Below are 57,671 nucleotides of genomic sequence, written 5' to 3'. Positions count from 1 at the left end.
ACCATTCCTTTTACTGTAGCATTTCCTTCTTTTAAAGCCTGTACAGCATTTAAACTACTTTTACCAGTGCTAATTAAGTCTTCTATAACCACCACATTTTGACCACTTTCTAAGTGACCTTCAATTTGGTTTTTTCGCCCATGCTTTTTAGGTTCTGGTCTAACATACACAAAAGGTACGCCAAGTTCTTGTGCAACCAACACTCCTATAGCAATAGCTCCAGTGGCAACACCAGCAATTACATCTGGTTTTCCGTGTTTTTCTTCAACTAATTTAGCAATTTCTTCTTTTAAAAAGTTTCTAACTGGTGGATAAGATAAAGTGATTCTATTATCACAATATATTGGAGATTTCCATCCAGAAGCCCAAGTAAATGGCGATTGTGGGCTTAATTTTATTGCTTTTATTTGTAAAAGAAGTTCAGCAGTTTTTTTTGCCGTATCTTTGTTAAAATCCATACCGCAAATGTATAAAGTTTTTGTGAATGATAAGCCTATTATTTTAACCTCTTCGTTAAAAAAAGAAGAAGCTTTTCCTACTTACATCTATAAAACTACTTCATTAGATGAGATAATTTACAAATTGCGATTAGGAAAACACAAGGGCATACATTTATACAGTACAAGTTTAGAGAAAGATTGGACTGACTTTAAAAACGCCTTTAAAACAATTTCTGCAGCTGGTGGATTGGTGCTAAATAATCAAAATGAGATCTTATTCATTTATAGAGGAACTAAATGGGATTTACCTAAAGGTAGAATTGAAAAAGGAGAGTCTATTGAAGAAACTGCTATCCGAGAAGTAGAAGAAGAGTGCGGTATTACCAATGTTAGTATTGATCAATTTTTAATAACTACCTATCATTTATTTCTTCAACAAGGAGAACACCGTTTAAAAGAAACACATTGGTATTTAATGAATTCTACATACAAAGGAGAGCTAACTCCTCAGTTAGAAGAAGGAATTACCGATGTAGCTTTTAAAAATGAAAAAGATACTATTGAAGCTTTAGGTAACACCTACGCAAATATAAGATTGGTACATGATAGTTATAAAAATGTCTGATTTTGTGACACTCTGTCATTAAAATAATCTTCTTTTTTTCTTTTTCTGTCAAAATTCCTACGAAAATTTGTTGGCACACACTTTGACTAATTCAAACCGTAAATTTGAATTAAAAACTTAAAAGTATAAATAAAGATTATGAGTAAAATTATAGGAATAGATTTAGGAACTACGAATTCATGTGTTTCTGTAATGGAAGGAAATGAACCAGTGGTAATTCCTAATGCAGAAGGAAAAAGAACTACGCCATCTATCGTGGCATTTGTAGAAGGTGGAGAGCGTAAAGTAGGTGATCCTGCTAAAAGACAAGCAGTAACAAACCCAACTAAAACAGTTTATTCGATTAAGCGTTTTATGGGGAATAAATTTTCTGAGTCTGAAAAGGAAGCAGGAAGAGTACCATATAAAGTAGTAAAAGGAGACAATGATACTCCTCGTGTTGATATCGATGGTCGTTTATATACTCCACAAGAGATTTCAGCAATGGTATTACAAAAAATGAAAAAAACTGCTGAAGATTACTTAGGACAAGATGTTGCAGAAGCAGTAATTACTGTACCTGCATATTTTAACGATGCTCAACGTCAAGCTACTAAAGAAGCAGGTGAGATTGCAGGATTAAAAGTTCGTCGTATTATTAACGAACCAACTGCTGCAGCGTTAGCATACGGTTTAGATAAAGCAGATTCTGATAAGAAAATTGTAGTATTTGATTTTGGTGGAGGTACACACGATGTTTCTATCTTAGAATTAGGAGATGGAGTATTTGAAGTATTAGCTACTGATGGAGATACTCACTTAGGTGGAGATGATGTAGATGAGAAAATCATTAACTGGTTAGCAGACGAGTTTAATGCTGAAGAAAACATGGATTTACGTAAAGATCCTATGGCATTACAACGTTTAAAAGAAGCTGCTGAAAAAGCTAAGATTGAATTATCTAGTACTACTTCAACTGAGATTAATTTACCATATATTACAGCTACAGCTTCAGGGCCTAAGCACTTAGTTAGATCTTTAAGTAGAGCTAAGTTTGAGCAGTTAATCGATGATTTAGTAAAGCGCACTATCGAACCATGTATGACAGCTTTAAAGAATGCAGATTTATCTACATCTGATATTGACGAAGTAATCTTAGTGGGAGGTTCTACTCGTATTCCTGCAATCCAGGAAGCTGTTGAGAAGTTCTTTGGAAAAGCACCAAGTAAAGGTGTGAATCCAGATGAGGTAGTATCTTTAGGAGCTGCTATTCAAGGTGGAGTTTTAACTGGTGATGTAAAGGATGTATTATTATTAGATGTTACTCCTTTATCATTAGGTATTGAAACTATGGGGAATGTATTTACTAAGTTAATTGAGGCGAATACTACAATTCCAACAAAGAAATCTCAAGTGTTCTCTACAGCAGTAGATAACCAACCATCAGTAGATATTCATGTATTACAAGGTGAAAGAGCGATGGCTGCAGATAACAAAACTATTGGACGTTTCCAATTAACAGATATTCCACCAGCACAAAGAGGTGTTCCTCAAATCGAAGTAACTTTTGATATTGATGCAAACGGAATTATCAAAGTATCGGCAGTAGATAAAGCAACAGGTAAATCTCAAGATATTCGTATTGAAGCTTCATCGGGATTATCTGACGAAGAAATTCAAAAGATGAAAGCAGAAGCGGAAGCAAATGCAGATGCAGATGCAAAAGCTAAAGAAACTGCAGAGAAAATTAATGGAGCAGATTCTATGATTTTTCAAACTGAAAAGCAATTGAAAGAGTTTGGTGATAAGTTATCAGCAGATAAAAAAGAGCCAATTGAAGCTGCTTTAGAAGAATTAAAAAAAGCTCACGAGTCTAAAGATTTAGCTGCTATTGATGCTGCAATGGAGAAAATTAATGAAGCATGGAAAGTAGCTTCAGAAGAAATGTATGCTGCACAGCAACAAGCAGGAGCAAACGGAGCAGGAACTGAGCAACAAGCTCAAGGGAATGCTTCTTCTGAAAGCGATAACGTTGAAGATGTAGACTTCGAGGAAGTTAAATAATCTTTAAAGACATATAGATTAAAAGCCACCTATTCTTAGGTGGTTTTTTTATTTTTGAAACATGAAATTTTATCAGAAGGAAATTCAGTTACCAGCACATACAAGAGGTTATCATTTAATAACCGATGTTTTAATAGAAGCTATTCCAGAGCTATCAGAAATTAAAACAGGACAATTTCAAGCATTTATTAAGCACACTTCTGCAAGCTTAACTATAAATGAAAATGCAGATCCAACAGTACGTATGGATTTTGAAACACATATCAATAATATGATCCCTGAGAATATGCCGTATTATAAGCATGATTATGAGGGAGTAGATGATATGCCAGCACATATTAAAAGTTCTATGTTAGGATGCCAGGTACAAATTCCTATTACAGATGGAAGGTTGAGTTTAGGGACTTGGCAAGGAATTTATTTAGGAGAACATCGTAACTATGGAGGTAGAAGGAAGATCGTAATTACTGTTTTTGGAGAATAAAACATCAAAAAAGAAAACCTACTTCTTAAAAATAAAAGTAGGTTTATAAGTGTTATGAATAAGAGGTTTTATTTCTCTAATCCTTTCTGTAAAACAGATTTTATTCCTTCTAAATTCTCTGTAAAAGCCATCATCTGACTTAGAATTTGTGCCATTTCATTTTTGTTTCCTAAACCATTTAGTTTATTGTTTTTTACAAAAATCTTCTTAATGTCATCCCATCGGGTTTGCTCTTCTTCCGATAAAGAACTAATCAATTCTTTGTACTTCAAAAGATTTGCTTCAGCCGCTGAGGTTAAAGTTTGTGATTCACTTTCGTAATGAGATAATAACAAACGTTCTAATTCATCATGATTCATAATCGGAACAACTTTAGCCACCAATTTATTCATGTCACGATAAGAACCTTGTAGTTTAAAAGAAGGTTCCGTTCTGTAATTATCTTCCATTGCAGCAGATTGAATATAGGTTTGATTTACTTTTAAAATAGTATCTCGAACCGTAATTACTTTTTCAAGAACAGCAGTATAATCTTGCACTTCTTGTTTGGTGTGATTTCCTTTTAGGTTAACCTCTTGCGTATTGTTTTCAACTTTATCAATCAAGGCATATACATCTTCAAAATATTTACTACTTAATTGATGTAACACTGGATTTGAAGTTAATGAGTTCTCTATTAAGCTTAGCTTAAATAGATGTTCCGTATCTCCAATGATATCTCCTAAATTGTAAATGTCAGCCCTGTTGGCAAGCATGTCTGGTATTTGGAATCGATCTCCACTTTCGGTATACGGGTTTCCTGCCATAATTACACAGAATTTCTTACCACGTAAATCATAGGTTTTAGATTTTCCGTTGTAAATACCTTCAATCTTTCTTGTTCCATCAGAAAGAGAAATGAATTTTTGTAAAAACTCTGGATTACAATGTTGAATATCATCAAGATATAACATTACATTGTCTCCCATTTCAAAAGCTAAGTTTAGCTTTTTTAATTCTTCTCTAGATGCTGAGTTGTTTGCAGACATTGGGTCAACAGAAGTTACTTCATGACCAATAGCTGGACCATTGATTTTCATAAATACCAGCCCTAATCGATTTGAGATATATTCCATCAAGGTAGTTTTACCATACCCTGGAGGGGAAATTAATAACAACATTCCCATTCGATCGGTACGTTTATTATCGCCGACAGTTCCCAACTGTTTTGCTAGGTTATCTCCAATTAAAGGGAAATACACTTGGTCAATTAACTTATTTCTCACAAAAGAAGAAAGTACTCGAGGTTTGAATTCTTCGAGTTTTAAATCTTCTTTTAACTCTTCTGTAACTTGCTGTTTTGCTTCTCTATATTGAATAAAGTTCGGTACTTCGTTTTGATTAAAGTGTGTTAGCTCTTTAATGAATTGATGATAATCGAATTCTATTGAGTTTTCAGTAATGGTTGGGTGGTTTCCTTTTAAACCTTGTAAGGTTTGTTTAGGATGTACATTAACGGGATGTAAAGCAGATAAATCTTCAAATAACAATAGTACAACCACTTCATGAATGTATTCAACATCGCTAGGCGTCTTTTCTATGATATAAGAGCTTACCCATTGTTTTGCCAGTTGAATTTTGTCTGTATAGGCTTCTAATTTTTGAACTCCTAATTTGAACTTATGAAGCGCATCTTGTCTGTCTAAGGTTTTTATAAATGTTTCCTTTAAAGTCAATGCTTCACTACTGGTATGGAAGGTGTTGTCACTTCTTAACTCATTGAATAAATACTTAGCAATTGTTTGCGATTGCTCTGTAGAAAAAAGTTGTGTTTTTTCTGAAAATGCATTCAAAGCGGCTGTCAAATCATCAATAATAAAATCATAAGCAGTACTGTTAGGAAACACTGCTAAAACTTCACCAGAAGCTTTGATGGAATTATTATAGACACTCTTTTGCTCTTCTGTTAAAGAGTTCCAGAAATACTGAGCAAATGCTCTCGTATTGGGAGTAAAGGTTAGTAAACCTAATTCATGGTGTTTGTGTACTAACAGATGTAATATTTTAGCGGCATCTACATCGTGAACTCCTTTTACATATCCTTCTGCATATGAATTACTACTTTCTTTTTGTATTAAAGCTAATAAATCTTCTTCTGTTAGGTTGATGAGCTCTTCTTCTTTGAATTTTTTAAATAATTTAAAAGCTAAATAAGAAGATCTATACACTGTGTCGTTTTCAGAAACTAGCTCTTGGTTCCAGTATTTTTTTGAATTTAGTAAGACTTCGTTCGAAACTTCTTCATAGAAATCAGTTCCTGTAAGGTGATAGTATAATTGCTCATTTTTATAAACAATCGTTAAGTCTAATATTTGTCTGTTTACACCAAACTTATGTTGTCCTAATTTAATTACATTTTCACCATCTTCATATAATTCTTGTTTGTCTTTTAACTTTCTAAGAGCATCTTCTTTGGCAACCTTTAATTGCGTTTCAATGGCCTCAGCTTTACCAATATCATCTAGTTCTTTTAACTGACTAATGATGTCTCTTACTTTGTTAATCATTAGGTCAGCAGCAAAGTATCCATTGATGTCTTCATTAGAATTAAAGCTCAATGCTTTTTTACGAACACCTTTTAAAATTCTTTCTGAAGCAGTTTGTAAAGCAACAGTTTTCTTATTCCTTTTTTCAATTAAGCTATTCTTTCTATTGTCAAAAGCTGCATGAACCTCTTCTCTTTTTTCAATAATTTGAACAATAAACTCTTCAAAGTCGGCAAACTTACCTTCTAATTCTTCAAGTTGAATAGCTGTTTTGGTTAAGAACTCGTCACATTTTTCTGGAGTATTGGCAATATCAATATAGTTGATGATACTCTGGTCAATTAATTTTAATTGCGCATTAAAATCAGCTTTAGCTTCTTTACTACCTAAACTTTTAATACTGTTTTTAATTCCAGATTTTAATTGGTTTAGTGTAGCAAATATCAAAGAAATATTGTCAATAATCTTTGTAGATTGAGAAGTGTCTTCGATTTCTAAATTGGAAACAATATCAATTAACATCTCTAAATCAGATGTAATTTGATTCACTTCTTTTTCTAAAGATTTGGCATCAATTACCTTTTTAATGTTAGGTAATGCGGCTTGTTTTTCTGCAACTCTATTGTGATAAGGTTCTAAAGCCTTATCGTTTAAAAGAAATTGAACACAACGCTTAGAAATAAGGTTGTTTTGCTCAGCAACTTGCTCTTCTAATTCTTTTAAAAGGTCTGCATTTATATAACGAATATCATGTAAGCTAATTACTTCTCCACGTAAGGTGCGAAGTTGGTTTAAAAGCACTACAAAATCATCAATAGATTTAAAAGAGGTACTTTTAATTTTACCAAATAATTCTTCTGATTTCGTATTGATATTCTTGGTCTCCTTTTCAGCCTGTTTTTTTAACTGAACAACTTTCTCAAACTCTTCAATAGCGGCATTGGCAGCTTCGTTAATTTGAGCAATTGGAAGGTTTAATTGAGAAGTTTCTTTTTCTGGTAACCAATAATAAGTGTCGTTTATATCTTTAGATATTTTGGCAATATCATTGTATAAACCTGTATAATTATCTTCTTTGTTTAATAGGTTGATTAATTCGTGACACTCAGCCATGGCACGAACAATGTCTTTGTTTCCTATTTTATATAACAAACTATCTTCATGCTGAGAAGGCATAAAATCTCCTTTTAAATACGGAGTTTGCCAAATCTGAACAACATGGTGTTTGGTTTGTTCGTTTTCTGTTTTAAAATAACAAAGCTCTCCATTTTGTAATACGGTAAAACCATTACAAATAATAGGAGTTTTAACTTCTTGTTCTATGATATTGTAAGACATTAAAATATACAAACCACGAATGGTTGCATAGAAAACGTATAAAAAATCTTCTCCGTTTGGAGAGATTATTTTTTCTTGAAACTTTACTTCTTTAGCATCGTTTTCAAAAAGCTTGTATTCTCCAGTTTGAAGGTAGTATCCGTTTGGGAATATAATACCATGATCATCTGGTAACTGAACCGCAGTGTCTTTAATACTATCAATTTTTTGAACTTCTTGAAGTTTATGATTGTATACAAAGTATCGTGCAGGTTCTTGAAATGGTTTTACTTCTAGGGTAATTAGGTTTCCTAAATTACCATAACGAAATTGTCCATCATCTAAGGTTTGATCTATATGTTCAACAGGCTCCGCAAGAATTCCTCTTCCTTCATCTGTGTTATCTTCAATTTTAATGGTTAAGTCTCCACCAATAGTTTCTACAAAAACTTTGTCTAAAATAGAAACATGAGAATAGGTACCATATCGGTGCATGTCTCGAGTTACCTCTTGCCATTTAAACTCATGTTGGGTAGGAAACTTATATTCATGTTCACTACGATTGTCTATATACCGTAAACTTCCTTCATTAATCAACCATTTAAAAGCTTTGATATCGCTTTTGTTTTCGCTTAATTGAAAAACCATGTACAAGTAGTTTCCAATAATGGCAAACTTTGAGAAAATGGTATTTCGGTAATATTTATAGAGGTTAGTGAAATCGTCTATAAAAACAGGGTCGTTTAATAAATCTAAAGACTGAATTTGAAAGTGTTGCTCTTTAAATTCATAGATACTAAACACATCCGATAATTTAATGTCGGTTCTTAATCCAAAGTGAACGTTATATCCGAAAATAGAAATGTTTCCTAAAGACACAATATCTCTAGCAATACAGTTGTTTTCGGTGTTGATTCTATCGTTAGCAATTAATTTGGTTTCTATAGCCCCAAAAACATGTTTTCTGTCTTCATTTAGCTTATGCAATCGTTCTTGTAGGTCTTGCTTTTGTTTTTGCAATCTACCTTGAATGATTTCATAAGTACCGCCGTCTAATTGCTGCGCATTGTTTTGGTTTTCCATGTACTTTTAAAAGTGTAGTTGGTTTTTAAATAAATAGAAACAATAAATAAGAAGGTGAAATAGAATACACCTTGAATTATTTATTAAATAATATAGAAAACAAAGAGTTTATCAAACATGATAAACTCTTTGTGTGGTTGTTATGATAATTTTTTATCAGATAAACCTAGTCCTTTAGCAAGATTAAATAAATTGCTAAAAAGATTTTCATCACTTGAGTTTGTAGCTTTACCTCTTAAATCGATTAAAAGATTTGCGACTGTTAAGTTTTTAATATCCTCTGTAGAAATTCCATATTTGGTAGCAAAGTCTTTCACTTTGTCTAATAAGTTTCCTTTTACATCGTCGCTTCCTAAGATAGCATCTTTTACATCTTGAATATTATCACTATGTTGTACTAATCTATCAAATCCTTTTGCTTTGGTAATTTGCCCAATGATTTGATCGAAGAACATTGTTTCTCCACCAACAATATCAATATTAGCAGCTTTTAATGCATCACCGATAACTTGTGCTTGTGCATCTGCAATATCTTTTTGAATGTTGATTTGAGCTAAGTCTACTTGTAATTCTTTTTCTAAACGTAGCTTAAATTCTTCATGTTCTTTACCAACACCATCAAGTTTCTTCATAGCTTCAGCTTTCTCTTCGATTCCAGCTGCATCAGCTAATGCTTTTTCTTTGATTACATCTGCTTCTGCCATTCCTTCTTTCTTGATAGCATCTGCTTTTGCTTCGATTCCAGCTGCTTCAGCTTTTGCTTTCTTTTCAATGATTAATGCATCTACTAATCCTTGTCTTTCACTAGCATCAGCTTTCGCATGCATTACTTGAGCTTCAGATAAACCAATTGTAGCTTCTTCTTTCGCTTTAGCTTCCGCTAATGTTTTACGAGCTTCTGCTTCTTTTTCGCTAGCTTCTTTTTGCGCTTGAGCTTCAATATTGATTTCTTCTGCTTTTTGCTTTGCTGCTTCTTTTTGCGCTTCTGCATCTTTGATAGTCTTGATTAAAGACTCTTCGGCATCAGCTTCTGCAATAGTTATTTTTACTTGCTTTTCACGTTCTGCTGTTTTGAAAGCTTCAATATCTTTCATGTTTTCTTGCTCTTCAACCACACCTTTTTCTAACATTACTCTATCTCGAATAACATCTTGTATGTTTTTCTTTTCAACTTCAACAACTTTTTCTTTTTCAATTTGAGCCAATGTTACAATACGTTCACGTTCTGTAGCTTCTAATGCTCTGTCTTTTTCTACACGTTCTGTTTCAACTGCCTCTGTACGTATTTTATTTTTCTCAGCAACAATAATTTGACGTTGCATATTTTCTTCTGCTACTTGAATTTTCTCTTCGGTTGCAATGCGAGCGCTTTCGGATTTTAAACGTTCTTCTTCAGCGACTTTTAAAGTTTCTGCTTCTTCACGAGATTTTATGTTAGCGATTTCTCTTTTTTGTTGCTCTTCTTTTTCAGCTAATTGCTTGTCTAATTCTAAAATAGCTTCTCTTGCTTCAACATCTTGTTTGCGAATGGTTTTTTCTTCGTCACGCTTAATTAAATTAGATTTTACGTTTTGAGCAGCAGTTAATTCAGTAATTTTCTTAATACCTTCTGCATCTAAAATATTATCAGCTTTTAAGAATTGTACAGGAGTTTGCTCTAAGTAATCAATAGCACAATCTTCTAATGTATATCCGTTTAAATCTCTACCAATTTCGTTAATAATTTCATCTCTAAATTCACTTCTAGATTCATATAATTCGACAAATTCGAATTTTTTACCTACCGTTTTTAAGGCTTCTGAGAATTTTGCTTCAAATAGGTCATTTAAAGTGTCAATATGTGATGCTCTTTCACAACCAATTGTTTGAGCTACTTCAATAATGGCTTCTTTAGATTTATTAACTCTTACGAAGAAAGCTACTTTAATATCTGCACGCATGTTATCTTTACAGATAAGTCCGTCGCTTTCTAAACGCTGAATTTCAATTTTCTTTACAGAGATATCCATCACTTCAACTTTGTGAAGTACAGGAATTACATACATTCCTTTGTCGAAAGCAACTGCTGTACCGCCAAAACCTGTTTTGACTAAGGCTTCTCCTTGTGGAATTTTCTTATAGAAAAGTGCAATAAAAATTACAAAAAGGAACACAAGTGATACTAGACCACCTACGACTAACATAACTATTGATGATGTTAGATTTGATGCGGCTAAATTTAATAGCGAATAGTTCATAGTTTGTTTTTATTTATATAGTTGAATGTAATAGTATTTTTTATCGTCAGATTCTTTGATGATTAATATTTCTTTACCAGATTCTATAGAACTTCCGTCTAAAGATCGGGCGTAAATATTTATAGGGTCGTTGTTTACAAATAGTTTCACACTGCCTAATTTATTACCTGAAATATTAGATAATAATTCTCCTTTTCTTCCAATTAAATCTAACGCACTAACCCCTTTTCTTTCTAGCTTTTTAAAGACTGCTTTAAAAGGAGTGGTGAAGATTTTGTTTAGAATTAATGCAGGTATAATAGCTGCAAAAAAGAATATTAATCCGAAAGAATTATCGTAACTACCAGTTAAGTATGTACTGATTACTGTTATTGCCCACCAAAAGAATATCCATGAGGTAAACGTAAATAAGAATGGTAATTCAGCAAAGTTGAAATAAATAAGAAGTACTTGCCACCATTTTAGTTCTTTTCTTTTATTACGAACAATAGTTTCGTTCTTTAGTTCGATGTTAGAAACATCTTCTAAATCTAAACCAGAAGCGTCGAAAGAAGCATCTGTGTCAAAATCTGCATCAATATCAAAGTCCATGTCAAAATCAAGATCTAAACCGAAAAGCATGGTTACAAATCTATAGGCTGCTAAAAGTATTAGCAGTATTGTTAATGGTGCATTAATTGTAGAAAAAACTAAATCGTGTAAAGTCATATCGTATTATGCTTTCGAGTCGTTATTTAATCCTAATTGTTCTTTTAATTTAGCCAAATCATTTTCGGCATTACTTTCTTTTAAATCTAAAGCAGAGTTTAATTCATCATCAATTGTTTTTGTTGAATTAGCAATATCTCCATAAGCTTCTGCTAGGGCTTCTTCTTGAGCTACCTTATCTTTCATACGCTCTAATAAAGAAACAGTGCTGCTGCTGTCTAACTCAGCCATTTGTTTGTTTAAGTTTTTAGTAGCTTTAGATACTTTAACTCTTGCTTTTAATGTTTTTAGCTCATTTTCCCACTTATTGATATTGTTCTTAATTTCTTGAACATTTTTTTCTAATTGAGCTACAGAACTGTCTAATTTTTCTGCTTCAATTTTTGTTCTTGAAATTTCTTGAGATGCTTCTTCTTTTTTCATTAAAGCTTCTTTAGCTAAACGGTCTGCTTCATTCATTTCTAACTCTTTATTTTGAGCTTTTTTTAGAATAAGCATTGCTTTTTGCTGATAATCTTCTGCTTTAGAAGTATAAGATTCTATATCGTTTTTTGCACGAATAGCTAAGGCTTTTATTTGCGCAAGAGATTCAAGGCTTTTTTCTAAGTCTGAACGTAAGTCTCTAATACCTTGCTCTGTTAATTTAATAGGATCCTCCATTTTATCAATAGCAGAATTAGCTTCTGCTTGCCCTATTTTAAATAAGCGTTTAAAAATATTCATAATCTATTTTTTTTAATATTTTGAAAAAGTAATAATCTGGTCAGAGTATTCACTTAATAAAAGACTTAAAGAATTTAAACTAGCTTCTAACTCGTTTAAATCTAAGTTTTCTAACTGTAATGTGTCTCTAAAAATAACACGACTGCCTGTTTCATCTAAAACAAATGCTCCGTGGATAATGTCTCTGTTTTTTTGAAGTAAGCTTTTAAAAACTTCTTCGCTTGGTTTGTTTATTTTAAAAATGAATTGCTCCATAATTAAAATAGGATAAGCTACACCTATAATTAGGTTTTTAATACCAAAGTTTTCTTTTTCAATAACTAAAACTCCGTCTTTCTCATTCTCTTTAACAATGTTAAAGTTTAGTTTTTGTAAAAAATCTCTGGTTTTTGTGTAGTGTGAATTCATTAGCAATTAAATTAGTTATAGTTAATCATTTTCTTTAGCACTTCAATATTACAAAAAAGTTTGTAAAAAGCAGGCTGTAATGTATAGTGTAAAATGTATCATAATATAGTTTTTTATCTAAAAAAATTAGTTGTTTTAAAAAGTATTAGCTAATATTGTTAGCGTAAAGATACAAAATAAAATTTATTTTGCAAATAAAATTAGCAACACATGTCTTTTTTTGGTAAAAATATAAAGAAAATAAGAGGAGTTAAAGGCTTGAGTCAACAGGCTTTTGCAGAGTTGTTTGACTTGAAAAGGGCTACGTTAGGGGCTTATGAAGAGGGGAGGAGTGAACCGAAGATAGAAACGATTATTAAGATTGCTAATTATTTTAGCATATCGATTGATGAGTTGTTAACTTCAGAATTAACAGTAAACGATTTGTTGCGTTTTAAAGGAAACCTTGCATTAGAAGCTGATAAAATATTTAAAGAAGTTTTTGCAAAGATACCTTGTATTACGGATAATTTTATATCAGATTATATAGAATTGTTTGATAAGGATAATTTTATATCAGATTTACCGTACTTAAAATTACCTATAAATACAGAAAAGAAATTTAGAGGTTATACAGTAACGAATTTAGAGATGACAAATCACGATAAAGGTTTGTATCCAAAAGACATAGTAATTGGTGAGTTTGTTCCTAATGATGTAATTAAGAAATTAAATGCAGGTGTGGTTGTTTTGGCTTTGGTAAAAGATGAATTAGTATTGAGGAGACTTTATATGGAGAATGACGAATTGGTGCTTAGAGCTGATCATAAAAATATTGAAGATAAAAGATATGATATTAAAGAGGTAAAAGAACTATGGAGAATACGATATGTGTTTTTTAAAAGGTTGCCAGAATTTAATGACTTGTTAGAAGAAAAACTATTGTTTTTAGAACAAGAATTTGTAAAACTTAAAAAACGATTGTAGTTGAAAGAATATCACAAATTCAATTTTTACAAATACACTTACTGTGAGTTTGAAATGCAGAAGATAGATTTCTTTAAAGATATGAAAGCGCATTTTCAAAGTAAGTCAGGAAGCTACTATTATTATACAAATGAGGGTGTTTTTCGATATTCTAATCACTGGGGAAGAGTTGCTAACTGTCGTTGGAAGATTAAAGGAATAGAAGAATATAAAAATCAAAATTACTATGTTGGTTTTGCAAATTGGAATGATTTTTATCCACTAAATTCTTTTGATAAAGTATTTTATATAGCAGTTGATTATCAGAATGAACAAGCTAAGATTTGCAGAGTTCAAGATGAAAACACAGAGGATTTATTTTTAATGACTTCAGAAATAGCTCATCAAAAATTAAAAAATATACGAGAAGTTTTTAAAGATGCTAAATGGATGACTTATATGAATGAGGATGTTAGCATAATTCAAAAAAAGGTTATCGCAGAGTTGATTTCAACTCATAAAACTTTACAAAAGATTAAGTTAGAACTTCGTAGAAACAGTACACTTTCGTAAATTTGTCTTTCCTAAATTTTCGGTAAATGAATATACCTCAAACCAGTTTTCCTCGAATTGTAATCGTGGGTGGAGGCTTTGCAGGATTAGCAGCAGCAAGAGCGTTAGAAAATCAAGAATTGCAAGTTGTTTTAATCGATAAACATAATTATCACACATTTCAACCTTTATTATATCAAGTGGCAACAGGGGGGTTAGAACCCGATAGTATCGCGTTTCCGTTACGTAAACGATTTAACGATGTAGAAAATTTTTACTTCCGTTTAGCAGAAGTTACAAAAGTTAATTCAGAAGAAAACCTGTTAGAAACTACTATTGGAAGTTTAGAATATGATGAACTGATTATAGCAACAGGATCTACTACTAATTTCTTCGGAAACAAAAGTATAGAGAAGTATGCTATGGAGATGAAGTCGGTTCCACAAGCATTAAATATTCGAAGTTTAGTATTAGAAAATTTTGAAGAAGCACTCTTGGAAACCAATTTAGAAAAGCGATTAGCTTTAATGAATTTCGTGATTGTTGGAGGTGGTCCAACGGGAGTAGAATTAGCAGGTGCTTTGGCAGAAATGAAAAAAGGAATTTTACCAAAAGATTATCCAGATTTAGATATTCGTCAGATGAAAATTAATTTGATTCAAAGTTCTGGAGAATTACTAAAAGGAATGAGTAATGGCGCTTCTCAAAAAGCAGAGGATTTCTTAATAAAATTAGGAGTAGATGTATGGAAAAACCTTCGCGTATTAAACTATGACGGAGAAACAGTAACTACCAATGGAGAAGATCACTTTAAAACAGCTACTGTAATTTGGGCAGCAGGAGTAAAAGGAGATACAATTGATGGTTTAACCACTGAATGTACTGTAGAAAGAGCAAACCGATTTAAGGTAGATAGATTTAGTAAAGTTGAGGGATATGAAAATATCTATGCAGTTGGTGATGTAGCTTGTATGAAAACAGAAAAGTATGAGTACGGGCATCCAATGATGGCACAACCAGCAATTCAACAAGGAAGGTTGATGGGAAAAAATTTGGTAGCAAAATATACAGGGAAAAAGCAAAAATCGTTTGAATATAACGATAAAGGCTCTATGGCTACTATTGGAAGAAATAAAGCTGTGGTAGATTTACCAAAATGGAAATTTCAAGGAGTGTTTGCTTGGTTTGTATGGATGTTTGTGCATTTATTTTCACTAATTGGTTTTAGAAATAAAGTAATTGTTTTTATGAATTGGGTGTATAATTATATCCGTTTCGATAGAGAAACCCGCTTAATTATTCGTCCATATAAAAAGAAAAATAAGTTTTCCTTTGCTTCGGATGAATAATGGAGAAAGGAGTGGGAATATCAAGTCAAATAGTAAATAGAATCTCAAAAGCAATTTATTTTATTCAAGATAATTTGAATGAAAAATTGTCTTTAGATGAGGTTGCTAGCAAAGCACATTTTTCACCATATCATTTTCACAGACTTTTTAAAATTGTAACTAAAGAAACAGTAAACGATTTTATTGTTAGAAAAAGAGTTGAGAAAGCAGCTTCCTTTTTATTACACAAGAAAGATTTGAATATTACCGATATTTCTGAGAAAACAGGTTTTAGTAGTTTGTCTTCTTTTTCAAGAGCATTTAAAAAATTTTACGGATTGTCTCCTGCTGAATTTAGAAAAGAAAGTCCTGCAAAGTATAGCAAGATTTGTAAAACAGAAAGCAAGAATGGAGAAATAAAGACTCAGTTCGAGCAATACATTTGTAACGTAAATAACAATTTAAAATGGATGCAAATGAATGCGAAAACAGAGGTTAAAAATATACCAGAATTAAAATTAGCTTATATCGCCCACCAAGGAAAAATGGATGCAATCGGAGGAGTTTATAACAGATTAATGCAATGGGCTTATCCAAAAGGATTAATGCAGCAAGAAGATTTGAGAATGGTAACTATTTATCATGATAGCCCTAAAATTACCGATCCTGATAAAATAAGAATGAGTGCTTGTATGACTTTAAGTACTGATGTAAAAGCAGATGGTGAAGTTGGTGTAAAAACTCAATTAGAAACAAAATGTGTTGTAGCTCGTTTAGAAATTCATCCTAAAGATTTTCAGCAAGCATGGGAAAGTAATTTTGTGTGGATGAGTGAACATGGTTTCAAAAGAGCAGATAAAGATCCGTTTGGTATTTATTATAACAATCCAAATGAACATCCAGAAGGAAAATGTATTGTAGATTTATGTATTCCAGTAGAATAAAAAAGAGCTGTTTTTTAACAGCTCTTTTTTATTTAATTTTTTAAGAAATAAGTAACAGTGGTTACAACTCTTACTATTTTAATATCTGGTGTATTTACGTCTCTATCATTAATCGTAAATAAGCCTTGTTGAGCTGTTTTAATTTTTCCTACTGATGAGTTACTGTCTTTAGCAAACTTCTCAGCAACTTCTTTAGCTTTCTTGGTAGCTTCTTCAATCATTTGTGGTTTGATTGAATTCAAATCAGTAAAAATAAATTCAATAGGTCTCCATGTGTTTTTTGAATTGATTAAAACTCCTTGAGAAGCTAAATTGATAGATTCTTTTTGGGCTGCTTTAATTTTCTTTAAATCGGTAGTTCTTAGAGTAACTTCAGTTTTTGCTAAATAACGGAAGTTTTGTCTGTTGTTTCCATATAAGTTCGCTTGGGCATCTGTAATATTGGTGTTTCCAAGAGTTATTTCGTTTTCAGAAAAACCTTTAGATAAGAAAAAGTTTTTTACAGTCTTTTTTTGAGAATCGATATCGGTTTTTAAATCACTTAAACTATTGTTAGTAAACGTAATTTCCATTGGCCAAACAGCTAAATCTGCTTTTACTTCTTTTTCAGCTAAACCTTTTACAGTAACTTTTCTGTTGTTTTTTAAAGCTTTCCAATGTGAGTTTCCAATGAAGTATCCTGCAAACACTAAAGCCATTGCAAGTAGTGAGGTTTTTGCCCAGTCTAAATTTTTCATGATTAATGAGTTTTAATTGTTTAATAAAACTGATTTAAAGGTATCAATTTTTTCTTTGGCTTCAGGGGCAATATCTGTGCCATTTTTATCAAGCCAAGTATGAATATCTCCAAGATAATTCATGCCTAAATAATTGGCGCTTTCTATAAATGGCATATTAAAACCATTACGTAAATCATTTTCTCCAGAATTACTAATCATAGCCATATTTTTTCCTCTTAGTTTTCTTCCTAATTCTTTTTTGTAGTGTAATAAATCAGAAAGTCTATCGAAAAAAACTTTCATAATTCCGCTCATAGAATACCAATAAACAGGAGTGGCAAAAACAATAGTGTCGTAATTGTTTATAATATCTTCAGCAAGAGAAATAAAATCGTCTTCAGCATTAGAAAAATCATATTCAAAATGACCGATGTTTTTTGTTTTTAAATCAATAACATCAAAATCACTGTTTTTATTTAACTCAGAAATTATTTTTTGAGTATTTCCATAACTTTTAGAGCTTCCTTGTAATATAATTGTTTTGTTCATCGTATTGTTTTTAATGTTAAAATTCGAAATTATTTGTCAGGATATTTTGAAAAAGCGATTGTAAAAATTGATAGGCTAAAAGAAAAAAACTATGCTATTTTTTCTATCTTTAACTTTTTATAAAGAATATGGAATTAAGAAAATATAAAGTTTCGGAGGGTATTCGTTTAAAAGAAGTTGATACTCACGAGTTCATCGAAGATGCTGAAAAGAAGCTAAAGAAAATCCGTAAGAAAATTGCCGATTTGCAAGATACAATGTACGCTGAAGGAAAATATAGTGTACTTATTTGTTTGCAAGGAATGGATACTTCAGGAAAAGATAGTTTGGTGCGAGAAGTTTTTAAACAATGTAATGTTAGAGGAGTAGAAGTACATAGTTTTAAAGTGCCTACTGAGTTGGAATTAAAACATGATTTTTTATGGCGCCATTATATTGCTTTACCAGCTAAAGGTAAAGTAGGAGTTTTTAATAGAACGCACTACGAAAATGTATTGGTAACGAGAGTACATCCAGAATATGTTTTTGGAGAAAATATACCAACAGTAAAAAGTTTAGATGATTTAAATGATGAATTTTATCATGGAAGAATGGATAGGATTAATCAGTTTGAAAAGCATATTTCAGATAACGGAACAATTGTGTTGAAGTTTTTCTTAAACCTATCGAAAGAAGAGCAAAAAAATAGATTGTTAAGACGTTTGAATATTCCAGAGAAAAACTGGAAATTTTCTTCAGGAGATTTAAAAGAACGTAAGTTGTGGGATAAGTATCAAACATGTTATGAAGATTTACTAAATAGAACCTCTACTTACTATGCGCCTTGGTATGTTGTGCCTGCCGATGATAAACCTACAGCTAGGTATATTGTGGCAAAAACAATTTTTGAAGAATTGAAAAAATACGGTTTTAAAGAGCCTACATTAGCAGAAAAAGATTTAGAAAAATTAAACGAGTTTAAAAACGAATTAAATAACGAATAAAAGGTTGTAACCTTCATAAAAACATAATGGAATTAAATTTAACAAAGCCAATTGTATTTTTCGATTTAGAAACTACAGGAATTAGTATAGCAACAGACAGAATTGTTGAAATTTCAATTTTAAAAGTATTTCCAAACGGAAATAAAGAAAGTAAAACATGGTTGGTAAACCCAGAAATTGAAATTCCAGCAGAAGCTACAGCAGTTCACGGTATTACAAACGAAAAAGTAGTGACAGAACCTACTTTTAAAGAATTGGCACCACAGATAAATGAAATGATTGCAAATGCCGATTTAGCAGGGTTTAATTCTAACAGGTTTGATATTCCTTTATTAGCTGAAGAATTATTACGTGTAGGTATCGATTTTGATATGGATAACCGAAAAGCGATTGATGTTCAAGTAATTTTTCATAAAAAAGAACAAAGAACATTAAGTGCTGGGTATCAATTTTACTGCGGAAAAACTCTTGAAGATGCGCATTCTGCAGAAGCTGATACTTTAGCGACTTATGAGATATTAAAAGCTCAGTTAGATAAGTACGATGATATTGAAAATTCGGTGGATGCTTTAAGTGAATTTTCGTCTCATACGAAAAGAGCAGATTTTGCTGGTTTTATTTTGTTTAATGAAGATGGGCAAGAAATTTTCTCGTTCGGTAAGTACAAAGGAAGAACAGTAGAGGAGGTTTTAAAAGAAAATCCTGGGTATAACTCTTGGATGCAAAATGCCGATTTTCCGTTATATACAAAAAAAGTACTTCGTTTAATTAAAGAACGAATGTCAAAAGCTAAAACTTCTAATATGAGTGATGAAGAAAAGTTAAAAGCATTACAACAAAAATTCAATTTAAGATAGCTTAAAAATTAACAACAGCTTAAGAACTCTTATAATCAGTAATTTTTACATTCGTTAAAAATTAGGTTATGAGAGTTTTTTTATTTTTATTGATATCGTTTTCAATTCAATCGCAAACAATTTTATTAAAGGGGAAATTAATAGGTGAAGTTTCAAAAGAACCTGTAGTGTATGCTAATATTAGTTTTTTAGAAAAAAATAAAGGTATTTCATCTGATGAAGAAGGAAGCTTTTCGTTAGAGATTGATAAGGAATTACTTCAAGAAAGAGTTCATATTTCATGTTTAAATTATAATGATACTATAGTTTTAGCATCTGATTTACAAAACAAAATACTAAAACTTAAACCTAAGAATATTGAATTAGAAGAAGTAGTTTTAACTAAGAAAGTAGAAAGAGAGTTTGTAGTTGATAAATATCGTAGAAAGGATATAAAAAGTGGTTTTGGGGCTAGACAAAGAAATCCATGGATAGTTACTAAATATTTTAAGCCAAACAAAAAGCATGAAAATACTCCTTATGTAAAAAATGTAATAGTTTATTTTACTTCGATAACAGGTAGAAGAAAATCTAAATTTAGGATAAGATTATTTAAAATAGATTCGATTACAGGTAATCCTTCTGACGATATAATTAAAGAAAATATTATTGCTCATTCTAGAGTGAGAGATGGTAAAGTAGAAATAGATGTTTCTAAATACAATATTGAGTTTCCAGAAGAAGGTTTTTTTGTAGGGCTTGAAAGGTTGCATATACCATTTAATTTTTATGAGTATTCTTATACAATGGAAGGGAAAGGGAGAAAGAAATATGTAGCTAAAGCTGTATCACCAACCTTTGGGGCTGCATATACAAAAGATACTATAAGAATTTTTTCTAAAGGAAAATGGAGGAAGTATTTTTATCCGAAAGAATTTTATAAAGGAAATTCCATACAACCAGCAATTTCATTAACTTTGAGTAACTAAAGAATTACTGTAATGTTTACACAATATAAAGAATTACCAAACGAATCTAGAGTTTGGGTTTATCAGGCAGATAGAGAGTTTACCCAAGAAGAAATAGAGCATGTTTCAGCCAAAGCATTGTTGTTTATAGAGAATTGGACACGTCATGGGGATGATTTAAAAGGATCGTTTACAATTAAGTACAATCAGTTTTTAGTGCTGGCTGTAGATGAAGGGTTTAATAATGTTTCAGGATGTTCTATAGATGCTTCTGTGCGTTTTGTTCAAGAACTTGAAAAAGAACTTCAAGTAGATTTAATGGATAAAATGAATGTGTCTTTTAAAGACGGTGAAAATATAAACATCGTAAAGTTGACAGATTTTCAAAAGTTTGCTAAAGACAAAAAAATAACTTCAGAAACCATTGTGTTTAATAACATGGTAGCTACAAAAGCCGATTTTGAAACTATTTGGGAAGTTCCAGCAAGTAAAAGTTGGCATAAACGTTTTTTGGTATAAGAATTGTAATTTAAAGAGGAAAAGATTTTAGGAGATGCAGAAAAAGATTATCGTATTTATAGCACTTATTTATTCAGTAATAATTAACTCACAACAGCTAGATCCTTTGTTGGTAAAAAACGTTGAAGGACAAAAAGTATGGGTAGATAGTATTATGAATTCAATGACTGTCGATGAAAAAATAGGACAGTTATTTATGGTACAAGCATATTCTAATAAAGATGAAAAACATAAGAAGTTTATTACTGAAATGATTGAAAAATATCATGTAGGTAATTTAATTTTTATGCAAGGAACTCCTGAAAAACAAGCTACTTTAAATAATTATTATCAATCAATCTCCAAAATTCCATTACTCATTGGTTTTGATGGAGAATGGGGTTTAGATATGCGTTTGAAAAATACGTATAAATTCCCATGGAATATGGCATTGGGTGCTGTCCAAGATAATAATCAAATTAAAGAATTTGGAAAGCATTTAGGGAAACATTGTAAGCGTTTAGGAATCCATATAAACTTTGCTCCAGTAGTAGATATTAATACAAATCCCGATAATCCGATTATAGGAAATCGTTCTTTTGGTGAGAGTAAAGAAAATGTTACCCAAAAAGCTATTGCTTTAACCCAAGGAATGCAAAGTGAAAAGGTGTTAGCAAACGCAAAACACTTTCCTGGTCATGGAGATACAGCTACCGATTCTCATCACACATTACCTGTTCTTAATTTTGAAAAATCACGATTAGATTCTATTGAGTTATATCCATATAAAAGAATGTTTGAAGCGGGTGTAGCAAGTGTTATGACAGCGCATTTAAGTATTCCTTCATTAGAAAGTAACAATACATTACCAACATCTTTGTCAAAAAATGTTGTAACTGGTTTGTTACAAGAAGAATTAGGCTTTGAAGGCTTGGTTATTACTGATGGATTAAACATGAAAGGAGCAGCAAATTATGCTACTTCTGCTGAAATTAATTTAGCCGCAATTTTAGCGGGAAATGATATGCTGTTAATTCCACAAGATGTGCCTAGTACAATAAAAGCTTTTAAAGAAGCTTATGAAAATGGGATGTTAACAGAAGAAAGACTTAACCATTCTGTAAGAAAAATATTAAAAGCTAAATATTGGGCTGGATTGAATAACTATCAACCGATAATTGAGGGAAATTTACGAAATGATTTAAATACTATTCAAGATGAATTACTACATAGAAAATTAGTAAAAGAATCAATTACAATTATTAAAGATAGAGATAGTGTTTTACCAATCGAGAATTTGGTTAATAAGAAAATAGCATATGTAAAATTAGGAGATGCTTCTAGTAAGTCTTTTGTAAATATGTTAAATAATTACACTCAGGTAGATGTTGTGTCTTCTAAAAAGCTTGATGTTTTGCTTAGGAAACTAAAAAAATACGATTTAATAATTATTGGTTTTCATAAATCTAATAAACATCCTTGGAAAAGTTATAAGTTTAAGAATTCTGAGTTAGTATGGTTGCAAGAAATTGCTAGAAACCATAAAGTAATTTTAAATGTTTTAGCAAGCCCGTATAGTTTATTACAAGTAAAATCGTTTACAAATATTGATGGAATTGTCGTTTCGTATCAAAATAGTAAACTAGCGCAGGAATTGTCAGCTCAAGCTATTTTTGGAGCTTTTGATGTAAAAGGAAAATTACCAGTTTCTATCAAAGAAGATTTTAAAGTAGGCGAAGGAATTTCAACCAAAAACTTAAAGAGATTACAGTATTCAATTCCTGAAGAAGTAGGCATGTCTTCAGAAAAATTAAAGAATATTGATAAAAGAATTGATACGATTTTAAGAAAAAGAATGGCACCAGGAGGTCAGGTTTTAGTTGCCAGAAATGGGGTAGTAGTATATAAAAAGAATTTTGGATATCACACGCATTTAAAAAATAGAAAAGTAAAAAGTAACGATGTATATGATTTAGCTTCTTTAACAAAAATCTTATCTTCTTTACCCATGATAATGAAGGCAGATGAAGATAAAAAACTAAGTATTTATTCTAGTTTAGGAGATGTCTTAACTTCATATAAAGACACTAATAAAGATACATTATTGTTAAAAGAGTTATTGTCTCACACAGCAAGATTAAAGTCTTGGATTCCGTTTTACGTTGCAACTCAAGATAGTATTACAAAAAAGAATTTACCAGAGTTTTATAGAAAAAGATGGAGTAAAAAATATAGAATTAGGGTAGCTAAAAATTTATATTTAAATAAGAGTTATAAAGATTCAATTTCAAAATATATTAAAGAAGCAGATCAAAGAGAAAGAATTGGTTATAAGTATAGCGATTTAGGGTATTATATTTTTAAAGAAATTTTAGAAAGCAAATATAAAACTCCATTAAATAAACTTGCTGATGAGTTTTTATATAAACCTTTAGGAGCTAATAGAACATCGTATTTACCTCTTCAAAAATTTGCCAAAAATGCTATTGTACCAAGTGAGAGAGATGCATATTATCGTAATCAATTATTACATGGTTATGTGCACGATATGGGAGCTGCGATGCAAGGTGGAGTTGGAGGTCATGCAGGATTATTTGGTAATTCAAACGATGTTGCTAAGATTATGCAAATGTTTTTGCAACGAGGCTATTATGGTGGAACTCAATATTACGAACCAGAAACAATCGATAAGTTTAACAAACGTTATTATGCTGATAAAAGAATTAGAAGAGGTTTAGGGTTTGATAAACCTCAGATTAATCCGAAAGAAAAACCAACTTGCGGATGTGTGTCTGATAAAAGTTTTGGTCATAGCGGATTTACAGGAACCTATACTTGGGCAGATCCAGATAGTGGAATTGTATATGTGTTTTTATCGAACAGAGTATACCCAACAATGAGAAATAGAGGCTTGGTAAGAAGTAATATGCGAACTAAGATTCAAGAAGATATTCAAAATGCTATTCAGGGAGAGTAGTAATGGTTTTACTGTAAACTAAAGCTAATAAGAAAGATGTGGCTGTGTAAATAATTCCGGTTGAGGTATTTGTTATTATTGAAATTATATACCCTTGTAGAAAATAAAAAAGAGGGAATAAAACACTACAAACTCCAAATCTAAAAGTATCTATAAACTCAATTTCAGAGACTTTTTTAGAAAATAGTTTCCATAAGCTATATGGAATAATACTATTGATTAAAAGAGCTATTTTTAGTACTGAAGCAAAATTTTTAGGTTTAGATGTATTTGCTTTAAAATCGTTCTTAAGAATAGAATGATTAACTTTTGTTACTTCAGTATAATCTGTATTTAATTTGTTTAAAGTGTTTTCTATTTCGTCATAGTTTTCATCGTTTGGAATATGAACACTTAACTCTTGAAGTTGTTTAGAGACCGAATCTTTAATGTTTTTTACAGATTCATTTAAATTTTCTTTGTTGTAAAAATCATTAGCTAGAATCGGATTTCCATAATAAATAGCAACTTTTCCAGGGTATTTAGATGAATTCTGATATGTTATTCCCACAGGGACTAATTGAATTTTTAAATCAGGATGTTTTTCAAGAGCACCAAATACAATTCGCGTAAAACCTTTACTAAGGGGGCGGATAGTTCGTTTCTTTAAATGACTTCCTTCAGGAAAAATTAAGAGACTTTTTTGTTGATTTAATATTTTAAAACACTTATTAAAAATAGCTTCGTTTTTAGAAAGTTGTTTTACACCATCTCTAATTCGATAAATAGGCATCATACCTAATTGATTAAAAAAGGAAGCCACAATTTTATTGTTAAATACTGCTGCTCTAACTAAAAAGTGAGTTTTTCTTTTTGTATTTGTGGCAATAAGAAGTGGGTCTATTAATCCGTTTGGATGATTTGCTAAAAATAAAACAGCTCCTTTTTTTGGTACATTATTAGCACCAACTACTTTTATTCTTTTGTTGTAAAAGAAAAGACCTGTACTTACATAGACTTTGAAAAAATAGTATAATAGTGTTTGCATTATTTTTTGTTTCTACCCCAAATTGTTGCTAGTGCCATACCAGAAAATAAATCCCAAACGCCCCAAAAAGCTGTTAGTAATGCCATTCCTCCTAAGCCATTAAAAAAGCCAAAAACTAATAATAATCCTAATCCACTATTCTGAATACCAGTTTCAATAGTTATTGTTTTTACATCCTTTTTATCAAGTTTAAAGGCTTTGGCGGTAAAATATCCAATAAAATAAGCTAAAATATTATGAAAAATAACCAAGAAAAGTACTAAGTGTATGTGCTTTTTGAAAATTTCAGAATTATCATATAGAGCAATAACAATAAGTACCGTGAATACCGTTATTGAAAAAGGTCTTAATACTTTATTTATTTTTAAAGCCATTTCTTCATGATAATGATTCACTAGCATGCCTAAAACCAAAGGTATTCCAAGAATTAATAAAACTAACTTAAATAACTCGTACGGATTTAATGCTACTGTTTTTAAAATAGCATTTGTAGGTGGATATAAACTACCCCATAATTGTAGATTTAATGGGGTCATTATTAAGCATATTAAAGTAGCAAAAGCTGTTAAACTAACTGACAAAGCAGCATTTGCTTTTGCCATTTTACTGAAAAAATTAGAGACATTTCCTCCAGGGCATGCGGCTACCAACATCATTCCTAGCGCAAAACTTGGGTATGGCTTTATAATTAATATTGCCAAAAAAGTTATTAATGGAAGTAGTAAAAATTGTGAAAAAATACCGACTAATAAAATCTTCGGATTTTTTGCTAAACGTTTAAAATCATCAATTTTTATGTCTAAAGCTACTCCAAACATAATAATTGCTAAGGCTATGTTTAGCATCCATAGGGCTTCAGTATCAAAGTTTATTTGAATATCATCTATTTGAGTTGGGTTAGTTTTTAAAAGCATATTCTATAATATTTGCGCCCATTTTTAAAGCCTTTTCTCTAATTTCTTTTGGGTTTTTGTGTACAGCATAATCTTCCCATCCATCACTTAAATCACTTTCGTAATCATAAAAGATAACTAATCTTCCCTCATGAAAAATTCCTAAGCCTTGAGGTTGTTTTTTATCATGCTCATGAATTTTAGGAACTCCTTTTGAAAAAGAAAATGTTTGATGATATATTGGATGATTAAAAGGAATCTCTTGAAATTGAGCTTTAGGAAAAACTTTTTGTAACTCTCTTCTTATATATTTATCTAAGCCATAATTATCAGAGATATGTAAAAATCCTCCAGAGATTAAGTAGCTTTTTAAGTTTGTAGCATCATCATCACTAAAAAAAACATTTCCATGTCCTGTCATAAAGAGAATAGGGTAGTTGAAGATTTGTTCGTCTTCAGAAGAAACAGTAGCTATGTTTTTTGAGATACTAGTTTTACAATATTGGTTAGTGAACTTAATGAGGTTTGGTAATGCAGTTGGGTTTGCGTACCAATCACCACTACCCTTGTATTTTAAAATAGCTATTTCTTGAGAAGATATAGATAAGGATAAAAGAGCAAAAAAAAATAGTAAAGTGTTCTTCATTATATCTAAGAATAATAAAGCAATATAATAAAAGTGCAACAAAAAACACCAATTAATTAATTGGTGTTTTCTTTCCCCTTAAATTTTAAATATCACTCAAAATACTATTGTTCTCCCCCAAGTAAACAATATTTGTAATATTTACGTATCAAATATAATTCAGAAGTTTTTTAGTAGAGTTCGGAATTATCCAGATACGGTATTTTCGAACTGACTTTTTATAAAAAGAGTGTATAAAAGTAAGTTTTTGTCCTAGTTTAATTGAATTTTAGTAGAGCAAAAAACACTGCTATAGTTAGCAGTGTTTTTAGTCAAAATCCTTTTCTTTTCCTAGTGAGAATAAGCTCTCAGTAGATTTTAGAAATTTAGAGAATAGAAAAACCCCTTCAAAATTTTCTGTTCTATAACAATTTCCATATCAAATGTACAAAGAGTATAGATATTTGAAGTTCGGAATCATCCAAGTTGGATGATTTCGGACTAATTTTTAGTACAAAAAATGTTAAAAATGATTAGAAGAAGATTTAAAACTTACTGGTGTTAATCCTGCATGTTTTTTAAAAACAGTGTAAAATGTAGACTTTGAGTTAAAACCAGATTCTAATCCAATAGAAGTAATTGTATAATCGATATAATCTGGGTCTAAAAGAAGTTTTTTAGCCTGTTCAACTCTCATTTCATTTAAATAATCTACAAAAGATTTATCAGCAACATTATTAATTATTAATGAAAGTGTACTTGTACTAAGTTTAGTGTCTTCAGCTAAATTTTGAAGTGTGTATTTATTTTTTAAATACATTTTATTGTCTCTAATAAACGAGTCAATTTCTTTAAATTGTTCTCTGTGCTTTTCTTTATCTATTCCGTTAATGGAAGTGCTCTCGTTATCTTTAAAGTCAGCAGTAATTGTTTGAAAGTTGTGAACTAGTAAACTTTCTCGTATTTTTTTTCTTTCTTTTAAAATTCTTAACTGCCTTAAACCTTGGTAGCCTAACCAGTAAATTAAAACAGTAGTATAAATTCTTAGTGGGTAATATGAAAATAAAAAACCAGTAAAATTCAAGTTTATCTTAACAATTAATGCAGTTACCCATAAGACGTAGCCGAGTAAGGAAAGCTTAAAAAAGGTGTAAATCCATTTTAAGTTATCGTAGCTAGTGATTTTTGAAAATAACTTTTCTTTCTTATAAATTAATATATAGTACGAATAAAAGAAAGTACCTATAGATGATAAGAAGCTTACAATTTCTTCAAAAGAAGTGTATTTTTCATATAAATAGTCATGATCTTCGTGACTTAAACTTCCTTTGGTATATAGCACAAAAGAGATTTGAGCTAACACCATTAAAATAAAAACAGGAATGAAAATTTTAAGAAGATTAACAGACTTTTTTTCAATATTTAAATAATGAATTAAGAAAGTATAACAAAAAGGCATTAATAATAAGTGCCAAGGTATTTGTATGTAATCTAAAAGAAATTTATGCTGAAATAAATTGTTTTCTAATGCCCAAGATTGTAAGTTGTTTAAGGAGATAGAAAGAATGAATAAATTTAGATAAAGCATACTTTTTTCTTTTCCGTTTTTTGAATAAAAAAGGATTAAAGAAAATGCAAAACCATGTAATGCGCTTACAATTAAAAATAAATTAAAAACTTCAGGAGTACTCAATTTTATAGCTTTTAACAGCTAAATATAAAGAAAAAAAGGTTTATTCGTTTATAAAAGCAATATTTTGTACAGCGACCAAACCAGCAGTTTCAGTTCTTAGACGTGTATTTCCAAGACTAATTGGTTGATAGCCTTTGGTTAAGGCTTGTTCTATTTCGGTTGAAGAAAAATCACCTTCAGGACCAATTAAAATTGTATAGTTTGTGTTTTTTGAAGCACTATTTTTAAGTGTTATTTTTTCTGAATCTTCGCAATGAGCAATAAACAAGCTGCTGTTATCTTCTTTTTTTATAAAATCAGAAAATTTAATAGGTTCGTTTAATTTTGGTAAGGTAAATTGTAAAGATTGTTTCATAGCAGATTGAATAATTTTTGATAATCGTTCAGTCTTTACAACTTTTCTTTCAGAGTTTTTACAAATAATAGGAGTGATTTCATCAATACCAATTTCGGTTGCTTTTTCAAGAAACCATTCTAATCTATCATTATTCTTAGTAGGCGCAATTACAATGTGTAAATAGTAGTTTCTATGATTAGGTTTTTCTTCAATCGTAACAACTTTAGCAATACATTTTTTGTCACTTGCAATAATTATTTCAGAAGTAAATAAGAAACCTTCTCCGTTTGTTATATAAAGAATATCTCCTTCTTTTTTTCTTAAAACACGAACAATATGTCTACTTTCTTCTTTGCTAAACTGTATTTGAGAGGTTTCTGTTGTAATATGTTGATTGAAAAAAAGCTGCATTATAAGTCTAATCTATAGGTTCTTCTTCTTTTATGTACTATCGGATTGAAAACTTTCCAGATTTTCTGAATAGCTTCATTCTCTTCTAATTCAGGAGTTCTTATACAGTATTCTATTCCTTTTTGTTGAAACACTTGCATAAATTCATCAAAAATAATAGCAGTAACCCCTTTGTTTTGATATTCTGGCTCAACACCAATTAGATAGAAAGTAACATTTTTTGAGCTTTTCCTTGCTTTCAGTAGATGAAAAATTCCGAAAGGAAATAACTTACCATTTGCTTTTTGTAGTGCTTCAGAAAAAGAAGGCATCACAATAGCAAAAGCAATAAGTTTATCATCTTTATCTTTTATAAACTTAATGTACTCAGGGTTTATAAAACTAATGTATTTGTTTTTAAAATATTCTATTTGCTCATCAGAAATTGGAACATAAGTAGAAAGTTTTGAATAGGTTTTGCTGAATAATTCAAACATCTCATCTACATATGGCATAATTTGTTTCGATGAGGTAAAGTTCATAGAAGTTAACTGATATTTTTCTTTAATCAAGGCACTAAACCTTTTGTATCTAGAAAAACTCTGATGATCGTATTTAAACTTATGTTCTAAGTATTCTTTTTCTTTTATAAATCCTAATTGTTCTAAATGCTCTTTATAATACGGATGATTGTACCAAGTAATCATGGTGCCTATGTGGTCGAAACCATCTGTAAGAACACCTGTTTTATCGAGGTTGTTAAAGCCAATTGGTCCTTCGATGTATTTTAAGTTATTTTGAACTCCGATTTCTTTTACTCGATTTAATAAAGCTTTAGAAACTTCAATATCATCAATAACATCAAACCAACCAAAACGCATTTTTTTTATATTTTGTAGCTCAACTTCATATCGATTAATTATAGCAATTAATCGACCTACAATTTTATTGTTCTTGTAGGCAAGTAAAAAAGTTGCATCTGCTTGTTTAAATACTGGGTTTTGAGTTTTGTCGAACGTAGCAAGCTCGTCTTTAATAATTGGAGGAACCCAATATTTATTATTTTTATAAAGAGAAAAAGGAAATTTAACAAACTGTTTCATTTCCTTTTTTGAAGTTATTTCTTTTATTACAATCATGTAACAAATGTACTATTTATAAGATTATTTTTGATCTTCTTTTTTCTTCTTTTCCTTAGCCTTTTTTTCTTTTTCTTTTCGTTCTTTTTCTTCTTCTTTTTTTAACTCGTATTCCATTTGCTCAATTTCTTTTTCGAGCTTTCTTTTTTCTTTCTCTTTTTTACGAGCTTCTTTTTCTTTATCCTTTTCTAATTTTCGCTGCTCTTTCTCAGCTTTTTTCTTCGCCTTCTTTTCGGCTTTTTCTTTAGCTTTAGCTGTTTTTTTCTTCAGTTTAGCGTCTTCTTTGGTAATAACGTCTAAAATAGATTTTTGACGAACCCTTTTTGGTTTAGTATCTTCAGTATTTTCTGCTTTTTTCTTTTCTTCAGGAGAAATATCTAACTCTACTTTTTTGTCTTTCTTCTTAAAAACACTTCCTATTTTACTAAATAAGCGACCAAAGAAACCTTTATTTTCTTTGTAAGACGGATTTTCTTGTTCTTCAATTTTATTTCCGAATTCATCTATTTCAGAAAACTCATCAATATGTCTGTCTAACCTGTACGATACACCAACGCCAATATAAACACCAGCATTATCTCTTTCGAACATTCCTCTTAGAGTTCCATTAAACTGTAGATTTTCATTGTATAAGTATGCTAAACCTCCACCAATATTAGTCTTGTTTTCATATTTTTCGAATTGAGTTTGAATTTCTGCAAAACCCGACCAATAATCATTAAAATTATATGTTCCTGTAACTATATATGAAAACTGAGAATAATCTGTACCAATATAGTCGTAGTAAAAGTTTGTGATCATTCTTAACTGATCAGAAAACTCATTTTGTAATAAAACTCCAATTTTTGGTGAAATTCCACCTCTTTCATGGTAATTCGTTAAAAAACTTCCGAAGTTTAAACCTGCATAAACACCTACGTGAGGAATCCAACGCTTCCAATCAAAAGAATGACGAGCTTTCCAGCTTCTAATTTCTTTCTTTTTATCAGCATAAGTTGGTGTATATACTAAATATTTTGCTCCTAAGGTAAATTGGCTTAAACCGGTTTCGGTATGTGTAGATGTAAAAATATTTTTAAATGCTATTTTGTCGTTTGAGAGCGTAGTGTTTAAGTTTAATTCTAATTTATCGAATAAAAAACTTGTACGAAATAATAAGTTTAAACCTAACGCTTGTGGATTACTAAAGGTTGGTGTAGCTTCTGCTTTTCGAAAAAACAAACTACTTTCAAACTGATAAACTCCAGTACCAACGCTATACGGACTTTCTGAAAAACCAGGTCTGTTTGAATTTATAACACTGGTATACTGTGCGTTAATTACAAAAGGAAATAACAACAGTAGTAACAGAAACAATTTTTTATTCATGTTATAAATTATAAATTAAGAGGTTACGCAAACATACAGCAAAAAAACGAATTTAGCTATATGTTAAGTTTTGTAAAGTCTTAACGCTAGCTTTTACTTCAAATTGTTATTTTTGATTAATTTTTTTGAAAACGTGTAACAGATATTATAGTAATAGATACTAATATCTGTAAAACAAAGTTGTTTTAACAACAAGTGTTAGAGCATAAATTGATGAAATTAAGTTGATGATAATTCACGAAGCAGGACCTATAAATATGATAAAGACTTTATTAATAATTGTTTTAATATACTATATAGCTCGTTTTTTAATGAGATTATTTGCTCCTTTTATATTGAAAAAGGCAGTTGATAAAATGCAAGAAAAAGCAGCGCAACAGCAAGGATATTCTAATCAGCGTGATCCTAATGTAAAAGAAGGAGATACAGTGATTGATAGTAAACCACAAAACTCAAAACAAAGCAATAATTCTGTTGGAGAGTATGTAGATTTTGAAGAAATTGACTAATATGAATTTTAAAAAGTTATTACCATATATAGGAGCAATTGTTGTTTTTATAATTGCCTCGTTGGTGTATTTTAATCCCGTTTTAAGCGGAAAACAAATTAAACAAAGTGATATTACCCAGTTTATGGGGATGTCTAAAGAAATAGTTGATTATAGAGTAAAAAAAGGAGAAGAACCTTATTGGTTAGGTAATGCTTTTAGTGGTATGCCAGCGTATCAGGTAAGTGCGTATTATCCTAACGACTTTATTAGTGTTATTGATAATACATTACGTTTTTTACCAAGACCAGCGGATTATCTGTTTTTATATTTTTTAGGATTTTTTATTCTTTTAACGGCTTTAAAAGTAGATTGGAAACTAGCTATATTAGGAAGTTTATCCTTTGGTTTTTCTACCTATCTTATTATAATTTTTGGAGCGGGACATAATGCAAAAGCCCACGCAATAGCGTATATGCCATTAGTGGTTGCTGGTTTTGTATATGTTTTTCAGAAAAGATATTTATTAGGTTTTGTAATCACCTCCTTGGCAATGGCTTTAGAGGTGTACACAAACCACCCACAAATGACGTATTATTTAGGGTTTTCTCTGTTGATATTTGGAATAGTTGAATTCATAAATGCTTTTAAAAAGAAAGAATTACCAACTTTTGCTAAACAAGTTACTGTTTTATTAGTTGCTGTGATTTTAGGAGTTGCTACCAATGCTCCTCGTTTAATGGCAATGAAAGAATATGCTAATTTTAGTACACGAGGAACTTCAGAATTAACGATAAGCCCAGAAGGAACGCCTAAGCCTAAATCTACTGGATTAGATAAAGATTATATCACCGAATATAGCTACGGAATTTGGGAAACTTTCAACTTAATGATTCCTCGTTTTATGGGAGGAGGAACTGTTGAGAAGTTAGGAGAAGACTCCAATTTTTACCAAACTTTAGAGCCTAAAGCAGGACCTGCTACCGCAAAAGAATATTCTGAACAAGCGTTAACCTATTGGGGAGCTCAGCCAATTGTTGAAGCACCAGCTTATATAGGAGCTATCGTTTTCTTCTTATTCTTTTTAGGAATATTCTTAGTAGAAGGAAGATTGAAATATTGGTTAGTAGCATCGGTTATTTTCTCAATTGTAATGAGTTGGGGGAAGAATTTTTCAGGATTAACAAACTTCTTTATCGATTATGTTCCGTTATACAACAAGTTTAGAGCAGTTTCTTCTATACAAGTAATAGCAGAATTGTGTGTTCCGCTATTAGGAGTTTTAGCTTTAAAAAACTTTTTTTCGTCTAAAATTGACAGAAAAATGAAAGAAGATGCGTTGAAGAAAGCAATATATACAGCTGGTGGAATAACCTTGTTTTTTACACTTTTTGGTACATCATTATTTGCTTTTGAAGGAATAAGAGATGGACAATACCAACAATTGCCAGAATTAATTGATGCTATAATTTCTGATAGAAAATCAATGCTGTTTAGCGATAGTATTCGTTCGTTAATTTTAATTCTTCTTTCAGGTGGATTGTTGTGGTTTTTCTTGAAGAAGAAAATTCAACAAATACCAGTAATTGTTGCATTGTCTCTATTAATATTGTTTGATTTAGTTTCTGTAGATATTAAATATGTTAATAAGGAAGATTTTACATCGAAAAGAAGAGTTCAAAAACCTTTTACGTTAACACAAGCGGATAAAGAAATTTTAAAAGATAAATCACATTACAGAGTTATTGATATTACTAAAAATCCGATGATGGATGGAAGAACCTCTTATTTCCATAAGTCGATTGGAGGATATCATGCAGCTAAAATGGGACGCTATCAAGAGTTATTTGATTATCAGATAGCAAAGAACAATTTAGAAATACTAAACATGTTAAATGTAAAGTATTTTATAGCAGGAGCTGATAAAGTTGAGTTAAATGCTGCTGCCAATGGAAATGCTTGGTTTGTTGGTAAAATTGATGTGGTAAACTCTGCCAATAAAGAAATTAAAGCACTAGATAGTATTAATACAAAGCAAATGGCTGTGGTTAGAACCCCGATTTCAAAAACTAATTTTGAGGTTGATTCTTTAGCTACAATTAAATTAACAAAGTATAGTTTAACTGATTTAAAGTATGAAAGTAACTCTGCTAAAGATGGTTTCGCTGTCTTCTCTGAGATTTTCTACAAAGATGGGTGGAATGCTTATATAGATGGGAAATTAGTTCCACATTATCAAGTTGATTATGTGTTACGAGGAATGGAAATTCCTGTAGGAAAACATTCTATAGAATTTAAATTTGAACCAACTGTAATTAAAAACGGCAAACTAATTTCATTATTAGCTTATTTGTTAATTTTATTAATTCCAGTAGGTTGGTGGTATTTCTTTCAAAAACGAAAAACAGCTTAAAATAAAATTTTAATCATCAAGAGTTTTTAAAAAGATAGATGGCGTTACACCTGTATGTTTTTTAAAAGCTCTTGAAAATGCTGATGCGTTGCTGTAACCAACTTCTTCTGCCAACGTTTGTATTGAATACATTCTGTAAGTTTTATCAGTTTTTAACTTATCAATTATATATTCAATTTTAAGTTTTGTATAATATTGCTTAAAACTTTCTTCTTTTTTACTATTAAACACAAAAGAAATGTAGGTTGAATTGGTATTTAATTCATTAGCAATTTTATTTATTGAAAAATCAGGCTGTAAATACTCGTGATTTTCTTTGATTTTATAGAGTTTATTGAGGATTTCTTTTTCAAGTTTTTCGTCTATATTATATTCTTTTTTAGTAGTTTCCGGTTCTTCAGTAACTGTGATAATTTTTTTATAAAGTTTTTTATTTCTTTTCTTCTCTTTTCTATAAAAAAAAGCAATAATAGCAATTATACTTATTGCAGGAATAGCAATAAACAACATGTAAGAGCTATTTTCTTTTTTGCTTTTTTCAATAAGAGAGTTGTTTAACTCTTGCGCATTTTTTAAATCGTTTTTATATAATAATTGATATGTTTCTTCTTTGTTATTTCTTGCAATTTGAAACTCTTCTAAAGTTTTACTTGAGTATTTATATGCACTATCTTGTTTGTTTAAATTAAGATATTGTTTAGATAATATGTCATATAAAGTTATAAGATTACTTCGGCTACATTTATCTTTTTTGTCATTTAATAATTTATTAGCGTGATAAATGGCAGAATCGGCTTTGTTTAAGTTATGAAAACAAATTGCTTTTTGAAAAAATTCTCTATGCTTATAGTTTAATCCGTTATTTATATTCTTGTACTCATTGATTAATTTAATAGCCTCTTTAAACTTTTTTTGAGCAATTAAAACTTCTGTTTTTCGGTAATAATAAAATAGTTTTGAGCTCTTGTGTATTGGGTTAAAAGTTTTTGTTACTTCATACGATTTGTCAAAATAAATATTAGCAGAATCTAGTAATTGAGTATTATCTGTCTTGCTAGCTAATATTAAATAAGACTTACCAAGAGAGTTGTATAAATGTGAATTTATTAATTTTAAGTTTTCACTTATAAAAGCGGTGTCATTAACTTTTTTTGCTTTAAAAACAACATCTAAAAGAATATTTATGGCTTCTCTATCCATATTTAAAACCCTCTTTATTTGAGCTTTATTCAGTTTGTTAGAAACAGAATATTGGTGTTTTTTTATAGGACTATCAATTCTATCAATAACTTCATTCATACTAATTAAGTATTGATATGCTTCAGTATAATTTTCTTGGTTTTTTTTAATCCAAAATAGTCGATTATAACAATTGATTTTTAAATACAATAAGCATTGTCTATTTGGAGTTTCTTTTAAAGAGTTGTTAATGTTTTTTATTAACGATAATGTGCGTTTTTCTGATAAAGGATAATTCTCTTCAGAATATGGTATGTAATTTAAAGCTCTAACTCCTTTGTACTGGTAGCATACATCGTTAGAGTTTTGTAATTTTTTTGCATAAAAAGTTAAACTATCAATGTTTGTGTCTCTAAAAGTTAACACTTTTTGCTCATAAACTTGTTCAATTGAACTAGTTTGAGATAATAAATTTTGAAATATTACAAAAAAACTGAAAACAAAAAAATATACTTTCCTTGAATGCATTAACTTGATTTTGTTTAATATAAGGTTTTACTTTTTATAAAAAGTATAGAGTTTATAGTTCGATTTTTTATTCTTTTTATAAAAAGGCTAATATAGCTTTTTTATGTAGATGAATGAAGTACTACATTTGTAGAAGCAAAAGCTTTTAAATTTCTTAGAGATAAGAAAGGGTATTATGGAAAAAGCTGTGAAAAACTTAGAAAAGGAAGTCAATTGACTTCCTTTTTTGCTTTAATAATATGTATTTTTGGAGTTCACTAAATACAGTTCGTTTTTTTGAAAAGAAAAGTCCTATATTTTTATCCATCTTCAGCAAGTTTTATTCAAAAAGATATTGAATTACTTCGAAAAGAATATGAAGTATTAGCACCAAAACAAAATTGGACAGATAAAAAGAAATTACTTTTAAACTTTATAAGTCAATTTTTTTATTTGCTTAAAAATGCACATAAATCAAAAGCAATTTTTGTAATGTTTGGTGGTTATTGGTCTTTTTTACCTATACTAATAGGGAAAATCTTTAGAGTTAAAACTTTTATAATCTTAGGAGGTACCGATTGTGTTTCATTTCCTAATTATAATTATGGAAGTTTAAGAAAACCTTTAATGCGTTGGTTTATAAAACAATCATACAAATATGCGTATAAATTATTGCCTGTAGATGAATCACTAGTGTCTTACAAATATACTTATGATGAAAATACCGTTTATAAGAATCAAGGGTATTTGAGTTTTTTTAAAGGAATAAAAACTCAATACAAGGTTCTAGAAAATGGATTTGATTCAAACAAATTCAAAGGAGGAAAAGAAAAGACTAGAGATTCATTTATTGTTGTAGCCAAAGTTGAGAGTACACAACGTTTTAAAATAAAAGGAATCGATAAAGTTTTTGCATTAGCAAAAGAATTTTCAGAATGTAATTTTACAGTTATAGGAATTGATGTTTCAAAAGTAGAATTAGAAGAAAAGGTTCCTAATAATATTGATTTATATCCTTTTTTATCGCAAAACGATTTTAAAAGATATTTAGAAACACATCAATATGTAATTCAGTTATCTATTTCAGAAGGTTTTCCTAATGCTTTGTGTGAAGCTATGTTGTATAACTGTATACCTATTGTTTCTAATGTAGGAGCGATGCCAAAGATTGTTGAAGATTCGGGTTATGTAATGACTTCGTCTAATAATATATATATAAAAAATAGATTTCTTGAAATAATAAAAACAAATGAATCGGTTATAGAAAAGCAAGCAGAAAAAGCGAGAAGTATTATAAAAAACAAGTATTCAATTTCTCGAAGAGAAAGATTACTTTTACAAGAAATTGAAAGTTAATTTTTGAAGGTATTAATTATAACATATTATTGGGTTCCTGCAGGAGGTTCTGGTGTACAACGTTGGTTGAAATTTGTAAAGTATTTACGAGATTTTGATATAGAACCTGTAATATTTACAGTTGATAATCCTAATTATCCAATACTCGATGAATCTTTAAAAAATGATGTTCCAGATGGAGTGGAAGTAGTTAGAAATCCAATTTGGGAGCCTAACGATTTACTTTCAATTTTTAAAAATAAAGAGACCCAAACAAGTGCAGGTTTTTTAAATCCTAATCCAAGTTTTATTGGGAAAGTAATGCAATATATAAGAGCGAATTATTTTATACCAGATGCTCGTAAGTTTTGGATTCAACCTTCAGTAAAAAAAATAAAATCGTATGTAGCATCTCATCAAATAGATGCAATCATAACTACAGGACCACCGCATAGTTTGCATTTAATTGGATTACAGTTAAAAAAGGATTTGGGAGTTAAGTGGTTGGCAGATTTTAGAGACCCTTGGATAGATATAGATTATTTCCATCAGTTACCATTAACTAAAAAAGCAAAGAAAAAGCATTTTAAGTTAGAGCAAGCAGTATTAAAAATCGCTGATGCAGTTACAGTTGTTGGGAAAACAATGAAAGATAATTACCAATCGTTTTCTGAAAATATTCATGTAATTACTAATGGGTATGATACGAATTCAGAAGTAATTAAAGAAGAACTCGATAGAACATTTTCGATTACGCATATTGGAATGATGAATGCCGATAGAAATTCTGAAATGTTGTGGGAAACACTGGCTGAATTATCAAATGAAAATGACAATTTTAAAAAAGATTTAGAAGTTAAATTGATAGGGAAAGTGGCTGATGAAGCTTTAGAATCAATAAAAAAAGCCCAATTACATAATGTCACATTTATTGATTATGTACCGCATTCAGAAGTGAAAAAATATCAAAGAAAATCTCAAGTTTTGTTATTGTCGGTAAATAATGTTCCAAGTGCAAAAGGAATTATAACGGGTAAGATTTTTGAATATTTACAAGCAAAACGACCTATCTTAGCTATTGGACCAGAAGATGGAGATTTAGCTGAAATTTTATCACAAACAAACTCAGGAAGTATAGTTGATTTTTCTAATAAGGAGAAATTAAAATCAGTAATACTTCAATTATATACTGATTTTAAAGAAGGAAAATTAGAAGTAGATTCTAAGAATATTGAACAATATCACAGAAAAGAATTGACAAAAAAACTATCTACAGTATTAAAAAATATATAGCAGATTGAAAAAAATAGTTACCATATTAGGAGCAAGACCTCAGTTTGTAAAAGGAGCAGTTTTAAGTAGAGTTGTACTTGAACATAATGAAATAGAAGAGGTTATTATTCATACAGGTCAACATTTTGATAAGAACATGAGCGAGGTGTTTTTTAACGAGATGAAAATACCTAAGCCTAAATATAATTTAGATATTAATAATTTAGGTCATGGAGCTATGACTGGACAAATGTTAGAGAAAATTGAAGCTATTTTATTAGAAGAAAAACCAAACGCTGTAGTAATTTATGGTGATACAAATTCAACGATTGCTGGAGCTTTAGCAGCAAAAAAACTGCATATAAAAGTAGTACACATTGAAGCTGGTTTACGTTCTTTTAATATGAAAATGCCAGAAGAAGTAAACAGAATTTTAACCGATAGAATTTCTGATTTATTAAGTTGTCCTACTCAAGTAGCTGTAGATAATTTACAAAGAGAAGGTTTTGAAAATTTACCTATAGTTATAGAAAAACATGGTGATATCATGAAAGATGCTGTGGAGTTTTATAGTCATTTTTCTGAAGAAAAATCTTCAATTATTAAAGAATTAAAACTAGAAGAAAATGAATTTGTTTTAGCGACTATTCATAGGCAAGAAAATACTGATAGTAAAGAAAAGTTAGAAAGTGTATTTTTAGCTTTAGAGAAAATTCATACTGAAAAAGAAGTAGTTTTACCATTGCATCCAAGAACAAAAAAACTATTAGAACAATATAATATGCAACCTAATATAACTTTAATAAATCCAGTAGGATATTACGATATGTTAGAGTTGTTGAAGAACTGTAGTATGGTTGTAACTGACAGTGGTGGATTGCAAAAAGAAGCATTTTTCAATAAAAAACATTGTATTATAGCTCGTGAAGAAACAGAATGGATAGAGTTAGTAGAAAATGGTTTTGCAACGATTGTAGGCTCAAATACCGACGAAATTTGTCAAGCTTATTTTAATTACCTGAACAGTTCAGCAGATTTTAGTATTGAGTTATATGGTAATAATGTGGGAGAGAAAATTTATAAATCAATAACAAAATTAATTCAGGTATAAATTGGGAATCGTATTTAAACAGTCGTTTAAGAATACTCTTGTAATCTATTTAGGGTTTTTAATAGGAGGGATAAACACGTTGTTCCTATATACTCGTTTTTTAAAGTCAGATTATTATGGATTGGTTTCGTATGTGTTATCATCTTCAAATATCATAATGCCTTTAACTGCATTTGGAGTACAATATACAATCGTAAAATTCTTTTCAAGTTATTCAAATAAAGAGCAAAAGGATAAGTTTTTAAGTAGTATAATTTTCCTCCCTTTAATAATTGCGCTTCCATTAGGTTATTTCTGGGATTACTTTCAAGATAGAATAATAGCAAACTTTCCTAGTGAGAATAAGATTATAGAAAATTATACAATTTATATATATGTAATAACGATTTGCTGTGCCTATTTTGAAGTGTTTTATTCGTGGGCTAAAGTGCAGATGCAATCTGTTTTTGGTAATGTTTTAAAAGAGTTGTATAATAGAGTAGCAGTAATGATTTTATTATTTGCTGTTTTCTTAAATGTTATAACCAAACAAGAGTTTATTATTTATCTATCATATGCTTACATTCTTAGAGCTTTAATTATGATGCTATATGCTTTTAATTTATATAAACCTAAGTTTTCATTTTCGTTGCCAGATAATTACAAAGAGGTTTTAAATTATTCGTTTTATATAATTTTAGCAGGAAGTGCAAGTGCAATTATCTTAGATATTGATAAGGTAATGATACCTGGTAAAGAAGCTTTTAAAGCTGCAGCATATTATACTGTAGCAGTATTTATTGGTTCTTTTATTGAAGCTCCTAGTAGAGCAATGACCCAGATTTTACAACCGCTAACCTCTAAAACAATTAACGATAATAATTTTAAAGAAGTTGAAAATTTATATAAAAAGAGTTCAATTAATTTATTGTTGATAGGAGGGCTGTTTTTTGTATTAGTAAATACTAATGTTGTAGAGTTGTTTAAAATAATGCCAGAAAAAGGATATGCTGATGGAGTTTGGGTGGTTTTAATGATTTCATCAGCAAAATTAGTGTCTATGTTTTTAGGTAATAATCCGTCGATTATAGCCAATTCTAAGTTCTATAGAGTAGCATTACCTATAGGAGTAGGATCTGCTTTATCTGTATATTTATTAAATAAGTTATTTTATAATGAATTAGGTTTTGGTACAGATGGATTAGCATTATCAACCTTAATTACTTTTATGATTTTTGCATTATTCCGTTTGTGGTTCGTACAAAGCAAAATGAAAATTAATCCTTTTACTAATAAAACTTTTTTAATGGTTTTAGTAATAGGTGTTTTTTATGTTCTATTTAATTTTTGGAATTTTTCAGTAGGAGAATTGTATATCAAAGACATTGCTATTCATCCAATAATAAACATAGCGTTAAAGAGTGTGTTAATTGTTGTTAGTTACGTGTTTATTGTAGTAAAACTTAATATTTCACAACAATTCAACGGAGTAATTAAAAAGGTGTTAGGTAAGTTTAGGGCATAAAAAAAGACTTGCTTTTAAGGGGATACAAGTCTTTTAGAGGGCGAAATACTATAAGGGGAATATTTCGAGCGGTAAATATATGATGCTTTTTTAAAATTTCCAAAAAAAATTACAAATACATTTTTTTTCGTATTCTACTTAATTGAACAGGAGTGATGTTTAAATAAGAAGCAATATATTTTTGAGCTAGTATGTTATCTATATTAGGAATCTTTTCTCTTAACGCTGTATAACGTTCTGTCGCATTGAGTGTAGATATGTCTAAAATAATTTTTTCTGCTTTTAAAAAAGCGTCTTCTAATGTTTTTACGTAAAATAGAGCCAGTTCATGATGTTTTTCAGTAAGCTTTATTAATTCGTGAAAGTTTCCTCTATAGCCTGTAACTTTAGTTAATGTTTGATAGTTTAATTCAGAAGGAATGTTACGCATCATAGCTGATGTTGGTCCTGTAACATAGCCAGGTATAAATAAGGCCCTTGTGTTTTCTTTTCCGTCGTTATTTAGATAGTACGATCTTACAATCCCAGATTTTACAATAAAAAAATCTGTAGAATACTCCCCAGTTTTAGCTAGGTACGACATAGGAGGTAGCTCTGTGTATTCGACTAAATTTTCGAACACAGTAATGATCTCTTCAGGTAAATCTAAAAATTTACCTATGAAGAGACGTATGTCATTATTCATAATTAATAGGTTGTTCTCATAACGAATTTAACTATTAATTAAGATATAAACAATGTTAAAGTTTCAATTAATGTTTTATTAATGCAAAAGGCAGGCTAAAACAAGTGTTAAACCTGCCTCTAAACAACACTTTTACAAGTGTTTTGAGAAAAACCTATTAATTATTGCAAATTTAAAGGCTGTATAGGTGTAACGCATTAACATATGTTAATATGTGTCTTAGTTTAAAAGTAAGTTCTTTTTAATTCTACTTAACTGTACAGGGCTAATGTTTAAATAAGAAGCAATATGATATTGATTGATTAAGTTATCTATCTTAGGAAAACGTTCTTTTAGTTTTTTGTATCTGTCAGTGGCATTTAACATAGATAATTCTAAGATTTTAGACTCTTCTCTTATATATATACTTTGCAAAATTTTATAATGAAAAATTGTAATATCGTGATGTTTTTGAGATAGTTCTAAAAAAGAATAGTAATCACCTTCAAATATTTTACAATCTGTTAAGCATTCGTAAATAAGTGTTGAAGGAGTTTTTTGTATTAAAGCACTTAAATTACCAGAAGTCATAATGGGAGTATAAATAGTCTTTGTGTGTTCTTTTCCTTCTATATCTGTAAAAAAAGATCTAATAACACCCTCAAATAAAATATAAAATTTATTAGGAGTTTGCTCTAGTTTAACAACATGTTCTCCTTTTTTGTATTCATTTATTTGAACAAGCTCTTGAAGTTTATTTAAAGAGTTAGCGGTAACAGGATAAATGTCACGTACAAAAGTTTTAAAAAGTTCCATTTTAGAGTGTAGGTAAAGTTGAGTCTATCTCAAATTTACATTAATTTTCTCTAAAAAGCTAACTGTATTTGGTCCTTCCATAAAAAGTAAATCTAAAATAGATAGGTTTGGAATAAAACCAAATTTGTCATCAAACATTTGGATGTAGTTGTCCATATCAATTTCAACTCCTTTTTTAGCGATGGCTAAACTTCTGTAGTCATTATCAATATCCATTATGTATTCTGATGTCTTTTTAAATTTTTGAGAAAGTTCTAAAGCATCAGTAATAAATAAAAAAGTATCAATATTTACATCTTGAAGATACTTGTATTTTTTGTTGAAAATAGATTGCAAATCATCTTCGTAAAATTCAAAGAAAGGAGAAGCTCTATAAGCACTTTGTAAGGATTTATAATGTTGTTGTTGCCAAGGGAAATCATTTTCTACTAAAGTGTCTTTTGACTTCTTTCTCCCTTCCGTAGTTTGATGCTTAATAGGAATGTTTAACGATAGTTTTCCATTAGCACCGTAAATATAACAACGATTTCTATAGGTTTGTTTTTGAAAGTTATCTTCTACTTCAAAAACAACTTCATTCTCTTTGAAAATAGCTGCATATTGAGCAATGGGGGAAAAGTAGGTAGGTATAAAAATTGCCATTATTTTTTCTCTTTACCTTTTCTAAAACTATAAATTGTATAACCGAATATTAATAAAATGACTACCCATAAATAAGAAACTGGTTTTCCAGAACCGTGAACAGTAGTAAACATTCTATCCCAACGAATAGACTGTAGTTTAGCTAAAAAATTCGGTGCATCTGCATCCCAACTTAGCCAAATCATAACAGGTTTACCTACAACATGATCAAAAGGAACATAACCCCAGTTACGAGCATCTAAAGAGCGTTGACGGTTATCACCCATCATCCAATAATAATCTTGCTTAAAAGTATATGTGTCGGTCTTTTTTCCGTTGATATAAATATCGTCTCCAACGAATTCTAAATCATTTCCTTCATATCTACGAATAATTTGCTCATAAAAAGGAATTGTTTTAGCATTTAACTCAACTGTAGCTCCTTTTTTAGGAATGTAAATAGGGCCAAAGTTATCGTTAGACCAAGCATATCTTGGATCGTGTGGAAAAACAGATTGGTCGTAAGTTCCTTTTGGTTGAATTTGCTTTTCAATACTTTTAACAATCGGATTGTTCTTCATATCAGCAGCTTCTTCATCAGTAAGGTTTAATAAGTAAGTTCCATTTTTTCTTATAAACCCTTCTCTTATATTATAGCGCTGTATTGCTCCTCTAGAAAACTTTTCACCATCAGTATCCACTAAAAAGTGCCATTGTGGTTTAGCTCTGTCTGGTAAAACAGTTCTCTTTCCGTTTATATAAACATAACCATCTCTAACCTCTAAACTATCTCCTGGTATACCTACGCAACGTTTTACGTAGTTTGTACGCTTGTCTATTGGTTTGTAGGTTGCTTTTCCAGATTTGTCACCCCACATTAAGTTTAAGGTGTCTGATGGCCAACTGAATACTACAATTTCGTTTCTTTTAATTTTTTGAAGTCCAGGTAATCTTAAATACGGAAGTGATAATTTATTTAACAATCCGTTTTTATTTTTATCATCAGAAAGGAATGATTTAACTCCTAAACCAGGAATAGTATCATGAGCCATTGGTGTAGAAACGGTTGTCATTGGTACACGAGCTCCGTAGTGAAACTTACTAACAAATAAGAAATCTCCTACCCATAATGTTTTTTCTAAAGACGAGGTAGGTATTGTGTAAGGTTGCATAAAATAAGTATGCACTAAAGTTGCAGCGATAACTGCAAATGCAATAGAGCTCACCCATTCTCCTAAAGCTGTTCTTGGTTGTAAGCTACGGTCTTCAATATATTTTGCATCAGTAGCATAGTTTATATAATAAATATATAAACCAAGAGTAAATATAGCTAAGAGCGTATCTTTTCTTTGATTAAAACCGAAACTTCTACAGGTTTCTATCCAAATTATTGGAAACATTAGTTGGTTTACTATTGGAATAAATAATAAAATAACCCACCATTTTGGGCGATTTATTATTTGCATTAATACAATAGCATTATAAACAGGTATGGCTGCTTCCCAAGCTTTTCTTCCTGCTTTTATATATAATTTCCAAGTACCTAAAAAGTGAATTACTTGTAGTAGTAGAAAAACTAAAAACCATTCGGTAAATGTCATAATTCCTATATTTTATTCTTTTGAGAGTATTAGTGTCTTAAATATTATTTTGTTACGTGTTTTAACCTATGTTTAACACATCTTTCATCGTAAAAACTCCAGTTTTTCCAACTAGCCATTCGGCAGCAACAACTGCACCTAGTGCAAATCCTTTTCGGTTATGAGCTGTATGTTTAATTTCAATAGAATCTATTTCTGAATCGTAAGATATTGTATGAGTTCCAGGAACTTCTGGAGTTCTTACAGCTGTAATAGGAACGGCATTATCTTTCGTTTCGGGTAGTAAACTCCACTCGTTTATTTCTTTTGAATTCTCAATAATTCCTTCGGCTAAAGTAATGGCAGTACCACTTGGAGCATCTAATTTTTTTATATGATGAATTTCTTCGATAGAAACATTGTATTCCTCAAGTGTATCCATCATTTTTGCTAATTGATTGTTTAGCTCAAAAAAGATATTGACTCCTAAACTGAAGTTAGAAGCGTAAATAAAAGCTCCATTTTTTTGATTGCAAAGTGAAACAATGTCGTTGTATTTATCTAACCAACCTGTGGTTCCTGAAATTACAGGGATGTTGTTGTTAATACAATTACTAATATTTTTATACGCCGATAAAGGGATGCTAAAATCAATTGCTACATCTGCTTCAGTAATATCATAAGTTTCTTTGCCGGAAGATTTTATTACAATTTCATGACCTCTTTGTAAAGCAATTTTTTCAATTTCTTTACCCATTCTTCCGTAACCAAGTAAGGCTATTTTCATGTGTTTATAATTTTATTTTTTTAAATGATACACATGTAACTCGCTTATTTTGATTCCACTGTGTGAAAAAAACTTCGGATGCTCGTTTCATTTAAAAAGAATATTTTAATCTAAATCCTACTTTTGGAGCTTCTACCAGCATAGGGTCTGGAGTAACTGTAGGGCTTATAGAAAGATTATCATTGGTCTCAAATTGTAAAAGATGTGCTCTAACACTTGCTTCAACAATTTGTAAAACGTAGACGACTACTGCTCCTAATAATGATAAATCTCTGTTTTTTCGTAGTACTTTTTGAGCGTTTTCTAAACCAGCAGTGGATATGTTCGGATTTCCATTTAAACCATTAAATTCATCGGGTAATCCTTGACTTCTTAATTTGAAAGCAGTTCTATATCTGTCGTATTGGTTATCATTATCAATGTATTGGTAAGTAAAAAATACAAGTCCACCATAAATAGCAGGAAGTTGCCACCAATAACGATTGTTGTAAATTTGACCAGCTCCAGGTAAAATAGCCGAATAAAATGCTGCTTTCGAAGGAGACAACGGATTGTATTCTGGAACTATTTGTAACTGTTTAGCTTTAATACGAGTACTGTCTTTTTGAGCAAAACTTAGTTGACACAAAAAGACAGCAGTTATTATTAATATGTTTCGTAAAGTATGCAATATTACTTTAGTAAATTTTTAATACGGTTAAAATCTTCTTCAGAAGTAAAAGAGATAGATATTTTTCCTTTCCCTCTATTATTTACAGTAACGTCTACTTTGTTACCAAAGTATTCACTCATTCCTTTAACACTTTCAGAAATGTATTTAGGTAACGCTTTTTTCTTAGCTGTTTTAGTTACTGTACCAGCTTTTAAGTTTTTAACTAACTCTTCTGTTTGACGAACCGATAACTTATCTCTTAGTATTTTTTCGTAAATGTTTAATTGATCGATTGTGCTATCTACATTGATTAAAGCACGACCATGTCCCATAGAAATAAACCCATCTCTCATTCCTGTTTGAATGATTGGATCTAATTTTAATAAACGTAAATAGTTGGTGATTGTTGATCTTTTTTTACCAACACGAATACTCATTTCTTCTTGAGTAAGGTTAATTTCGTCAATTAAACGTTGGTATGAAAGAGCAACTTCAATAGGATCTAAGTTCTTACGTTGAATGTTTTCAACAATAGCCATTTCAAGCATTTCTTGATCGTTAGCTAAACGAATATATGCAGGAATAGTTTTGTTTCCTATTAATTTTGAAGCTCTAAAACGGCGTTCACCAGATACTAATTGAAATTTGTTACTCTCTAACTTTCGAACGGTTATTGGCTGAATAACACCAAGTTCTTTAATAGAGCTTGCTAATTCGCGTAATGCTTCTTCATCAAAATAAGTTCTTGGTTGAAAAGGATTTACGTCAATAGAGTCAATACTGATTTCAACAATATTACCTACTAATTTATCAGCATTTTTATCTTCTGCAGAATTTACATCAGCAGTTTCTTTTAATAATGCAGATAATCCTCTACCTAAAGCTTGTTTTTTAGTTGCTTTTGCCATTAAAATTACGCGTTTTTATTTAAGATTTCGTTCGCCAAATTTAAGTAATTTACCGCACCTTTACTGGTAGCATCGTAAGAAATTATACTTTCACCGTAACTTGGTGCTTCACTTAAACGAATGTTTCTGTGTACAACGGTTTCAAAAACCATAGAGCTAAAGTGTTTTCTAACTTCTTCAACTACTTGGTTAGATAGTCGTAAACGAGCATCGAACATGGTTAACAATAATCCTTCAATCTCTAAACTTTGATTGTGAATTTTCTGAACACTTTTAATTGTGTTTAATAATTTACCTAATCCTTCTAAAGCAAAATATTCACATTGAATTGGAATAATAACCGAATCTGCTGCCACAAGGGAGTTTAATGTAATTAATCCTAAAGAAGGCGCACAGTCAATTAAAATATAGTCATACTCATCTTTTACTTCTTGTAAAGCATTTTTAAGCATGTATTCTCTTTGTTGTTTATCTACCAATTCTATTTCGATGGCAACTAAATCAATATGGGCGGGGATTAAATCTACATTGGGTGAATCGGTTTTTAAAATTGCATCTTTAGGGGATATGGTGTGTTCTAAAACCTGATATGTACCTAATTCAATACTTTCAACATCTAAGCCTAAGCCAGAAGTGGCGTTGGCCTGTGGGTCTGCATCAATTAATAATACTTTTTTTTCTAGAACACCAAGAGAAGCAGCTAAATTTACCGTAGTAGTAGTTTTACCTACACCTCCTTTTTGATTTGCAATTGCAATAATTCTACCCATTATTTTTATAAAGTTTGAAAGAGGTAAATTTACAATTATTTATGGTTTATGAAAGTGAAAGATGTTAACAAAATTCTTAATATTTGATTATCAGTTAAAAAGAAAAAACCACAACGCAAAGTTGTGGTTTTTGATCATATATTTTAGAGAAAAATGTTAGCTGTTTAACATTACTGGCATAACTAGCATTGTAACATGTTCTCCTTCTTCAGTACCATCAATTGGGGTTAAAATACCTGCTCTGTTAGGTAAGCTCATTTCTAATTGTACATCGTTAGCACTTAAATTGTTTAACATTTCACTTAAAAAACGAGAGTTAAACCCAATTTGCATATCATCTCCTTGGTAATCGCAACTTAAACGTTCGTCTGCTTTATTTGCGTAATCTAAATCTTCAGCAGAAATATTTAATTCTGTTCCTGCCATTTTTAAACGAATTTGATGTGTTGTTTTACTAGAGAAAATAGAAACACGTTTAACAGAGTTTAAGAAAGAAGCTCTATCTACTGTTAATTTGTTTGGATTTTCCTTTGGAATAACCGCTTCGTAATTCGGGTATTTTCCATCGATTAAACGACATACTAAGACAACGTTATCAAAAGTAAATTTTGCATTTGTATCGTTATATTCAATCGTTACATTTTCTTCAGAACCAGATAAAATTCCTTTTAATAGATTTAAAGGTTTTTTAGGCATGATGAATTCTGCAGATTTTTCAGCAGTCACATCGGTTCTTGTATATTTTACTAATTTATGAGCATCTGTAGCAACAAAAGTCAATTCTTTAGAGTTGAATTGAAAGAAAACTCCACTCATTACTGGTCGTAAATCATCATTTCCTGCTGCAAAAATAGTTTTTGAAATAGCAGTTGCTAAGATGTGAGAAGGAACTTCTGTGCTGCTTGGTGAAGGTAACTCAACAGCTTTAGGGAATTCTTCTCCACTAAAATATGCCATATCATACTTTCCTTGCTCAGAAATAATTTCAATAGTGCTATCACTTTCTGTTTTGAAAGTTAAAGGTTGATCAGGAAATGTCTTTAAAGTATCTAGTAATAATCGAGCATTAATAGCTATAGAGCTTGTGTCTGTGCTTTCAACTTCAACCACAGCACTCATGGTTGTTTCTAAGTCTGAAGCAGAAACTTTTAGTTGATTTTCAGATAATTCAAATAAAAAATTGTCTAAGATTGGTAATGTATTATTACTATTAATAACTCCTCCTAAAACTTGTAGTTGCTTTAATAACTGAGAGCTAGATACAATAAATTTCATTTATGATTCTTTCTTTTTGTTGGATTTACAAATATATCTTAATTTAACGATTATTAAAATAAATTTAGTAATACTTTTTGTGTTAGTTAAATTGATAGTTTAAGATAATGGTTCCGTAAAAATTTGTGTTAGGAACTCGAAGGCTTTTTAGTTTTTTAGTATGTAGGTTAACGATGTATCCAAAATTAAAACGATTACTAGTAAAACGTATGCCAAATTGTGTAGTGAATTTAATAGGTTTTACATCGTAAGTAATCATGCTGTTATCGTTTAAAAAACTTCCTTGTATGGTTGCATCGTACAACACATAATGTATCATAGGGTTTACGAAAAAAAACACTTCAGCCTCATTATTATAGTTAGTGTTTTTGTTGTTTAAATTACTGTTAAAAGCAATTGAATTTACTATCTTTTGCAAGGGTTTAAATCCTATTCTTGTGTAAAGTCCAGTTGAAATATCGGTAAAAACTGTTCCTAGTCTAAAGTTGTTATTCCAAGTAATATCAAATGTATTTTTTGTATCAGCAAAAAGTGTTTTTTTATAATTTGAGTTTAAGTTAAAGGCAAAGGCATTTGCTATTTGGTATTTCCATCCAATAGCCTTTTTAAAACCATAAATATCATGGATTAAATCTTGCAACTCCCAACCTAAAGCTGATGGTCCTATAACTCCAATTTGAGCTGAAATTTTAAGAGCGGAATTATTTGAGTAAAAATTATGAAAACCAAAACTTCCGTATAAATATGCCGCAAAAGGGCGGTCGTGATCAGTCTTTTGATCTACGGTAGCCTTATGAGGTGTATACATTTTGTGACCTATTTGAAACTCGAAAATTTTCTTTTCAATAGTTGAATTATCGTTATTTGCTAAATAACGATAAGAAAAAAACATTCCGTTTGTGTAATATCTATCTTGATAAGTAGAAGTATACAAGTCGTTATCGTTGTAAAAACTAAATTCTTTAGCATATTTCCTTTGAGCAATTACAGGTAAGGAAATGAAAAACAATAGGGTATATAAAAACTTTTTCACGGTGTCAAATATAACTTTTATAAGTGTTAAAATATTTTTTTTAACATAATAATCATTACTTTAGTCAACTATATTGGTTCGGAATGAAAGATAAAATAGAATTAACTGCCGAAGACTTCAAATCTGTTCAAAATAATAAAGAATTAATAGCTTTGATAAAGGAAAAAAACATTCCTTTTACCAAAGTTGAAAAGTCTTTGTTGTATGAAGAAGAGTTAAGAAATTTACAAATTGAACTCGTTAAATTACAACAATGGATTGCTAAAACTAATAAACGAGTTGCTGTGATTTTTGAAGGTAGAGATGCTGCAGGAAAAGGAGGGAATATTCGTAGATTTATGGAGCATTTAAACCCTCGTTCTACAAGGTTGGTCGCTTTAAATAAACCTACTGAGGTTGAAAAAGGGCAATGGTATTTTCAGCGTTATATAAAAGAGTTGCCTAATCCGGGTGAGATTGTTTTTTTTGATAGAAGTTGGTATAATAGGGCGGTTGTTGAACCTGTAATGGGGTTTTGTACAGAGGCGCAATACAAAAAATTTTTAGTACAGGTACCTGAGTTTGAACATATGCTGTATGAAGACGGGGTAGTTGTGATAAAGTTCTGGTTGTCTATTACTAAAGATGAGCAATTAAAAAGATTTGATGCTAGAAATGATAATCCATTAAAGCGATGGAAATTTAGTCCGGTAGATAAAAAAGGGCAAGAGCTTTGGGATAAATACACGTATTATAAAGACGAAATGTTTAGTAAAACTCATACGACATATTGTCCTTGGATGATTATAAAAACAAACGATAAGAAGACGGCTAGGTTAGAGGCAATTCGTTATGTACTGTCACAATTTAGTTACGACGGAAAAGAAGAGGCTAAAACAATATTAAGTCCAGATCCTAATGTAGTAATGAGGTATTATAGATCGGTAAATGAATTTATAGATTAAGCTATGGAAGAAAAAGAGTTAACAGTTTCTGATGTAAAGAAATTAAATTCTAATAAAGGGTTAAAAGCTATTCTTTCTCGTAAAACATTAAATTATGAGAGGGCTATTCGTTATGTAGATTATGAGCGTAAGCTTAAGAAGTTGCAAGTAGAGATTATTCGAATGCAAACTTGGGCTATTGAAAATAATGAGCGAATAATAGTATTGTTTGAAGGTAGAGATGCCGCAGGAAAAGGTGGGGCAATTCGTAGAATTACTGAGCGAATAAATCCACGTCATATGCGAATTGTAGCGTTACCTAAACCAACCGAAGACCAAAGAACTCAATGGTATTTTCAGCGTTATGTAGAGCAATTTCCTAAAGCTGGTGAAATTGTGTTTTTTAACAGAAGTTGGTATAACAGGGCGGTTGTAGAACCTGTAAATGGTTTTTGTACTCAAAAAGAATATGAGGTTTTTATGAATCAAGTAAATGATTTTGAAAGAATGATTTTAGAGTCAGGTATTCGCTTGGTTAAAATTTATATGTCAATTACAAAAAGAGAACAAGCAAAACGTTTTTTAGATATTAAAAACAATCCGTTAAAACAATGGAAAATGACTCCTGTAGATGAAAGAGCACAAGAGTTGTGGGATGATTACACGGAGTACAAAAAAGCTATGTTTTCTAAAACAAATACTAAGATAGCTCCTTGGCGAGTTATTCGAGGGAATAGGAAAACAGTAGCAAGAATAACAGCTATTAATTATTTGTTGAAGAACATTCCTTATGATAAAGATACTGAGGTGTAAAAAAAGCTTCACATTTGTGAAGCTTTTTTATTCGTTTAACTGTCTTTTAACTTCTTCAAAAATTATAAAAATCTCGCCAGCAATATCTTGATTAGTTTTAAGATAGGTTTCTGAAGTTAAATCTGTATTGTCAGAAAATTTTGGGTCTGTAAAAGGTAGATGAAAACGCTCTAAAGCATCTGGTATAAAAGGACAGTTTTCATCAGCACTGTCACAAGTGGTAATTGCTATGTATGGGAAACTATTATGGGGGTCGTCAAAAGTTTTTGAGTAGCCTATAATAGACTTTTTAGTGTCTTTAAAAGAGATTAAGTACTTAGGGTTTTGATGAGAGAAATCAACAACATTAAAGTTAAAGCCAACTTCTTGTAGTGTTCTAACAGTGTTTCTGTGAAAAGCTGTGACTTCTGTTCCTCCAGAAAAAGAAAAAATATTTCCTAAATTAAAATATTCAATAGCAAAAAAACTCCAAACTTGTGCTATTTGGCTTCTTCTTGAGTTATGTGTGCAAATAAAATTTAGACTTAATTTTTCACGGTCTTTAAACTCATCAACAATACTATCAGCAATATCTAGTAACAAATCTTTTCTGTCGCCAGAGATAGAAGTACTTTCTTTAGCTTCTGTAAAAAAAGTAGTTGTGTTTAGATTTTTAATTTTAGTCATTTAATTACCTGCGCTTAAAATTTTACTTTTGCAAAAGTAAGGTGTAAAGCCTTTTTTGATAATTAAGTAAAAGTTAAGAATGCGTTTAGAAATTGGTAATAAAGTAGCTGTTTTAGATGATGTGATTAAAGGATATGTAATAAAAATAGAAAAAGAAACAGTTTTTATTAAAGATGAAGAAGGGATGGAGTATCGGTTTTTGGCTTCTGAATTGGTGAAATTAGAGGAGGAGCAATCTGAATTGTCGAAATATTCTGACATTAATAATAAGATGTTAAGAGAAAAGGTTTTTGAAGTAAAGAAGAAAAAAACACCTTTTGTAAAACAAAAAAATGAAGTAGTTATGGAGGTTGATTTACACGCAGAAAAATTAGTGAAATCAACTAGAGGAATGGATAATTATGATATTTTAACATTGCAAATAGATGCAGCTAAAGCTAAATTAGAATATTGTATCCGAAAAAAGATTTCTAAAATTGTGTTTATTCATGGGGTTGGTGAAGGAGTGTTAAAAACTGAGTTGCATTTTATGTTGAACAATTATCCTGTTAAATATTATGATGCATCGTATCAAAAATATGGTTTAGGGGCTACAGAAGTTTATATTTATCAAAACGCTATTTAATAGTATTTTTACAAAATGAATTCCATTTATTTAGATAATGCAGCAACAACACCTATGCTGCCAGAAGTAATTGAGGTGATGCAAAAATCGATGCAAGAAAATTTCGGTAATCCTTCTTCTACGCATAAATTTGGTCGTAAGGCAAAAGCGGCAGTTGAAACAGCAAGAAAAAATATAGCTAAACACTTTAATATTACGGCTTCAGAAATCATTTTTACAGCTGGCGGAACGGAAGCTGATAATTTAATTTTGCATAATGCAGTTACAGGTTTGGGAGTAAAAACAATAATCACTTCTCGAATAGAACATCATGCTGTTTTGCATACAGTACAGTTTTTAGAAAAAGAGTATAATATAAAGGTGTTGTATGTAGATGTTGATTATAGAGGTGGGATTGTATTAGAGGATTTGGAAAATAAACTAGCTCAAGAAACTGATAAGGTTTTGGTGAGTTTAATGTGGGTGAATAATGAAATAGGAAATTTACTGTCTATTGAAAGAGTTTCTGAATTATGTAAAAAGCATAATGCATTGTTTCATTCAGATACTGTTCAGGGGATCGGACATTATAATTTAGATTTACAAAAAATCCCTGTAGATTTTATTGCGGCAAGTGCTCATAAATTTCATGGTCCAAAAGGAGTTGGATTTGCTATAGTAAAAAAGGAATATCCAGTTAAGCCAATGTTTCATGGTGGAGCTCAGGAAAAAGGTGCTCGGTCTAGTACCGAAAATGTGCATGCTATTTTAGGTATGGAAAAAGCATTGTCTATTGCTTATCAAAATTTAGAAAAAGACACCATATATATTAAGGATGTAAAAAAGTATTTGTTAGATAGTTTTAAGGAAATTTCAAACGAAATAGCTTTTAATGGTTGTTCTGATGATTTAGAAAAAAGTAGTTATACAATTTTAAATGTACGTTTTCCTGTTGAGGATAAAATGTTGTTGTTTAATTTAGATTTACAAGGAATTTCGGTTTCTGGTGGAAGTGCTTGTCAAAGTGGTAGTTCAAAAGGGTCTCATGTGTTACAGTCTTTTTTAAATGATGATGAAGCTAAAAAATCTTCTGTTCGTTTTTCGTTTAGTGTTCTAACCTCAAAAAAAGAAGTAGAAATTGTGGTTGAAAAGTTAAAAACGTATTTTAAACGGTTTTAAGAAGTGTTTTTTTGTTTGTTGGGTGGTTGTGGGTGTTTTTTTTGTTTTTTTTCTTAAAAACTGTTAAAATAGTATTTTTGTATAGCTTTTTTTTATTTTAGATTTAATTTTAATATTTTTTTGTTATCATTAAAAAAAACGTGACTAAATCATTAAAAAATACCTCTAACTATTTGAAAAGTAGCAATAAAGTATATCTTTGCAGTACCCGAATTATATAGTAAGCCCCCCAAAATTTATGTTAGTAAGTACTAACGTTAATTTTGTGGGTTTTTTTATGCCCAAATTTTATAGTTAGTTAAATAAAATAGTATAGAACACAACGTTGTATATATGGAGAATTATTACCCTCAATCTAGAAAAAAAACTATTGTTTTTAATAAGACTTTAATTGTTTTTTTTATTCTTTCTTTTCTGTCTATAGTTAGTTTTTACGGTCAAACTACATACATAGATAATTTTAATTCAATTTCATATTCAAATAATAATGGTAATCAAAATTTTGCCTCTGATTGGATAGAAGATAATGATGATGATGATCCTGCTAATGGTAGAATCCAGGTGAGGAGTAATGGAAGGCTTAGGTTTCAGAATATAGATGATAGAAGTATTTTTAGATACCTTGATTTAAGCGGGGTTACACCTGGAAGTACTGTGACTTTAACATTAGATTATTATGCGACTAATAGAGGGGGTGAAGGATTGTATATTCTTTTGTATAATAATGATACATCAAACTATGATATAGTAGGGACAATTAATACGAATACAAACTCATCAATTAATCATCCGTTAACTTCGGGGCAAATATCGGCTAATTCTGAAATTTGGATTGTTGGGACAGATAATTCTTGGGGTGGTAGTGATAGAATATTTATAGATAATGTAACATTTACAGTTGTGCCGCCTGTAATCGTTTACGATGAAACTAATAGTGTTTTAGCTAATAATACAGGCGCGATTTCTGGTAATGTGTTAACTGACGGGACTCCAGATGCTGGGACAGGGTTATTTGTTTCAGAAGTAGATGTTTATCCTGCTATGGTTGGCAATACTTATACAACTTTATATGGTAGTGTAACTATACAATCTAATGGTAGTTATACATATAATGTAGATGAGAATAATCCAGCAGTTTATGGTTTAAAAGCAGGAGCCTCCTTAGATGATGTTATTTCTTATACAGTTGAAGATGTTGATGGATATACAGATTATGGGATTTTAACCATAACAATTAATGGGGTTAATGACTTGCCAGATGCAGTAAATAATACAGATAGTATTACTGCTTTTACAGAAGTAGATACTACAGGGAATTTAATAACAGATGATACTGGAGATGGTCAAGATATTATTGATAGAGGGGTATCAGAGTTGGTTTGGGAAAGTCAATATGCAGATAATTCAAATGTAAATGGAACTAGTCTGACTATAGATGGGGTTGGCATCACTTTATCATCAAATGACCCAGATGGTTTAGGTAGTTCTTCTAATCATCAAGTTTCTTATTTAGCTAATGGAGGGCATACTGGATATTTAAGACTTACAGCAGATGGAACTACTACAAGTTCTCAAGATCATACTATTACCATTGATTTTGATCAAGCTGTTTATAACCTTGGTTTTTTAATTACAGATTTAGATTATTCTCAAGGTAATACCTGGCAAGATCAAGTTACAGTTGAAGGAAGTTTAAACGGTACGCCAGTAAGTTTTAATTTTACAACTACCGGCGGAGTAACTCAAGTAGGTGCCAATACTTTTTATGGTACGGGAGTAGCTATTCCAGAGGATGCTACTGGGAATTTAAATGTGTTTTTTGACCAGCCTATAGATGAATTAAAAATAAGTTATAACTACGGACCGAATGTTACAGCTTCTGATCCAAGTCCGCAAATAGCAGGAGTATCTGATATTTATTGGCAAAATAATGTTGTAACTACTTTGTTAACAGAGATAGATGGAAGTGCAGCAAATCTTGGAGTATCCTATGCTGGTACATACGGGAGTATTATTGCGCAAGCAGATGGAAGTTACATTTATACACCAGATACAAGTAACCCAGCAGTAATTAATTTATTAGTAGGTCAAACATTAACTGAAACTTTTCAATACACTTTATCAGATGGTTCGGCTTCAGATACAGCAAACTTAATAATAACAATTAATGGTTCTGCTGTTGACTCAGATGGAGACTCATATGTAGACCGTGTCGATTTAGACGATGATAATGATGGGATTTTAGATACTGTTGAATGTACTGGTACATTAAATGTAGCTGAATCAGGAACAGCTACACAAAGTTCAATAGATTATGGGGGAGTGCCTGAAAGAGCAATAGATGGTACAACTAATGGGAATTATTTTGGTTCACCACAATCAACTACCCATACAAACACAGAAGATAACCCTTGGTGGCAAGTTGACTTAGGATCGGAAGAAGCCATTACGCAAATAGTAGTATGGAATAGAACAGATTGTTGTACTACAAGATTAAATAACTTTATATTAGAAATATTAGATAGTTCATCAACCGTAATATATACTTATAACCATTCAGGCTCAGTAAGCGGTTCTACTACAGTGAATTTATCTTCATTTATAACGGGGCAATTTGTAAGAATTCGTTTAGAAGGAACTGGTAGAATATTATCATTAGCAGAAGTTCAGGTATTTGCTTGTGAAAATACAGATGGAGATACCTTACCTAATTATTTAGATACAGATTCAGATGGAGATGGTTGTTATGATGCGGTTGAAGGAAGTGAAAACGTAGATCAAAACGATTTAATATCTTCTGGGACACACGTAGGTAGAATTGATATCGGAGCCAATGGAGGAGTTGATGCCAATGGGGTTCCTAATTTAGTAAATACTGGAGGAGCAGCTGATAATGGAAATAATACTCAAGGACAAGGAGTTGGAACTAGTGCTACAGTTAATACTGAAGCAGTACCAAATTTAACAATAACGAACCCTGTAGCGGCGTGTGGAGCAGTAGATATCACTGCAGCAGCTGTTACAGTAGGAAGTACACCTTCTGGAGGTGCATTTACATATTGGACAGATGCAACAGCAACAAATACATTAGCTACTCCAAGTGCAATTACTACAAGTGGGACTTATTATATCAAGTTAGAATCTGTAACAGGGTGTTATGATATTAAGCCTGTTACGGTAACGATAACAGAGAACACAGCAATAGCA

The 57,671-nt window shown here is 30.5% G+C and carries 50 protein-coding genes (1 of these 50 running past the window's edge); 23 read left to right on the top strand and 27 right to left on the bottom strand.

The window, feature by feature from the left end:
* Nucleotides 1-458, bottom strand: the 5' portion of a protein-coding gene (pyrE, locus tag WH52_RS07735; RefSeq protein WP_086030381.1) for an orotate phosphoribosyltransferase. It extends 196 nt beyond the left edge of the window; 458 of the gene's 654 nt are visible here — the first part of the coding sequence; the start codon lies at nt 456-458; the stop codon falls past the left edge of the window.
* Between the two features lie 7 nt (nt 459-465).
* Between pyrE and WH52_RS07730 the strand changes: the two genes are divergently transcribed.
* The 3 genes from WH52_RS07730 (at nt 466) to WH52_RS07720 (ending at nt 3,592) form a co-directional block, all read left to right on the top strand.
* Nucleotides 466-1,065 carry an NUDIX hydrolase gene (locus WH52_RS07730; RefSeq protein WP_086030380.1) on the top strand — a complete coding sequence of 200 codons (600 nt, stop codon included), beginning with the start codon at nt 466-468 and terminating at the stop codon, nt 1,063-1,065.
* A 138-nt stretch (nt 1,066-1,203) separates the two neighbouring features.
* Nucleotides 1,204-3,108 carry a molecular chaperone DnaK gene (gene dnaK, locus WH52_RS07725; protein ID WP_086030379.1) on the top strand — a complete coding sequence of 635 codons (1,905 nt, stop codon included), beginning with the start codon at nt 1,204-1,206 and terminating at the stop codon, nt 3,106-3,108.
* Between the two features lie 61 nt (nt 3,109-3,169).
* On the top strand, nt 3,170-3,592 hold the full coding sequence (locus WH52_RS07720) for a secondary thiamine-phosphate synthase enzyme YjbQ (protein WP_086030378.1): 423 nt from the start codon (nt 3,170-3,172) through the stop codon (nt 3,590-3,592).
* 68 nt (nt 3,593-3,660) lie between these two features.
* Here the strand turns inward: WH52_RS07720 and WH52_RS07715 are convergent, their stop codons facing one another.
* From WH52_RS07715 to WH52_RS07695, 5 genes are all read right to left on the bottom strand, one after another.
* Nucleotides 3,661-8,517 carry a DNA repair ATPase gene (locus WH52_RS07715; protein WP_086030377.1) on the bottom strand — a complete coding sequence of 1,619 codons (4,857 nt, stop codon included), beginning with the start codon at nt 8,515-8,517 and terminating at the stop codon, nt 3,661-3,663.
* Between the two features lie 140 nt (nt 8,518-8,657).
* Entirely contained in the window at nt 8,658-10,700 is a 2,043-nt protein-coding gene (locus WH52_RS07710; RefSeq protein WP_394335049.1) for a flotillin family protein, read from the bottom strand.
* 63 nt (nt 10,701-10,763) lie between these two features.
* Entirely contained in the window at nt 10,764-11,462 is a 699-nt protein-coding gene (locus WH52_RS07705) for an OB-fold-containig protein (protein ID WP_086030375.1), read from the bottom strand.
* A gap of 6 nt (nt 11,463-11,468) precedes the next feature.
* The gene (locus WH52_RS07700) at nt 11,469-12,185 is read right to left on the bottom strand and encodes a PspA/IM30 family protein (RefSeq protein ID WP_086030374.1); all 717 of its coding nucleotides are present in this window, start codon (nt 12,183-12,185) and stop codon (nt 11,469-11,471) included.
* A gap of 12 nt (nt 12,186-12,197) precedes the next feature.
* Complete coding sequence (locus WH52_RS07695) at nt 12,198-12,593, bottom strand: type III secretion system chaperone family protein (RefSeq protein ID WP_086030373.1); 396 nt, start codon at nt 12,591-12,593, stop codon at nt 12,198-12,200.
* Between the two features lie 210 nt (nt 12,594-12,803).
* Here WH52_RS07695 and WH52_RS07690 point away from each other — a divergent pair, with 210 nt between their 5' ends.
* Genes WH52_RS07690 through WH52_RS07675 form a run of 4 tightly spaced genes read left to right on the top strand, consistent with a single transcriptional unit; the run spans nt 12,804 to nt 16,362 of the window.
* A complete protein-coding gene (locus WH52_RS07690; RefSeq protein WP_086030372.1) occupies nt 12,804-13,559 on the top strand; it encodes a helix-turn-helix domain-containing protein in 756 nt (251 codons plus the stop codon).
* A gap of 54 nt (nt 13,560-13,613) precedes the next feature.
* On the top strand, nt 13,614-14,111 hold the full coding sequence (locus tag WH52_RS07685; protein ID WP_158091363.1) for a hypothetical protein: 498 nt from the start codon (nt 13,614-13,616) through the stop codon (nt 14,109-14,111).
* A gap of 26 nt (nt 14,112-14,137) precedes the next feature.
* A complete protein-coding gene (locus tag WH52_RS07680; protein WP_086030370.1) occupies nt 14,138-15,439 on the top strand; it encodes an NAD(P)/FAD-dependent oxidoreductase in 1,302 nt (433 codons plus the stop codon).
* Entirely contained in the window at nt 15,439-16,362 is a 924-nt protein-coding gene (locus WH52_RS07675) for an AraC family transcriptional regulator (RefSeq protein ID WP_086030369.1), read from the top strand. The genes WH52_RS07680 and WH52_RS07675 overlap by 1 nt, the downstream gene beginning before the upstream one ends.
* Before the next feature lie 32 nt (nt 16,363-16,394).
* Here the strand turns inward: WH52_RS07675 and WH52_RS07670 are convergent, their stop codons facing one another.
* Nucleotides 16,395-17,099, bottom strand: coding sequence for an SIMPL domain-containing protein (locus tag WH52_RS07670; protein ID WP_086030368.1), 705 nt, complete (start codon nt 17,097-17,099; stop codon nt 16,395-16,397).
* Nucleotides 17,100-17,111: 12 nt separating this feature from the next.
* Nucleotides 17,112-17,630, bottom strand: coding sequence for a flavodoxin family protein (locus WH52_RS07665; protein ID WP_086030367.1), 519 nt, complete (start codon nt 17,628-17,630; stop codon nt 17,112-17,114).
* A gap of 128 nt (nt 17,631-17,758) precedes the next feature.
* Here WH52_RS07665 and WH52_RS07660 point away from each other — a divergent pair, with 128 nt between their 5' ends.
* The 5 genes from WH52_RS07660 (at nt 17,759) to WH52_RS07640 (ending at nt 23,892) form a co-directional block, all read left to right on the top strand.
* The gene (locus WH52_RS07660; protein ID WP_086030366.1) at nt 17,759-18,613 is read left to right on the top strand and encodes a PPK2 family polyphosphate kinase; all 855 of its coding nucleotides are present in this window, start codon (nt 17,759-17,761) and stop codon (nt 18,611-18,613) included.
* Between the two features lie 26 nt (nt 18,614-18,639).
* Nucleotides 18,640-19,470, top strand: a complete 831-nt coding sequence (locus tag WH52_RS07655) for a 3'-5' exonuclease (RefSeq protein WP_086030365.1) — start codon at nt 18,640-18,642, stop codon at nt 19,468-19,470.
* Between the two features lie 68 nt (nt 19,471-19,538).
* Nucleotides 19,539-20,438 (top strand): carboxypeptidase-like regulatory domain-containing protein, encoded by a 900-nt coding sequence (locus WH52_RS07650; protein WP_086030364.1) that lies wholly within the window; start codon nt 19,539-19,541, stop codon nt 20,436-20,438.
* A 12-nt stretch (nt 20,439-20,450) separates the two neighbouring features.
* A complete protein-coding gene (locus WH52_RS07645; RefSeq protein WP_086030363.1) occupies nt 20,451-20,936 on the top strand; it encodes an ABC transporter ATPase in 486 nt (161 codons plus the stop codon).
* 34 nt (nt 20,937-20,970) lie between these two features.
* The gene (locus WH52_RS07640) at nt 20,971-23,892 is read left to right on the top strand and encodes a glycoside hydrolase family 3 N-terminal domain-containing protein (protein ID WP_086030362.1); all 2,922 of its coding nucleotides are present in this window, start codon (nt 20,971-20,973) and stop codon (nt 23,890-23,892) included.
* Here WH52_RS07640 and WH52_RS07635 read toward each other — a convergent pair.
* The 7 genes from WH52_RS07635 to WH52_RS07605 all read right to left on the bottom strand — a co-directional run bounded on the left by WH52_RS07635 (nt 23,876) and on the right by WH52_RS07605 (nt 31,364).
* Nucleotides 23,876-24,919, bottom strand: coding sequence for a lysophospholipid acyltransferase family protein (locus WH52_RS07635; protein ID WP_086030361.1), 1,044 nt, complete (start codon nt 24,917-24,919; stop codon nt 23,876-23,878). The two genes, WH52_RS07640 and WH52_RS07635, sit on opposite strands and share 17 nt — an antisense overlap.
* Entirely contained in the window at nt 24,919-25,833 is a 915-nt protein-coding gene (locus WH52_RS07630; RefSeq protein WP_086030360.1) for a bile acid:sodium symporter family protein, read from the bottom strand. The genes WH52_RS07635 and WH52_RS07630 overlap by 1 nt, the downstream gene beginning before the upstream one ends.
* Entirely contained in the window at nt 25,817-26,458 is a 642-nt protein-coding gene (locus WH52_RS07625) for a DUF4159 domain-containing protein (RefSeq protein ID WP_086030359.1), read from the bottom strand. Before WH52_RS07625 ends, WH52_RS07630 begins: the two co-directional genes overlap by 17 nt.
* Nucleotides 26,459-26,960: 502 nt before the next feature.
* Nucleotides 26,961-28,130 carry a helix-turn-helix domain-containing protein gene (locus WH52_RS07620; RefSeq protein WP_086030358.1) on the bottom strand — a complete coding sequence of 390 codons (1,170 nt, stop codon included), beginning with the start codon at nt 28,128-28,130 and terminating at the stop codon, nt 26,961-26,963.
* 40 nt (nt 28,131-28,170) lie between these two features.
* Nucleotides 28,171-28,878 carry a 16S rRNA (uracil(1498)-N(3))-methyltransferase gene (locus WH52_RS07615; protein ID WP_086030357.1) on the bottom strand — a complete coding sequence of 236 codons (708 nt, stop codon included), beginning with the start codon at nt 28,876-28,878 and terminating at the stop codon, nt 28,171-28,173.
* Nucleotides 28,878-29,996, bottom strand: coding sequence for a GTP cyclohydrolase (locus tag WH52_RS07610; RefSeq protein WP_086030356.1), 1,119 nt, complete (start codon nt 29,994-29,996; stop codon nt 28,878-28,880). The genes WH52_RS07615 and WH52_RS07610 overlap by 1 nt, the downstream gene beginning before the upstream one ends.
* 24 nt (nt 29,997-30,020) lie before the next feature.
* A complete protein-coding gene (locus WH52_RS07605; RefSeq protein WP_198938410.1) occupies nt 30,021-31,364 on the bottom strand; it encodes a transporter in 1,344 nt (447 codons plus the stop codon).
* 227 nt (nt 31,365-31,591) lie between these two features.
* On the opposite strand from WH52_RS07605, the gene WH52_RS07600 reads away from it, so the two are divergent.
* Nucleotides 31,592-31,873: a DUF4834 family protein gene (locus tag WH52_RS07600; protein WP_086030355.1), complete on the top strand. Its 282-nt coding sequence runs from the start codon at nt 31,592-31,594 to the stop codon at nt 31,871-31,873.
* A gap of 1 nt (nt 31,874) precedes the next feature.
* Nucleotides 31,875-34,265, top strand: a complete 2,391-nt coding sequence (locus WH52_RS07595; protein WP_086030354.1) for a YfhO family protein — start codon at nt 31,875-31,877, stop codon at nt 34,263-34,265.
* 9 nt (nt 34,266-34,274) lie between these two features.
* Here WH52_RS07595 and WH52_RS07590 read toward each other — a convergent pair whose 3' ends face one another.
* Entirely contained in the window at nt 34,275-35,870 is a 1,596-nt protein-coding gene (locus WH52_RS07590) for a helix-turn-helix domain-containing protein (RefSeq protein WP_158091362.1), read from the bottom strand.
* A gap of 378 nt (nt 35,871-36,248) precedes the next feature.
* Here WH52_RS07590 and WH52_RS07585 point away from each other — a divergent pair, with 378 nt between their 5' ends.
* From WH52_RS07585 to WH52_RS07570, 4 genes are read left to right on the top strand one after another with little or no spacing between them, the layout of a single operon-like run.
* Nucleotides 36,249-37,307 (top strand): glycosyltransferase, encoded by a 1,059-nt coding sequence (locus WH52_RS07585; protein ID WP_086030352.1) that lies wholly within the window; start codon nt 36,249-36,251, stop codon nt 37,305-37,307.
* A gap of 3 nt (nt 37,308-37,310) precedes the next feature.
* Complete coding sequence (locus tag WH52_RS07580) at nt 37,311-38,579, top strand: glycosyltransferase family 4 protein (protein WP_086030351.1); 1,269 nt, start codon at nt 37,311-37,313, stop codon at nt 38,577-38,579.
* Between the two features lie 4 nt (nt 38,580-38,583).
* Nucleotides 38,584-39,669, top strand: a complete 1,086-nt coding sequence (gene wecB / locus WH52_RS07575) for a non-hydrolyzing UDP-N-acetylglucosamine 2-epimerase (protein WP_086030350.1) — start codon at nt 38,584-38,586, stop codon at nt 39,667-39,669.
* A gap of 1 nt (nt 39,670) precedes the next feature.
* The gene (locus tag WH52_RS07570) at nt 39,671-41,173 is read left to right on the top strand and encodes a lipopolysaccharide biosynthesis protein (protein ID WP_086030349.1); all 1,503 of its coding nucleotides are present in this window, start codon (nt 39,671-39,673) and stop codon (nt 41,171-41,173) included.
* A 109-nt stretch (nt 41,174-41,282) separates the two neighbouring features.
* Here the strand turns inward: WH52_RS07570 and WH52_RS07565 are convergent, their stop codons facing one another.
* From WH52_RS07565 to WH52_RS07520, 10 genes are all read right to left on the bottom strand, one after another.
* Complete coding sequence (locus WH52_RS07565; protein WP_086030348.1) at nt 41,283-41,858, bottom strand: Crp/Fnr family transcriptional regulator; 576 nt, start codon at nt 41,856-41,858, stop codon at nt 41,283-41,285.
* Between the two features lie 219 nt (nt 41,859-42,077).
* The gene (locus WH52_RS07560; protein WP_086030347.1) at nt 42,078-42,653 is read right to left on the bottom strand and encodes a Crp/Fnr family transcriptional regulator; all 576 of its coding nucleotides are present in this window, start codon (nt 42,651-42,653) and stop codon (nt 42,078-42,080) included.
* Nucleotides 42,654-42,677: 24 nt separating this feature from the next.
* Nucleotides 42,678-43,295, bottom strand: a complete 618-nt coding sequence (locus WH52_RS07555; RefSeq protein ID WP_086030346.1) for a WbqC family protein — start codon at nt 43,293-43,295, stop codon at nt 42,678-42,680.
* Complete coding sequence (lepB, locus tag WH52_RS07550) at nt 43,295-44,875, bottom strand: signal peptidase I (protein ID WP_086030345.1); 1,581 nt, start codon at nt 44,873-44,875, stop codon at nt 43,295-43,297. Before lepB ends, WH52_RS07555 begins: the two co-directional genes overlap by 1 nt.
* 61 nt (nt 44,876-44,936) lie before the next feature.
* A complete protein-coding gene (gene dapB / locus WH52_RS07545; RefSeq protein WP_086030344.1) occupies nt 44,937-45,641 on the bottom strand; it encodes a 4-hydroxy-tetrahydrodipicolinate reductase in 705 nt (234 codons plus the stop codon).
* 91 nt (nt 45,642-45,732) lie between these two features.
* The gene (locus WH52_RS07540; RefSeq protein ID WP_233131533.1) at nt 45,733-46,269 is read right to left on the bottom strand and encodes a DUF5683 domain-containing protein; all 537 of its coding nucleotides are present in this window, start codon (nt 46,267-46,269) and stop codon (nt 45,733-45,735) included.
* A 44-nt stretch (nt 46,270-46,313) separates the two neighbouring features.
* Nucleotides 46,314-47,201: a ParB/RepB/Spo0J family partition protein gene (locus WH52_RS07535; protein WP_086030342.1), complete on the bottom strand. Its 888-nt coding sequence runs from the start codon at nt 47,199-47,201 to the stop codon at nt 46,314-46,316.
* A 5-nt stretch (nt 47,202-47,206) separates the two neighbouring features.
* Nucleotides 47,207-47,971, bottom strand: a complete 765-nt coding sequence (locus tag WH52_RS07530) for a ParA family protein (RefSeq protein ID WP_086030341.1) — start codon at nt 47,969-47,971, stop codon at nt 47,207-47,209.
* 156 nt (nt 47,972-48,127) lie between these two features.
* Nucleotides 48,128-49,246: a DNA polymerase III subunit beta gene (gene dnaN, locus WH52_RS07525; protein WP_086030340.1), complete on the bottom strand. Its 1,119-nt coding sequence runs from the start codon at nt 49,244-49,246 to the stop codon at nt 48,128-48,130.
* 82 nt (nt 49,247-49,328) lie between these two features.
* The gene (locus WH52_RS07520) at nt 49,329-50,279 is read right to left on the bottom strand and encodes a lipid A deacylase LpxR family protein (RefSeq protein WP_086030339.1); all 951 of its coding nucleotides are present in this window, start codon (nt 50,277-50,279) and stop codon (nt 49,329-49,331) included.
* An 83-nt stretch (nt 50,280-50,362) separates the two neighbouring features.
* Between WH52_RS07520 and ppk2 (WH52_RS07515) the strand changes: the two genes are divergently transcribed.
* Nucleotides 50,363-51,223 (top strand): polyphosphate kinase 2, encoded by an 861-nt coding sequence (gene ppk2 / locus WH52_RS07515; protein WP_086030338.1) that lies wholly within the window; start codon nt 50,363-50,365, stop codon nt 51,221-51,223.
* A 3-nt stretch (nt 51,224-51,226) separates the two neighbouring features.
* Nucleotides 51,227-52,015: a polyphosphate kinase 2 gene (gene ppk2 / locus WH52_RS07510; protein WP_086030337.1), complete on the top strand. Its 789-nt coding sequence runs from the start codon at nt 51,227-51,229 to the stop codon at nt 52,013-52,015.
* Between the two features lie 27 nt (nt 52,016-52,042).
* Here ppk2 (WH52_RS07510) and WH52_RS07505 read toward each other — a convergent pair whose 3' ends face one another.
* Entirely contained in the window at nt 52,043-52,681 is a 639-nt protein-coding gene (locus tag WH52_RS07505; RefSeq protein WP_086030336.1) for a low molecular weight phosphatase family protein, read from the bottom strand.
* 79 nt (nt 52,682-52,760) lie between these two features.
* Between WH52_RS07505 and WH52_RS07500 the strand changes: the two genes are divergently transcribed.
* From WH52_RS07500 to WH52_RS07490, 3 genes are all read left to right on the top strand, one after another.
* Entirely contained in the window at nt 52,761-53,306 is a 546-nt protein-coding gene (locus tag WH52_RS07500; protein WP_086030335.1) for a Smr/MutS family protein, read from the top strand.
* Between the two features lie 15 nt (nt 53,307-53,321).
* Nucleotides 53,322-54,464 (top strand): cysteine desulfurase family protein, encoded by a 1,143-nt coding sequence (locus tag WH52_RS07495; protein ID WP_086030334.1) that lies wholly within the window; start codon nt 53,322-53,324, stop codon nt 54,462-54,464.
* Nucleotides 54,465-54,797: 333 nt separating this feature from the next.
* Nucleotides 54,798-57,671: VCBS domain-containing protein (locus tag WH52_RS07490; RefSeq protein ID WP_198938408.1), on the top strand; the 2,874-nt coding region annotated here is incomplete at its 3' end.

Origin of the sequence: Tenacibaculum holothuriorum (assembly GCF_002120225.1) — a bacterium.
Lineage (GTDB): Bacteria > Bacteroidota > Bacteroidia > Flavobacteriales > Flavobacteriaceae > Polaribacter > Polaribacter holothuriorum.
The sequence above is the reverse complement of the archived record's forward strand: the minus strand, read 5'-3'. Positions and strand labels throughout refer to the sequence as shown.

Bases quoted from the DNA above. Each gene is read 5' to 3' on its own strand.
- WH52_RS07730 (WP_086030380.1), top strand. From the start codon at position 466: ATGTATAAAGTTTTTGTGAATGATAAGCCTATTATTTTAACCTCTTCG.
- dnaK (WP_086030379.1), top strand. From the start codon at position 1,204: ATGAGTAAAATTATAGGAATAGATTTAGGAACTACGAATTCATGTGTT.
- WH52_RS07720 (WP_086030378.1), top strand. From the start codon at position 3,170: ATGAAATTTTATCAGAAGGAAATTCAGTTACCAGCACATACAAGAGGT.
- WH52_RS07715 (WP_086030377.1), bottom strand. From the start codon at position 8,517: ATGGAAAACCAAAACAATGCGCAGCAATTAGACGGCGGTACTTATGAA.
- WH52_RS07710 (WP_394335049.1), bottom strand. From the start codon at position 10,700: ATGTTAGTCGTAGGTGGTCTAGTATCACTTGTGTTCCTTTTTGTAATT.
- WH52_RS07705 (WP_086030375.1), bottom strand. From the start codon at position 11,462: ATGACTTTACACGATTTAGTTTTTTCTACAATTAATGCACCATTAACA.
- WH52_RS07700 (WP_086030374.1), bottom strand. From the start codon at position 12,185: ATGAATATTTTTAAACGCTTATTTAAAATAGGGCAAGCAGAAGCTAAT.
- WH52_RS07695 (WP_086030373.1), bottom strand. From the start codon at position 12,593: ATGAATTCACACTACACAAAAACCAGAGATTTTTTACAAAAACTAAAC.
- WH52_RS07690 (WP_086030372.1), top strand. From the start codon at position 12,804: ATGTCTTTTTTTGGTAAAAATATAAAGAAAATAAGAGGAGTTAAAGGC.
- WH52_RS07685 (WP_158091363.1), top strand. From the start codon at position 13,614: ATGCAGAAGATAGATTTCTTTAAAGATATGAAAGCGCATTTTCAAAGT.
- WH52_RS07680 (WP_086030370.1), top strand. From the start codon at position 14,138: ATGAATATACCTCAAACCAGTTTTCCTCGAATTGTAATCGTGGGTGGA.
- WH52_RS07675 (WP_086030369.1), top strand. From the start codon at position 15,439: ATGGAGAAAGGAGTGGGAATATCAAGTCAAATAGTAAATAGAATCTCA.
- WH52_RS07670 (WP_086030368.1), bottom strand. From the start codon at position 17,099: ATGAAAAATTTAGACTGGGCAAAAACCTCACTACTTGCAATGGCTTTA.
- WH52_RS07665 (WP_086030367.1), bottom strand. From the start codon at position 17,630: ATGAACAAAACAATTATATTACAAGGAAGCTCTAAAAGTTATGGAAAT.
- WH52_RS07660 (WP_086030366.1), top strand. From the start codon at position 17,759: ATGGAATTAAGAAAATATAAAGTTTCGGAGGGTATTCGTTTAAAAGAA.
- WH52_RS07655 (WP_086030365.1), top strand. From the start codon at position 18,640: ATGGAATTAAATTTAACAAAGCCAATTGTATTTTTCGATTTAGAAACT.
- WH52_RS07650 (WP_086030364.1), top strand. From the start codon at position 19,539: ATGAGAGTTTTTTTATTTTTATTGATATCGTTTTCAATTCAATCGCAA.
- WH52_RS07645 (WP_086030363.1), top strand. From the start codon at position 20,451: ATGTTTACACAATATAAAGAATTACCAAACGAATCTAGAGTTTGGGTT.
- WH52_RS07640 (WP_086030362.1), top strand. From the start codon at position 20,971: ATGCAGAAAAAGATTATCGTATTTATAGCACTTATTTATTCAGTAATA.
- WH52_RS07635 (WP_086030361.1), bottom strand. From the start codon at position 24,919: ATGCAAACACTATTATACTATTTTTTCAAAGTCTATGTAAGTACAGGT.
- WH52_RS07630 (WP_086030360.1), bottom strand. From the start codon at position 25,833: ATGCTTTTAAAAACTAACCCAACTCAAATAGATGATATTCAAATAAAC.
- WH52_RS07625 (WP_086030359.1), bottom strand. From the start codon at position 26,458: ATGAAGAACACTTTACTATTTTTTTTTGCTCTTTTATCCTTATCTATA.
- WH52_RS07615 (WP_086030357.1), bottom strand. From the start codon at position 28,878: ATGCAGCTTTTTTTCAATCAACATATTACAACAGAAACCTCTCAAATA.
- WH52_RS07610 (WP_086030356.1), bottom strand. From the start codon at position 29,996: ATGATTGTAATAAAAGAAATAACTTCAAAAAAGGAAATGAAACAGTTT.
- WH52_RS07605 (WP_198938410.1), bottom strand. From the start codon at position 31,364: ATGAATAAAAAATTGTTTCTGTTACTACTGTTGTTATTTCCTTTTGTA.
- WH52_RS07600 (WP_086030355.1), top strand. From the start codon at position 31,592: ATGATAATTCACGAAGCAGGACCTATAAATATGATAAAGACTTTATTA.
- WH52_RS07595 (WP_086030354.1), top strand. From the start codon at position 31,875: ATGAATTTTAAAAAGTTATTACCATATATAGGAGCAATTGTTGTTTTT.
- WH52_RS07565 (WP_086030348.1), bottom strand. From the start codon at position 41,858: ATGAATAATGACATACGTCTCTTCATAGGTAAATTTTTAGATTTACCT.
- WH52_RS07560 (WP_086030347.1), bottom strand. From the start codon at position 42,653: ATGGAACTTTTTAAAACTTTTGTACGTGACATTTATCCTGTTACCGCT.
- WH52_RS07555 (WP_086030346.1), bottom strand. From the start codon at position 43,295: ATGGCAATTTTTATACCTACCTACTTTTCCCCCATTGCTCAATATGCA.
- lepB (WP_086030345.1), bottom strand. From the start codon at position 44,875: ATGACATTTACCGAATGGTTTTTAGTTTTTCTACTACTACAAGTAATT.
- dapB (WP_086030344.1), bottom strand. From the start codon at position 45,641: ATGAAAATAGCCTTACTTGGTTACGGAAGAATGGGTAAAGAAATTGAA.
- WH52_RS07535 (WP_086030342.1), bottom strand. From the start codon at position 47,201: ATGGCAAAAGCAACTAAAAAACAAGCTTTAGGTAGAGGATTATCTGCA.
- WH52_RS07530 (WP_086030341.1), bottom strand. From the start codon at position 47,971: ATGGGTAGAATTATTGCAATTGCAAATCAAAAAGGAGGTGTAGGTAAA.
- dnaN (WP_086030340.1), bottom strand. From the start codon at position 49,246: ATGAAATTTATTGTATCTAGCTCTCAGTTATTAAAGCAACTACAAGTT.
- ppk2 (WP_086030338.1), top strand. From the start codon at position 50,363: ATGAAAGATAAAATAGAATTAACTGCCGAAGACTTCAAATCTGTTCAA.
- ppk2 (WP_086030337.1), top strand. From the start codon at position 51,227: ATGGAAGAAAAAGAGTTAACAGTTTCTGATGTAAAGAAATTAAATTCT.
- WH52_RS07505 (WP_086030336.1), bottom strand. From the start codon at position 52,681: ATGACTAAAATTAAAAATCTAAACACAACTACTTTTTTTACAGAAGCT.
- WH52_RS07500 (WP_086030335.1), top strand. From the start codon at position 52,761: ATGCGTTTAGAAATTGGTAATAAAGTAGCTGTTTTAGATGATGTGATT.
- WH52_RS07495 (WP_086030334.1), top strand. From the start codon at position 53,322: ATGAATTCCATTTATTTAGATAATGCAGCAACAACACCTATGCTGCCA.